We start from the raw sequence: 57,671 nt of genomic DNA on the forward strand, positions 1-57,671 counted from the left end.
TGTGTGAGATAGGAAAATAATAGTACAATATGAGAAAGTATATTATGAATATCTGTAAAGTATTAGTAGTAACATATAAAGATATAAGTAGAAGGATTTTGATTAGAGGTGAGTTTGTTTTTTTTTTCCAAGAAAAAGAAGTAATAAGTGTTAGAGTGCGGTTTCGTGGGCTGGAAAATTGTAATAAAGAAAAAAAAGGATTTTCTAAGAATAAATATTTTTTTTAATAAATTTTATAGCTAATAAAATATTGTGTTATTTTTGAATGATCTAACAAGGTGCTAATAGATTGGAATTTTACCATTATATCTTTAGAAACTACTTTATTTATAAATATTTGAAAAACTTTTATAATCTTCTATCACTCATCTTTATATAAATATGTAAGATATCAATCGCAGCTGGCGTGATACCTGAAATTTCACTCGCAGCAAAAAGCGTAGGCGGTGCAAATTTCTCAAGCTTTTCGACCACTTCATTACTAAGACCACTCACACCTCTAAAGTCAAAATTTTCAGGAATTTTCACATCCATCATATCTTTCATTTTTTCTATCTGATTTTTTTGCTCATTTATGTAGTGCTGATATTTACACTCGGTTAAAATTTGATCCACACTCGCATCATCTAAATTTGCAAATTTCTGATCAAGCTTTCTTAGTTTCTCAGCCGTAAAGCTCTTGCGTGCGACGATCTTTTGTAGGCTCACATTTTGGCTTATTGGCTCTTCATCAAGGCTAGCTAAAAGCTCTAAATTTGCCTTATTTGGCGTGATCTGAGTGCTATTTAAAAATTCCAGCCCCTCTTTTAAATTTCTTCTTATATTTTCGATCTCATTAAAAGTCTCATCATCAAGAAGCCCAAGCTCATGGCCATATCTGCCAAGCCTTAAAATGGCATTTTCCTCACGCAAAAGTAAGCGGTACTCCGCCCTACTCGTAAACATCCTATATGGCTCTTTTGTCCCTTTTGTGACAAGATCATCGATCAAAACACCGATATACGCCTCATCGCGGCGCAAGACAAGCGGCTCTTTATTATCAAGCGAGAGTGCTGCATTTATGCCAGCCATTAGCCCCTGAGCGCCGGCTTCCTCGTATCCAGTCGTGCCGTTTATCTGTCCAGCTAAATATAACCCTTTTACTTTTTTTGTCTCTAGGCTATGTTTTAGTTGTGTTGGCTCGACATAATCGTACTCGATGGCATATCCGTGTCTTACGATTTTTGCGTTTTCAAAGCCTTTTACGGAGCGTAGCATTTGCACTTGCACCTCATAAGGCAGGCTCGTTGAAAAGCCGTTTATGTAGTACTCTGTCGCTTCAAGGGTCTGAGGCTCGATGAAAAGGTGGTGTCTGTCGCGGTCGCCAAAGCGGTTTATTTTATCCTCGATACTAGGGCAATATCTTGGCCCAATGCCCTCGATCTGGCCTGTAAAAAGCGGTGCTTTATCAAAATTTGAGCGGATTATCTCATGTGTGGTTTCATTTGTATAGGCGATGTAACATGGCAGCTGTGTTGGAGAGAAATTTTTAGTTCTAAAGCTAAATGCAACTGGCTTTGCGTCGCCATCCTGCTTTTCTAAAATTTCAAAATTTATCGTTTTTGCATCGATCCTTGGACATGTTCCGGTCTTTAGCCTACCTAAATTTAGCCCAAGCTCCCTTAGACTGCCGCTTAGATCCTTTGCGCTTAGCTCGCCCACGCGGCCAGCTTCCAGTTTGTTAAATCCAACGTGTATTAGCCCGTTTAAAAATGTGCCAGTTGTGATTATCACCTTTTTTGCATTATAGATGTTATTTAAGTGGGTTTTAACGCCAGTTACTTCGCCATTTTCGCTTAAAATTTCAGTGGCAATCTCTTGAGAAATTTCTAAATTTGGCGTGTTTAAAAGCAAATTTCTCATATAAACTCTATATCTATCCATATCTATCTGAGCGCGGCTACCACGTACTGCTGGGCCTTTGCTCTCATTTAGCACACGAAACTGGATACCAACAGCATCAGTCGTAAGTCCCATTTGACCACCAAGTGCGTCGATCTCTTTTACGAGATGTCCCTTTGCAAGGCCACCGATAGCTGGATTACAGCTTGCAGCACCTATTTGCTCAGCTAGGATCGTGATCAGTAAAGTTTTTTTGCCCATTCTAGCAGCTGCAAGACTTGCCTCAATACCCGCATGTCCGCCGCCAACGACGATTATTTCATAATTCATGATAAATTTTTCCTAATTTTTGATTGTGTGATTTTATCCAAAAGCATATAAAATTTAAATTTCTTAAAAAATTTATTATTGAATTTAAATATAGAGTTTTTTATTAATAATATTTTAAATACTTTGCTGTTAGATTTACGAAATTTTAAATTTTTTCAAAGGTTTATTTATGATAAATTTGCTAAAAATCGCTGGCTTTCTGCCCTACCTTGCGATCGCATTTTTAAATGCAAGCGTCGATCTGGCACACAAAATCACTATCCAAAATGTTCTTTTAAAAACATATGATGGTGACATACTTTTTATATTAACAGCAGTTATAAATGTGATGATTTTGCTTCCTTTTATATTTTTATTTTCACCGTCAAGTTTTATAAATGACAAATTTTCAAAGACAAAAGTCATAAGAATTTGTGCCATTTTGGGCCTTGTTATAAGCATTGCAGTGCTTTTTAGCTATCTTGCAGGTGCTTTTGGCGTAGCTTTTGCTTTAACGCTCATACTAGCTGCTCAAAGTGCTATCTACTCGCCTGCAAAATATGGAATCATTAAGGCTCTAGTCGGTCCTGAACGCCTTGGCACCGCAAACGGCGTCATCCAAGCACTAACCATCGTTGCCATCTTATCAAGCTCATTTTTGTTTTCATTTATATTTGAAAATTTATATATCCAAGGTGAAAACTCAGAAGAAATTTTAAAAAGCGTCTATCCTATCGGTATCTTTTTAGTGGTCTTTAGCGCGCTTGAGGCATTTTTCGCCTACAAGCTACCATACATCAGCGAAATAAACGAAGAAAACAACAAATTTGAGCTTAAAAAATACATCAGCCTTAGCTATTTAAGAGAAAATTTAAAAGAAGTAAGATCAGATAAAAATATCTGGCTAAGCATCGCTGGGCTTAGCATATTTTGGGGAATTTCTCAGATCATCATCGCAGCTTTCCCAGCTCATTACAAAGCCGTTTTTAACGACGACAGCTCGCTAGCGGTGCAAGCAATTCTAGCAGCAAGCGCCATAGGCATAGCATTTGGCTCATACGTGGCCGGCTCTATGTCAAAGCTACACATCGAGCTTGGTATCGTGCCGATGGGCGCCATGGGTATATTTTTCTCGCTTTTATTTTTCGCATTTGGCTCAAACATCGGCGTAGTAAGCCTTAGCTCATTTGCATTTGGCTTTTTTGGCGGCATATTTATAGTGCCACTAAATGCGATGATCCAGTACTTTGCCCCGCAAAAGACCACCGGCAAGATAATGGCGGCAAACAACTTCTTGCAAAACGTCTCAATGCTGCTATTTCTAGCCATTGGCATAGGATTAGTATATTTTGAAATTTCAACCACTGGGCTTTTTGTATTTACAGCGCTTGTTTGCTTAATCGGCAGTTTTTATGCCATTTTACAGCTTCCACACCTTTTTACAAGGCTACTTTTACTGCCATTTTTAAAGACAAAGTACCGCTTTTTTGTAGAAGGACTTCAAAATTTACCGCAAAGTGGCGGCGCATTACTTCTTGGCAATCACATCAGTTGGATCGACTGGCTCGTGCTTCAAGCTGCAAGCCCAAGGGGCATAAGATTTGTCATGTATAGAACGATCTATAACAAATGGTATCTAAAGCAAATTTTTAAATTTTTTAAAGTGATCCCAATAGGCGCAGGGGCTAGCAAAGAGTCGATCGAGCTAGTTAGGGAGTGCCTAAAAAATGGCGAAGTGGTCGCACTTTTTCCGGAAGGCCACATCAGCTATAACGGTCAGATAAATGAGTTTCAAAAGGGCTTTGAGCTTATCATCAGAGATCTAGAAGAAATTTGCATAGTGCCATTTTACCTTCGTGGCCTTTGGGGCTCGAGCTTTTCAAGAGCTAGTAAATTTTACAAAGACCTCACTTCTAAAAACGGCAGACGCGACATCATCGTCGCCTTTGGCAAGCCAATAAATACATTTATAAACGCTGCAAAGATGAAGCAAAAGGTGCTTGAGCTTAGTTTTTCATCGTGGGAGAGCTTTATCTCAAGGCAAAAACCACTAACAAGCGAATGGCTAAACAACGCAAAAGAGGATAAATTTAAAGAGTGCGTGAGCGACAGCACTGGGCTAAATTTAAGCAACTTGAAATTTATAACAGCCGTTTTAGTCTTTATCAAAATTTTCAAACGCGAGCTAAAAGATGAGAAAAATATAGGCATCTTGCTGCCTAGCTCAAGCATCGCAGCAATAGTAAATATGGCACTTCTTGCCATGGGCAAAGTGAGCGTAAATTTAAACTATACGCTTAATGTTACCTCGCTAAATCACGCCCTAAGAAAAGCAAATATAAACACGGTGATCACCTCTAGCAAATTTCTTGAAAAGCTCGCACTTAAGGGCTTTGATCTAAAAGATGCGATGAGTGGCAAGGCTAAATTTGCAGAAGATCTCTCAGCCAGCGTCTCAAAAAAAGAGAAATTTCTAGCGCTTTTAACTGCATTTTTTGCCCCAGCTTGGCTTATTAAGCTTTGCTATTTTAAACATGTAAGCTTAGAAGATACGGCTACTATTTTATTTAGCAGTGGTAGCGAGGGCGAGCCAAAAGGCATCGAGCTAAGCCATAAAAATTTACTTGCAAACATTAAGCAAATAAGCGAACTTCTAAATTTCAAAAAAGATGACGTGATCTTAAACTCACTCCCTGTTTTTCACTCATTTGGACTAACGGTCACCACGCTCATGCCACTTTGCGAGGGCATAAAAATGGTAAGCGTGCCTGATCCAACAGATGGAGCGACTATCGGCAAAATGGCGGCAAGACACAGCGCTAGCATTATCTTTGGCACCTCGACATTTTTTAGGCTCTACACAAGAAATAAAAAGCTTCATCCGCTAATGTTTCAAAGTGCCAGAATGGTCGTAGCTGGGGCTGAAAAGCTAAAACCTGAGATAAAAGATGAGTTTAGGCTCAAATTTGGCATAGAAATTTATGAAGGTTATGGCGCAACTGAAACGGCACCGGTAGCTGCTGTAAATATGCCAAATATCCTAGAAAAAGAGAGTCTAAAAGAGCTTACATTTAATAGACCTGGCAGCGTTGGCATGCCTCTGCCTGGTACCATCATAAAAATAATCGACCCAGAAACTCTTAAAGAGCTTGAAACTGGCGAGGACGGACTCATCGTCATCGGCGGATCGCAGGTGATGAAGGGCTATCTAAACGACGAAGCTAAAACAAGCGAGGTAATCACGCACATTGATGGCGTAAGATACTATAAAACTGGTGATAAAGGCCACATAGATGAAAACGGCTTTGTATTTATCGTTGATAGATACTCAAGATTTGCCAAGATAGGCGGCGAGATGATAAGCCTTGGAAGCGTCGAAGAAGAGCTTACAAAGGTGCTTGGAAACGACGTCGTCTTTAGCAGCGCAAACGTACCAGATAGCAAAAAGGGTGAGGCGATCGCGCTTTTAGTAAAAAGTGGCACAGAGCCCAAAAATATCGAGCAAATTTTAAAAGAGAGCAGCCTAGCCCCGATAATGATGCCAAGCTATATCTTCATCGTTGATGATATACCAACGCTTGCAAGTGGTAAGGTTGATTTTAAGGGGGTAAAAGCTCTAGCGGTCTCACTTCTAGCGGAGTGAGAGGCACCGCCCTCTTTTTTCGTGATAAAATGCGCCAAAATACTACCCAGATTGCAGTTGCGACTGACATTTGCATAAATCTTAAAAATTTATCTTTTTTTGCAAATTCCACTATTGATTTTATTTTTTAGAAAGAGTTTTGTATAAAATTTCTATTGCTTTTTAAATTTGGTGCAATTCGTGCGATTGTTTGCTAAATTCTGCCTTTACAAAATTTTACTGGCAGATCATAAAAGATGATGCCATACGAATAGTGAACAAACGGGCTATAACGTAGAAAAAGGTAACAAAGAGCTGCTAATTAAGATAAATTTTGCCCTAAATGAGCTTAACAAGGAAGGAGCTTTAAGCGAAATTTCGCTTAAATACTTCGGCAAAGACATTTCTAAATAAGGAGAATCAATGAATTTTAAGCCCATTTTTGGCTTGATCGCAGGTGCTTTTTTAGCTTTAAATTTAAATGCTTCAACTATCAAAAAAGGCGAACTTATCATCGCAACTGAAGGTACTTACTCACCTTACTCATTTTACGATGAAAAGGGCGAGCTAGTAGGATATGACGTAGATATTGCAAGAGCAGTAGCGCAAAAGCTAAATTTAAAAGTTGAGTTTCTAACAGCTCCTTGGGATGCGATGCTTGCGGCTTTTGATGCTGGTAAGGCCGATGTTGTATTTAATCAAGTAAGTATAAACGAAGATAGAAAGAAAAAGTATGGTATGAGCGTGCCTTACACTATGCCATATCCGGTAATTGTCGTACATAAAGACAATAACGACATAAAAAGCTTTGTTGATCTAAAAGGCAAAAAGAGTGTGCACTCTGCGACTAGCAACTGGGCAGCGATAGCCGAGAAAAACGGTGCAACAGTGGTTGTGGCTGATGGCTTTAGCAAAGGCGTGGAGCTTATCATCTCAAAAAGAGCTGATGATACGATAAACGATAACGTCACTTTTTATGACTATATCAAACAACGCCCAAATGCGCCACTAAAAATCGCATACACAAGCAACGAGCCGATGCCAACAGCTGCAATTGTTAAAAAAGGCAACACTGAGCTACTAGAAGCGATAAACAAAGCACTTGATGAACTAAAAGCCGAGGGTAAGATAAGCGAAATTTCGATGAAATATTTTGGAAAAGATATTTCAAAATAAAGGATCAAAATGAAATTTAAAAATTTATTAAAAGTAGTAGCCGTGCTTGCAATGGCTCTAAATTTACAAGCAAAGACCATAAAAGACGGCGTGCTAACAGTAGCAACTGAAGGTACTTATGCTCCTTTTACATTTTATAATGACAAAAATGAGTTAGTGGGATACGACGTAGATATCGCAAGAGCGGTAGCGCAAAAGCTAAATTTAAAAGTTGAGTTTCTAACAGCTCCATGGGACGCGATGCTAGCAGCATTTGACGCTGGCAAAGCAGACGTTGTATTTAATCAAGTAAGCATAACTGATGAGAGAAAGAAAAAATATGCTTTTTCAGTACCTTATACTGTAACATTTGGTGCCATCATCACTAGAAAAGATAATAACGACATAAAAAGCTTTGCCGACCTAAAAGGCAAAAGAAATGCCGACTCAGCTACGAGCAACTGGGCGAAAGTCGCCGTAAAATACGGCGCTGAACACGTCGTAACAGATAGTTTTGCTAAAAGTATGGAGCTTCTTATATCAAGACGCGTAGATGCTGTTGTAAGAGACAACATCGTATTTTACGACTTTATAAAAGAGCGTCCAAACGCACCTGTAAAGATAGCCGCCTCACTTGATGAAAAAGACTACACAGCAGCAGCTGTTAAGAAAGACAACGCCGAACTTGCAGAGCAAATTTCAAATGCACTAAACGAACTTTCAAAAGAGGGCAAACTAGAAGCCATCTCAAAAAGCTACTTTGGCAAAGACGTCTCAAAATAAATTTATAAACCAACAAGGCAGAAATGGAAAATTTAGATAGAGTGATCGAGCTTGTTTCAAGCTCGACGCTACCGATGATCATCGCACTTTTAAAAGTGACGATCCCTCTTACTTTGCTCTCGTTTTCGCTAGGGCTTGTCATCGCTATTATCACAGCAGTAGCGAGGCTTTCAAATATAAAAATTTTAAAATTTATATTTGCTACCTACGTTTGGATATTTCGCGGCACACCGCTTCTTGTGCAGCTTTTCATTGTATTTTATGGGCTTCCTAGCATCGGTGTCACGCTTGATACTTGGAGCGCGGCGACTATTGCATTTAGTCTAAACGTGGGTGCTTATGCGTCTGAGTCCGTAAGGGCTGCCATACTTTCTGTGCCAAAAGGTCAGTGGGAGGCTGCCACATCGCTTGGCATGACACACTATCAAATTTTAAAGCGCATCATCGCACCTCAAGCAGTGAGGATCTCGTTGCCACCGCTTTCTAACACATTTATAGGCCTTGTTAAAGACACTTCACTAGCAGCTTCTATAACGATGGTTGATATGTTTATGGTCGCTCAAAGGATCGCAGCAAGGACCTTTGAGCCACTCATCCTCTACATCCTAGCAGCACTTATCTACCTGGTGGTTTGCACACTTTTAACCTATCTTCAATCAAGGCTTGAAAAAGCTGTCTCAAGGTATGTCTAATGGCTATAAATTTTAAAAATATAAGCAAATCTTACGGCGATCATTTGGTGCTAGATAACATAAACACAAGCTTCAAAGAAGGACAAACGACCGTGATCGTTGGCTCATCTGGTTGTGGCAAATCAACACTTCTTAGATGTATAAATTTACTTGAGATCCCACAAAGTGGCATTTTAGAGGTAGATGATAGAGCTTTAAATTTTAAAGAGAAGCTTAGCTCAAAAGAGCTTTTAGAAATTCGAAAAAAAACAGGCATGGTTTTTCAAAGCTTTAACCTTTTCCCACACCTAACAGCGCTTCAAAATGTCACCGAAGCTCCGATCTATGTTCAAAAAAAGGATAAAAACGAAGCGGTAAAAAAGGCAAAAGAGCTTTTAGCTAAAGTGGGGCTTAGTCACAAAGAAGATACCTATCCAAACAGGCTCTCTGGCGGTCAAGCACAGCGTGTAGCCATCGCTAGAGCCCTGGCTGTAAATCCATACTTTTTACTGCTTGATGAGCCTACAAGCGCGCTTGATCCAGAGCTAGAGGCTGAAGTTTTAAAGGTCATCTTATCTCTTGCAAAAGAGAAAAAGTCTATGATCATCGTCACTCATAATATGAATTTTGCTAGAAAGATAGCTGATAGAATTTTGTTTTTAGATAAAGGCATGATCGCATTTGATGGCTTGGTAGATGAGTTTTTCAATAGCCAAAACGAAAGAATAAAAAGCTTCATCTCGGCTATGGATATATGAAAATTTTAGCTAGAAAATCTAGCTAAAATTACATTAAGCAAAGTGAGGTTTTATCTGCTCTATCCAAGCTGAAATTCTACCCTCCGTTTTGTCACTTTGATTGTCAGCGTCAAGTGCTAGGCCTACAAATTTTCCATTTTTTACAGCATCAGAGCCATCAAATGTATATCCATCAGTACCGACCTCACCAACTACCTTTGCGCCAGCTTTTACGACCTCATCATAAAGCTTTGCCATGCCATTACAGTACTCATCTGAGTAGCTCTCACTATCGCCCATACCAAAAACAGCAACCGTTTTACCGCTTAAATTTAACGCTTTAAAGTCAAAGGCATCCCAGTCATCTTGAAGATCGCCACTGCCCCAAGTCGATGTGCCAAGGATGAGCTTATCAAAGCTATTTAGTTTTGCTGCGTCTACATCGGCAACGTTTAAAAGCTCATTTTCAAGGCCTAGACCCTCACTTATAAGTTTTGCTGCATCTTCGGTATTTCCCATGCTGCTTCCATAAACTATACCTATCATTTTTATCCTTTTTAAAAAATTTTACTAATAATCGTATAAGGCACAAGCTTGATCAAACCTCTCGCATAACAGTGCCTAACCTCAACGTGTCGCCTAAATTCCTCATTTCTAGGAAAAACGATATAAACCATCTCACACTCGTGACCAAGCACACCGACGGCTCTATCTATATCGTCGTTTAAATTTCTCATATCATCAAAGCTTACTTTTTTAAAGCTTGGCATGACGCTGAGCAAATTTTTACCATCTTTTTTGACCGAAATGACACCGCCATTTAACACGACCTCTTTATCTTGATGGCGGAGGCGTATTTTATCATAAACAAATTGACAAAACATCTGTGCCGCATCGATACAAAACTCAAATTTCCCACTTACATAAAGCATTTTTATCATCTTTGCAGCCGCCATTTTTGGCTCTTTTGCTATAAATTTGATCTTTGAAAAGTCGCCTTTTAAATAAGCATTTATGATGATATTTGATGAAAAACAAAAGCGATCTGCTGGCTTAAAATTTAGACATTTTTCGCGAAGTAGGAAATTTATCCTAGCCTCAAAAATTTCTTTGAAATTTAGAAATTTAGCGTAAGAAAGTGGTATTTTTAGCTCACTTTCTACACCAGAATTATAAAGTGCAATAAAAATTTTTGCACGTGAAAGCCTATCAAGCTTTGCAAAAATATTTGGAGTTATTTCGCCAATATCTGATAAAAGCCCGAATCTCATTGATTATTCTTTGCATCCAAATTCCTTATCTAGCCCAAAGACCTTGCAGTACTCGCAAAATACGCAGCTAACGCTTCTTTTTGCACAAACAATTGGAATATTTCTCTTTTTTGCTTGAGTTTTAATAGTCTTCATAGTGTTGTGGTTTAAAAAGCTAGTTAGCATCACCACACACTCGGTATCTTGAGGGATTGGCTTGCGATTTACACGGTTTTCATTTCTAGCATCCCAGTGTTCTATCTTCTCAGCTCCCAAATCATGTAAAACTGCCTTGATAGGTGTTATCTCATCTGCACCGATAACTAAAACTGACATAATAAGCTCCTAAAATTTATTCATTTTCTGATAATGATTATAAGGAAGCTTAACTAAAATTTTTCTTAGTTATGATATTTATTATCACTTATATGTAGAAATTTGTAACGTTTTACTTAGATATTTAAACATCTAAATTCTCTTAACCTTAGATACCGCAAACAAAAATATGATAAGTCCGCTTGCGGCAAAAAAACTACCGACATTGCCGATATTTCGCTCGCCTAAATGAACTATCGTCTGATGCCCTATTAGCGCCCCTGCTCCGATACCTATGTTATAAATAGCCGAAAATATCGCCATTGCAGCATCAGTTGCATTTGAGGCTAAATTTAGCACTTTTATTTGAAAACTCATATTTACACCAGCTATGCCAAGCCCCCAAACAAAGGCCAAGACTAGCATTAAAACTTCATTTTTAGCAATAAAATTTAACAAAAGCAAGCAACATAAAATAAGCATAATAGAAATTGCTGAAAATGCATTTGGAATAAGCTTATAAAATTTAGAGAAAAGCAGGCTTGCAACTACACCAGCAACACCAAATATAAGCAAAAATATTGTGATAAATTTTCCGTCAAAGCCACTGATATCTTTTGCAAATGGCTCAATGTAACTATAGGTGCTAAAATGCGCACTTATGATAATTGCAGTTAGTAAAAATACAACCATCAAAAGGCCATTTTTTGCAAGCTCTGGTAAGCTTTTAAGTGAGCCTGAGTTTTTACTAGGTAAAATCGGTAAAATTTTATGCAACCAAAAACCAACTCCTACTGCAAAAACCCCAATCAGTCCAAATGTAATACGCCAACCAAAGGCGTCACCTATTATCCTGCCAAGCGGTAAGCCAAGTATCATCGCAAGCGAGGTGCCAAGCGCTAAAAGACCAAGAGCTTGCGAACTTTTATTTATCGGTGCTAGCCTAACAGCAAGTGAAGCAGTGATAGCCCAAAAAATGGCATGGGCAATAGCTATCATCAACCGAGCAACAATTAAAATTTTAAAATTCCAAGCAAAGGCACAAAGAGTATGAGCTACAACAAATACGATAAAAACCTTTAAAAGAAGAGATCTTCGCTCTAAATTTGCAGTTAAAAGCATAAGCGGTAAAGAGAGTATAGTGACGCTCCACGCATAAATCGTGATGATAAGACCGGTATCAGCCGTGCTCATATCAAAGTCTTTTGCAATATCACTTAAAAGTGGCACTGGAACAAACTCAGTAGTGTTAAATATAAAAGCACAAAAAGCAAGAGCTATAACCCTTAAATAGGCCACCCTATGAACACTTATCAAATTTTATCCTTAATTTTTTTTCATTACGGTAATGGAATTTTGCTTAAAGTTAGTAATTCAAAAGGCAAAATTCTCATAATTTATTAATGACATAGATTAATAGTAGATTTTGGAAATTATCTCTATAATAAAAGATTTTTAAAAATCGTAAGAAAATTTAAGGCGGAAAAATGGCTAAAATAATGAAAACTATGGACGGAAACGAGGCTGCGGCGCACGCGGCTTACGCATTTACGGAGGTTGCGGGCATCTACCCGATCACCCCTAGCTCGCCGATGGCAGACTACACCGATATGTGGGCGGCTCAGGGTAAGAAAAATCTATTCGGTATGCCGGTTAAGGTAGTCGAAATGCAAAGCGAGGGCGGGGCTGCGGGCACCGTGCACGGCTCGCTGCAAGTAGGCGCGCTAACTACCACATACACGGCTTCGCAAGGACTTTTGCTAAAAATCCCAAACATGTACAAAATCGCAGGCCAGCTACTACCCGGCGTTATCCACGTGAGCGCGCGCTCTATCGCGGCTCAGGCGCTTTCTATCTTTGGCGATCACCAGGATATTTATGCCTGTCGCCAGACGGGATTTGCTATGCTGGCAAGCGGCTCCGTACAAGAGGTCATGGATATCGCGGGCGTCGCGCATCTAGCGGCTATCAAGGGTCGCGTGCCGTTTTTACACTTTTTCGACGGATTTCGCACGAGCCACGAGATACAAAAGATCGAGGTGCTTGACTATGCGCACTTTGATAGGCTTCTTGACCGCGAGGCGCTACAAAAATTTAGAGACGAGGCGCTAAGCCCAGAAAACCCGAAAACTCGCGGTACGGCTCAAAACGACGACATTTATTTTCAGACGCGCGAGCTAGCTAACCGCTACTACGATGCGGTGCCTGATATCGTGGCCGAGTATCTAAAAGAAATTTCAAAAATCACGGGACGCGATTATAAACCGTTTAATTATTACGGCGATCCGCACGCTACGCGCGTCGTGGTCGCGATGGGCTCTGTCACGCAAACTCTCGAAGAAGTGGTCGATCACCTACGCGCAAAGGGCGAAAAAGTAGGCGTACTAAAAGTGCATCTATACCGTCCGTTTAGCCTAAAATACCTCTTTGACGTGATGCCTGAGACGGTAGAAAAGATCGCCGTGCTAGACCGCACCAAAGAGCCCGGAAGCCTCGGCGAGCCGCTATATCTGGACGTCAAGGCGGCGTTTTACGGACGCAAAAATCAGCCCGTGATCGTGGGCGGACGCTACGGTCTGAGCTCAAAAGACGTCGATCCTGCACAAATGCTGGCGGTCTTTGAAAATTTAAATTTAGAGGGGCCCAAAAACGGTTTTACCGTCGGTATCGAGGACGACGTGACCTTCACCTCGCTAAAAGTCGGCGAGAAAATTTCGCTAAGCGACGCAAGCGTGAAAGAGTGCCTATTTTACGGCCTTGGCGCGGACGGTACCGTTGGGGCGAATAAAAACTCAATCAAAATCATCGGCGATAAAACCGAGCTTTACGCGCAGGCGTATTTTGCCTACGATAGCAAAAAATCAGGCGGCTACACGCGCTCGCATCTGCGTTTCGGTAAAAACCCTATCCGCTCGACCTACCTCGTCTCAAATCCTCACTTCGTAGCCTGCTCGGTCGCGGCGTATCTTGAAATTTACGACGTCATAGACGGTATCCGCGATGGCGGGACGTTCCTGCTAAACTCGATCTGGGACGCCGAGCAGACGGTCGCTAAACTGCCGAATAAAGTAAAGAAAATTTTAGCCGAGAAAAGAGTAAATTTCTACATCATCAACGCTACTAAGCTAGCTCGCGAGATCGGGCTAAAAAACCGCACGAACACCATCATGCAGTCGGCGTTTTTTAAGCTAGCCGACATCATTCCGTTTGCCGACGCGCAAAAATACATGAAAGAGTACGCGCACAAAGCCTATGCCAAAAAGGGCGAAGCGATCGTAGAGATGAACTACAAGGCCATCGATATGGGCGCGGACGGGCTGGTTAAGGTCGCGGTCGACCCTAGCTGGGCAAATTTGACGGATGACGCGAGCGCGGAGGAAAAATACGTCGGCGACGAATTTATAGAAAAAATCGTCAAGCCTATCAATGCCGCTAGGGGCGATAGCTTGCCGGTTTCGGCGTTTGTGGGCTTTGAGGACGGACACTTTAAATCAGGCACCACGGCCTACGAAAAACGCGGTATCGGCGTGATGGTGCCTAAGTGGATCGAGGAAAATTGTATCCAATGTAACCAGTGCGCCTTCGTTTGCCCTCACGCGGTGATCAGGCCGTTTCTCATCGATGAAAACGAGCTCGCCGCCGCTCCGCAAACCGTGCAAGATCACGTCCTAGACGCCAAAGGCAAAGAGGTAAAAGGGCTAAAATATAAAATCCAAGTAAGCCCGCTTGACTGCACCGGCTGCGAGCTGTGCGCTCAAATTTGTCCGAGCAAGGAAAAATCGCTCGTCATGGTGCCGCTAGCCGAGGAGATGGAGAAAAACGAGCAGGAAAATGCGGATTATTTATTTAAAAAGGTAACCTACAAAGACGATCTGATGAGCAAAGATAGCGTCAAGGGCGTAGGCTTTGCTCAGCCGCTATTTGAGTTTCACGGTGCATGCCCGGGTTGCGGCGAGACGCCTTATATAGGGCTTGTTACGAGACTGTTCGGCGACCGTATGATCGTGGCAAACGCCACCGGTTGTAGCTCGATCTATGGCGGTAGCGCGCCTTCGACGCCTTATACGACGAACAAAGAGGGCAAGGGCGTAGCGTGGGCGAATTCGCTCTTTGAGGATAACGCGGAGTTTGGTATGGGTATGAACGTCGCGGTAGAGACTCTGCGCCACCGTATAGAAGACGTGATGCTACGCACCAAAGATACCGTGCCAAACGCTCTAGCCGCGCTATACTCCGACTGGATCGCGCACAAAAACGACGGCGAGAAGACGACGCAAATAGCTAAAATTTTGACCCCTGTTTTGGAGCAAAATTTAAGCGTAGAGGGTGTAAAAGAAATTTTAGAGCTAAAAAGATATCTCGTCAAAAAATCTCAGTGGATCATCGGCGGCGACGGCTGGGCCTACGACATCGGCTTTGGCGGGCTTGATCACGTACTAGCTAGCGGCGAGAACGTAAACGTGCTCGTGCTTGACACCGAGGTCTACTCAAACACCGGCGGCCAGAGCTCAAAATCAAGCCGCGCGGGCTCCATAGCGCAGTTTACCGCTAGCGGTAAGCCGATGCAGAAAAAGGATCTGGGCTACATCGCGATGACCTACGGAAATATCTTCGTAGCTCAAATCAACTCAAACGCGAGCCAGGCAAACACGATAAAAGCGATCGCCGCAGCCGAGGCCTACGATGGACCTAGCCTCGTGATCGCGTATTCGCCGTGTATCGCGCACGGTATTAAGGGCGGCATGGCCTACTCCGGCGGTCAAGGCGAGCTAGCGACTAAATGCGGCTACTGGCCGACCTATGTCTACGACCCGCGCCTAATCAAAGAGGGCAAAAATCCGCTCAAAATGACCTCAAAAGAGCCTGACTGGTCGCTTTACGAGGAGTTTTTGCTAAACGAGATTCGCTACAACTCGCTTAAAAAGACAAATCCTGAGCATGCCGACGAGCTGCTGGCTAAAAACAAGGCCGACGCGCAAAGACGCTACCGCCAGCTAAAACGCCTAAGCTTGGCTGACTTTAGCGATGAGGTCGAGTCTGGCGCGCCTGAGAGCGCCGAGGATGCCTCTACCGGCAGCGTAGCCGAGTAAGGCACGAATTCTCCCACTTAAATTTATTATGTGGGAGAATTTTCTTTTTTAGATAATTTCACTTAAAAAAATTAAATAACCCATAAGCAAAATAAGCAAGTTTCTAAATCCTTAAAGTGAAATTAAGTCGTAAAAAGTCAAAATCGCATATTTTAAAATAAGTAAAAAGGAGCAAAAATGCTTATTACTATAATTGTCGTTGTTATTGCCTTAGCGGCTTATATTATTAAAATATATAATAAACTACAATCAATGATGCAAAATATCAGAGAGAGCTTCGCAAATATCCAAGCTACGCTCAAAAAACGTTTAGATCTATCAAATCAAATAATAGATATAGCTAAAGATTATGCAAGTAGTGAACAAATGATTCAACTTGGCGTTTCTGGAAATGGAATCGCAAAAGTAGCTGCTTTGGCTCAAGCCTTTCCGGAACTAAAGGCTAACGAAACATATCAAATGCTAATGTCGCAGTTAGAAAAAATCGAGAGCGAACTCCTAAATAAACGTGAGAGCTACAATGCTGAGGTTAAAAGCTATAATTCTTATAAAAATGCATTTCCACAAGTCCTAATAGCCTCAAAACTATCTTTTGAATCAGTCGCTTATTTTGACATTAACGATGAGGACTTTAGCGAAAATTTAAAAATATTTAAAAAAGATGATTCGGCTAGAATACAAGAAATTTTAAGTGACTCTAATAAGAAAATCACCGATATTGCAATGAATGCGAAAAAGATGATTAACGATAAAATTTCAAATAATCCAAACCAAAAAGAGTAACTTTTTATAAAATCATAAATGGTTTGAATGGCTAAAATTTTAAAAGAGATAGATGAATCAAATTAGTCCATTTAAACCGGTTTTTGATAAAAACTCTAAAATTTTAATCCTCGGATCCTTCCCTTCCGTAGTTTCTCGCAAGCTGGGCTTTTACTACGCAAATCCACAAAACCGCTTTTGGCGAGTGCTGGCCGGGATTTTAAACGCTCCGCTGCCTACAAGCACGGATGAAAAGATAAAATTTCTGCTCGCTCACCGCATCGCTATCTACGACGCTGCGATCTCGTGCGAGATAAAGGACTCGAGCGATGCTAAAATGACCGCCGTCGAGCCTGCAAATTTGGAGCCGATTTTTAGCGGAGTGCGCATAGCGCAGGTATTTTCAAACGGCGGCAAAGCGCACAAAATCTGCGAAAAATACCTAAAAACTCAAATTTTAAACGCAACGGGTAAAGAACCAGTCAAGCTACCCTCGACTAGCTCGGCGAATGCAAATTTTAGCTTTGAAAGGCTCGTGCAAGAGTGGACGGTCGTCGCGGAGGCGCTAAAAGACGGCTAAATTTGACGTGAATTCTAAAATTTAACTCATCCGAAATAATCGTGCCTTCACCTTAAATTTAGTTTCAAAATTTAAAATTACCCAAATAAAACAAAGCAGGAAAAACCGTGAAAATCCTAAAATTTCTATTTTTACTTCCGCTTCTAGCCATCGGTGCGCAAGCACTAGAGCCAAAAATCGTAATGAAGCCCGAAGCGAGCCTAAAAAACGGCCTTTACTACGTAAAAGGCAAGCTCTACGACGACACGCTAAAGATGCTTCGATACAGCGTTGAGGACCTATATGACGTAAATGCGATGGGCATGGTCTATCCGAGGATAAAACCTTTGCCGCCCACGCTCATACGCGAGATAGATGTGCAGGGCGGCACGGCGGTGCGATACAGGGACTATTTTGACGGCAGGGACAAGCCCTCAAACGAATACCCCCTAAAAAACGGCATCCGCGAGGGTACGGCCAAGCACTACCACGCAGATAGCGGCGCTCTGATGGGCGAGAGCGAATACAAAAATGACGTCCGCGACGGGCGCTACCGCCGCTACTACTTTGACGAGGGCGGCGCGTTAAAGCAGGAGGGCACCTACAAGGCAGACAAGCGAGAGGGCGTATTTACCGACTATTACGTTAGCGGCGAGGTTAGCGCACGTAGCCCATACGCGGGCGGGCTTCGAAACGGCGAGGACTTCGACTACTACAAAAGCGGTAAAATTCTAGGCGTGCGAACCTACAAAGAGGGCAAGCGAGAGGGCGCGGAAACGTGGTACTACGAAAGCGGCGCCGTGGAGGAGACGGGCGAATACAAAAACGACCGCAAAAATGGCGTTTGGAAGCGATTTTATGAAAACGGCAAAACGCGCGTAGTAGAAAACTACAAAGACGGCGAAAAAGACGGCGCCGCGCGCGAATACTACCCAAGCGGCAAGCTGCGAGGCGAATACGAGTACAAAGACGGCCGCCAAACGGGCGCGGGGTTGGACTACTACGAGAGCGGGGCGCTGGCCGCAAAGGTGATGTTTAAAAACGGGCGCTATCACGGGCTGTACGAGGAGTATCACGAAAACGGCAAGCTAAAAGCCAGAGTGATGTTTGAGGACGGGCTGGAAACCGGCGAGGCACGCCACTACTACGCAAACGGCAAACTAGAGGCCCTGGGCGATTTTGAGCGCGGCAGGCTTGTGCGCGCTAAAAAATACAACGAATCAGGCAAGCTAATCAGCGATAAGTCTGATAAAAACGGACTGCCGAGGGAATAAATACTAAAATAAGTTGCTACTGGCATCATTTGAATTTTTACCAAACCAAATATTTACGTCCTTTTGTATTTTGAATATTTTAATTGGCTTTAAATAACACTACAATAGTCGTACTTAATATTAAAATTTTATATTTATCTTTTGCATCTTAGCCATAAAAGTAGCAATCTCATTTATAAAATCGATAATATTTTTATAAATAAAAGCGAAATTTCAATATAACAAGTAGTATAATTGCAAGCATATAAATATTATTTTTTATATTTTAAGCGTATTTTGATTTTTGTATTCTGGTTTTTAAATATCTTAATAAGGAGCAAAAATGCATACTCTTGGTCTAATCATAGCTCTACTTACGCTTTTTGTTGTAGGCTGGGCGATTTTAAAAGGCAAATACGCCACTTTCGTGCTTTTACTATCTGGTGTTATCATGCTTGTCTCTTCAGTCATTCTTGATACGGGAGAATTTTTACCAGAAAAGGTAAAGAGCACTGGAAATTCCTTACTGGATGTAGTTGAGTTTATCCGCTATATGCTCTCAAATAATTTTTCTCAACTTGGACTTTTAATCATGTTAATGGTCGGTTTTGCAAGTTATATGACCCATATCGGAGCAAATCAAGCCTTTGTGGGCATCGCCACAAAAAGGTTTAAAGCCATAAAAAGCCCATATTTTATGATATTCATAGCTTTTTGCGTAGCAAAACTTATAAGCATGGTAATAACCAGCGCAGTTGGACTTGGCGTGCTTTGTCTTGCACTTCTTGGACCAGTTCTTATATCACTAGGACTAAATAAACTAAGCGTTGGTAGTATTTGTGCGATGAGTGGAGCTAGCTCAATGGTGCTTCTTGGCTCATCGACAGCTGCTGCTGCAAAAGCAACTGAACTTGAGGTGCTTGATTATGTTTTTATCTATAAAATTCCAGCGGCTCTTCCAACTGTACTCGTGATCGGCATTGCATTAGTTCTTTGGAATAGATACTTAGACAAAAAAGAAGGTTGGGTTTGTAGTGAGCATATAGGAGAGAGCATTAGTTTTGACGATAAGGTGGATGTTCCAAAAGAGCAAGCACCTATAATCTATGCTCTTTTACCATTTTTACCGATGATTTTAGTAGTAGTTTTTTCGCCATATTGTTTAAAAACTATAAAACTAAACATATCAAGCGTCATAATCCTTTCTATGATAATTGCTATGGTTTTTGAAGCATTTAGGCATAAATTTAGCTTTGAAAAGCTTGGCGAAGGGCTAAAAATATTTTTTAATGCCATGGCAAAAAGCTTAAGCGGTGTTGTTATGCTAGTTGTGGCAGCTGGTATATTTGCTGAAGGTTTTAAAGCTCTTGGTATGCTTGATGCTATTGTAAATTTGGCAAAAAGCATAGGCTTTGGGGGGCTTGGCATGTCTATACTTTTTGTATTTATAACAACCATCGTTACAATCATAGCTGGCTCAAATGGTGCAAGCTTTTATCCACTTTTAAACATGGTACCAAATATAGCTAAGAGTTTAAACATCAACTCTGTTATGCTCGTACTTCCTATGCATCAAGCCTCCACAATAGCTAGACCACTTTCACCTGTCTCTGGCGTAGTGGTAGCCATTTCAGGCATGCTTCACATTAGCCCGCTTTCACTAATTAAAAGATGTAGCGTGCCAGCTATTTTAGGTCTTATAAGCCACCATATATTTGTATTTTTACTATCATTTTAAGGAGAAAATATGAGATGGAGCTTTGATGATTCTTATGTAGATTTTGATAGCGAAATTTTTACCTCATCGTTTGAAAATCTAAAAGCACAAAATGAAAATTTAGTTAAATTTTTAAACAATAGCGAGCTTACCAAAGCTATCATCTCATACGAAGAAGCATACAAAGAAGCAGCTAGCCTACTCGCATTTTGTCGTTGTAAAAGTAGTGATAATACAAAAGATGAGCTAGCTAGTAAATTTGAGTTAAAAATAAAAGAGCAAAAAGCTAAACTTGATACGGCAAAGGAGATACTTTTTGATAAATTTGATAGCCTAAAAAGTGATGATAAAATTTTTCAAAGCGCTCAATTTAAACATATAAAATTTCTATATTTAGAGCATAAAAATAGCAAGAGTAAAATACGAAAAAAGAGTGAAAGAGATTTTTTTGCAAATTTAGCGCTCACAAATTTTTTCCCACTTTTTGCAAATTTTAGACATCTAAATAATTTAATAAATATCTCTGCTACCAATAAAAATGCAAAAACACAAAGCTATAATCTTGCAAAATGTATGGGTATATTAAAAGGATCAGATGATGAAATTTTACGCAAAAATGTGTTTGATGCTCTGAGTTCTCACTATGATAAATTTTCCGATCTTTATCTTGATATCTTAAATATGCTTCATGGATTTAGACTGGCTAAATTTAAGGCAGCAAAAGTTGATTTTTTAACTCCAAGCCTTGAAGAAAATAAAATAAGCCTTGACACTTTAAACGCCATGCAAGAAGCCATTAGCAAAAGAGTGGAAAAAATAAGAGAATGCGTAAGAGTAAGAGCTAGCTTTTTAGGTGGCAAAAGTATGAGAAGTTGCGATCTTTTGGCACCTTATCCACTTAGCAAGCATAGTGAAATTTCTCATGACGAGGCTATTAAAATCATCAAAAAAGCATTAAAACCACTGGGCGAAGATAGTTTTATAAAGCTTATGATAGACAAACACTGGATAGAAAGCGATGTAAGAGAAAATAAAGCTGGCGGAGCATTTTTTGTAAGTTTGCCAAAATTTAAGCAACCAAGAATTTTTACCACATATATGAACACTCTTTCGCACTTAATCCAGCAAGCTCATGAGCTTGGGCATGCTTGGCACTACTACTTGATGCGTGATCTTCCGGTTTTAAGCGCAAACTTTCCAATGAGCTTAGCCGAGAGCGCGAGTACATTTAATGAGACTCTTTTACGAAATGAGCTAAAAAAAGATGACTCACTTAGGGTAGAAATTTTATGGCAGGAGCTAAAAAGCGCTGCAAATTTTTTACTTCATATAAGCGTTAGATACGAGTTTGAAACTAGCTTTATAAAACTGCGACAAAAAGGTCAAGTCAGCAAAAAAGATGCAAATGATCTTTTAAAACAAGCTTGGGATAAATTTTATAAAGATAGCACAAGCGATGTTGAAGAATTTTTGCCATATTTTAAGCCACATTTTTATAAAACAGATAACTACATCTACAACTATCCTTATAGTGTCGGCTATCTGCTATCACAATTTTTTCTAAGTGAGTTTAAAAAAGACGAAGTAAAATTTTGCAAAATTTATAAACAATTTTTAATAGAGTGCGGCACGAAAAGCGTAGAAGAACTAGTGAAAAAACACTTTAAAAAAGATACAAAAAAGTGCGAATTTTGGCTGATTGGTATAGATGAAGCACTAAAAAATTTAGATGAGTTTAAAAAGGTAGTGGCTGTATAAATTTACTAGTTATCTTAAACGTTTTATTTTTTTTCGAGAAATTTTATAAATTTTTGATGGAGTATCTTCGAAAAAATGATCATCTACTATTTCATCAGCCACGCTCATAGCCCAAGCTTCATTAAAATTTTGCCCATTTTTGTTCGCACTACTTGAATAAAGCCAGTCAAATTTAGCTAAAAATTTTTCGTGCTCGCACTCTTTTACGACTCTAATAGCCTTTAAATTTGGATACAAAAATGTGGCTTTCCTTGAACGGCGTATAAAATTTTTATACTTTTTTGGCACTCTAACAAGCTCATTTAAAACGCTAAATTTTGCCGTCGTGATAAGGCAAGGTTTATTTTCATCACGCATTTTGGCCTTATTTATCTCTTTATAATCTTTACTCAAAAAGCCAGCTGTCGTATCGGTTTGTGCTAGAAATATCATAATTTTTCTCTTTTTGATAGTAAAAATATACAAGAGATTATTAGGGCAAATCCCAAAAAGTCCCAAAATACAAATTTTGTCCCAAGCCAAAAGTAGCCAAAAAATGCTGCGCTTAGTGGTTCTATACAGGCTAATAAACTAGCTTTTGCTGTGCCTATTAGCTTAACACCTATCATATAAAAGCTAAATGCAAAAATGGTGCCAAGCGTAATAACAGCAATAAATGCCAGCCATTGATTTATCCCATTAAGCCCAGCAAAATCCCAAACTCTCATATAGCAAGCAAGCACTACTCCACCCATAACCATGCCCCAACCAAGTGTGAGAGTGACTGAATATTTCGCATTCAGCCTTGCTGGAGCAAGATTATAAACACAAACGCAAATAGCGCTAACTAAGCACCAAAACAAGGCCTTTGGCGAAATGACAAGAGATAAAATTTGCGCATGTGTGCTCAGGAAAAATACGCCAAGCATGGCTAAAAATAGAGCTAAAATTTCAAGTTTTCTTGGGGCGCGTTTTTCTTTTATACAAATGACCATTAAAATTAAAGCAGGAGCAGTGTATTGAATAACAGTTGCAACTGCGGCATTTGAAAGCTCGATGGAGTAAAAGTAGGCATACTGCGTCATCATAAGCCCAAGTATGGCATAGACTAAAAACTCGCCAAGTAGCTTTATATCTTTAATCGGAGCAAAAACGGCATTTGGTTCTTTAAAAGCATAAAAAATTACAATAACAATGCCAGCTAGCATAAGTCTATATGGCACCAAAAAATCAGAATTTATACCAAGTGAAAATAGATATTGCCCACAAACCCCACTAAATCCCCAAAGGATACCGCCAACTAAAGTAAGGAGTATCCCAAGACGATGAGCATTCATTAAATTTATCTATCTTTATGAAGCTGTGCATCTTTGCCGTAATACGGCGAATATGGTCCATAAAGTATGCAGTTATGGCAATTTCTTGAAAACAAATAAGCATCTGCCATCACTGCTAGATCGTATGATCTATCTGAGATGGTATTTGCCACCTGTGAGATGACAGCTGAGACTAACATACCAAGTAGGCTACTTTGACCGCTGCTGCTATCTTCTGCTGTCATAGCACTGCCCTGCCAAAGAGTAGCGCCGCTTTTTATATCGATAAGCTTTGCTTCAAGGACAACCTTTGTTGAGCTTGAGATGACCGCATAGCTCGTACCATAATCTTTTATGTTTATGTAAAGCACACTATCAGCATGGAAAATTTTATCAAGCTTATTTAGTGGTACGGCTGCGATCTCGCTTGGCTCGGTTATGCCATTTAGCTTAAAAGTATCATTTACAAGAGTCACTGGAAATACATAGTATCCTGCTTCACTTAGTGGTGCGACTGCATTTGCCAAAACAGCAGCTGGACCTGAAATTTCTGTGCTATCGTTTGTTGGCATAAGTACCAAGATAGAGTGAGGTCTTTTTTGTAAAAATTCTGAGTAGTCGTATGGCTCAGGCTCTTTTATAGAGCAGCCCGTAAAAAATACTGCTAAAAATGCAAAGGCTATAAATTTAAGGCTATTTTTCATTATTTGCCCCCTCTTTTTGCTCTACTTTTTTCGGAGTTAAATTTTTAGAGCCTTTGATGAAATTTATATACTCCCTTGACTCTGGGAAATTCTCTACTTCTTTGTCAAAATTTGCATTTGCAGCGCCTAAATTTCCGTTATTTAAGTATAAAAGTCCAAGGTGTGCATATACGCCAGGAGCGATCTTATAGCCCTTTTGTATTGATATCTGCACCAAATTTTCTAAGCGTGAAATTTGCTCGTTTGTATCGCCCTCTTCATTTAGATAACCATATAGCGAGCTACTATATGATCCATCCCAATAATAAAGTGATCTTGGGCCGTTTGAATGGCCGCAACCCGCTAAAAATATGGCAAAAAGCGCAAAGCTGGCAAGCCTTATTTTACTTGCCATGCTCCACTTTCTATGCCATTTACTAGATTATTTACCGCTTCAATAATAGCTAGACTTAAAACCTTGCCATTTAGCGTAGAGTCGTATCCTGCTGTGCCGCCAAAACCGATGATCTCTCTGTTTGAAAGGGTGTATTCGCCAGCTCCGCTAACCGAATAGACAACCTCAGCTGTTTTGGTATCAACGATATTTAAATTTACCTTTGAATAGGCAGTTTGTTGCTTGCCTTTGCCAAGTATGCCAAATAGCTGATGATCGCCCGTAGTTTTTCGCCCAAACTCGGTCACGTCACCAGTTATCACGTATCTTGCACCTTTTAGATTTTGAGCGGTTTTACTTAGCTCGCTCTCTTGTTTGATCACTTTCATATTTGATCTATCAAGCACCAAAAATCTACCGCTTTGCTGTAAATTTGTGATCAAAATGCTTTGAGCTTGGTTACCAAGCCTATCCTCGCCATCAGCAAATACACCATTTTGGTAAGCTGATTGATTATTAAATCGACCTATCGAAACTGAAATTTTTTGACCATTGTAAACTGTGCCGTAGCTTGCTACTTTTGGAGTCTCAACAACCCTTGAACTCTCACTCGCACATCCAGCAAAAAGAGCTGCTGTAAGCAAAACTGCACCAAATTTAAATACATTTTTCATTTTTTATCCTTTGCGACAAAATCGCTTGTATATTACTAAATTTCTTTTTAAATAGCTTTAAATTTCATCCATGCGCCCTTTAGGTATCTAATCGTAAAAAGCACCGCCTTTGCAGCCCAGTCAGCAAACATTGCAAACCAAGTACCTATCATGCCAAGATCAAATGTGAGCGCAAAGACATAGGCCAAGATGACTCTACAAGCAAACATACAAATTAAATTTACAATCATCGGATATTTAGCATCCCCAGCAGCACGAAAAACAGTCGGATACGTATAGGCAAGTGGCCAAATAAGGCACATAGCGATACCGTGATACCAGACGATCTGTCTTGTTAAATTTATAGCTTCTTCCGAGAGATTATAAACCCTAAGCAGTGGCTCAAGTAAAAGCAAAATTACTGTTGTGCTAAAAAGCTGGACAATATAGATGCTTATCATCGACTTTCTTACGTAAAATTTAGCCTGAGCAAAGTCGTTTGCGCCAACGCACCTTGAGATGACTACACTAAGTCCTGTGCCTATCGCCATGCCAGGGAGCACTTGAAACATCACGATCGTCCCTCCCACGGCATTTGCAGCGATACTTGCCGTACCAAAGAGTGAAACAAGGCTTAAAACGATGATGCGACCCACGTAAAACATCGAATTTTCAAAACCATAAGGCACTCCGATATTTAAAATTTTTTTGATGATCTCGTAGTCAAATTTATAGACAAAGCTCTTTCTTATGTGAAGCTTTAGCCTTATATCAAGAAGCAAATAGACTATAACAAAGCAAGCAAGCATCTTGGCTATAAGTGTGCTAATGGCGATACCTAAAATACCAGTATGAAATGTATAAATACTAATGGCAGTTAGAAGTACATTTAATAAATTTGCAGCCGCCATAATATACATAGGTAGCTTTGCGTTTGACATCGTGCGAAAGATCGCCGCAGCTGCTGCATAGACAGCCAAAAATGGTGCAGAAATGGCAGAGAAAACAAGATAGTGACTAGCATCATGCCTTACTTGCTCACCAATATCGCCAAAGACATAATCTAGGATAATATCTTTTAAAACTATGATGACCGCTGCGATAAAAAGGGCAAAGATAAAACTAAACCAAACGAGCTGATTTGCTGTGATTTTGGCGTTGCCACTTTGTTTATTGCCTAGATACTGGCTAGCAACCACCGAGCCACCAGTAGCGATAGCTGTAAAAATGCTAATAAATAGTGCCATGACAAATTCCACAAGACTAATCGCACTTACAGCGCTTTCACTAACACTTGCTGCCATTAGCGAGTTTGCAAGCCCTAGACTATACTCTAAAAACTGCTCAACTGCAATAGGGAAAAAGAGCTTTGTAAGATCGGCATTTGAGAAAAATTTTGTATTTTGATCTTTGATTTTGTTTACCATGCTTCCCATAAGATAAACTTAAAAAATTTTAATATTTAAGCCAAGATCTGCTTTTTGCAAATCCTGACTTAAAAATTTTAGTGTCTTGAAAGATAATTTGTATCGTAGTTATTGCTTAAAAAGTCTTTATTTTCCATCATGGCGATGTGAAAATCTTTTGTTGTTTTTATGCCATTTATTATGAGCTGATCAAGAGCTACTTTCATCTTATGGATCGCCCTATTTCTATCAGTATCCCAAACCACGAGTTTACCGATCATGCTATCGTAATATGGCGGTATCGAATAATCTTGATAGATATGACTATCCATTCTTACATTGCGGCCACCTGGGCAGACATATTTTGTGATCTTGCCAGGACACGGTGTAAATGTATTTGGATCTTCAGCTGTTATCCTGCACTCGATCGCATGACCTTTTAGCTCAATGCTCTCTTGTGATGGTAGCGCCTCGCCTTCAGCCACTTTTATCATAAGCTCGATGATATCAAGTCCGCTTACCATTTCGCTCACTGTGTGCTCAACCTGAAGTCTTGTATTCATCTCAATGAAATAAAAGTCTAAATTTTTATCAACCAAAAACTCAAAAGTACCAGCTCCCTCGTAGCCGATCGCTTTTGCCGCTTTTATGGCTGTTTCGTGAAGTCTCTCTCTTGTCTTTTCATCAAGCAAAATAGCTGGGCTTTCTTCGATCAACTTTTGGTGGCGACGCTGCATAGAGCAGTCACGCTCGCCGATGTGAAGTACATTGCCATGGCTATCGCCAATTACTTGAACTTCGATATGACGTGGATTTAGGATATATTTTTCCATATACATTGTGCCATCACCAAATGCGCTCATAGCTTCGCTTTCAGCTGACCAAAATGCCTTTTCTAAATCCTCTTCACGTTCAACTACACGCATACCGCGTCCACCGCCACCTGCTGCAGCTTTTAATATAACTGGATAGCCTATCTTTTTAGCTAGCTCTTTTGCTGCTTTTGTATCAGCCACAGCGCCGTCTGAGCCAGGTATGACTGGCACGCCAGCTCTTTGCATGACCTGTTTTGCCTTACTTTTATCGCTCATCAAAGCCATCGCAGCGACACTTGGTCCTATAAATTTGATCTTGTGATGTGAGCAAATTTCAACAAAATTTTGATTTTCACTTAAAAAGCCATATCCAGGAAAGATAGCATCTGCTTCGCTGATCTCAGCCGCACTTATAATAGCTGGGATGTTTAGATAGCTGTCGCTTGAACGCTCTTTACCGATGCAAATGGCTACGTCAGCATATTTTACGTAAAGTGCGTCTTTATCAGCGGTTGAATAGACTACAACGGCTTCTTTACCCATCTCCTTTATCGTTCGCAAAGCACGAAGAGCGATTTCGCCTCGGTTTGCGATTAAAATTCTTTTTAATTCCATTAATTTTTCTCCACGCCAAATAACGGCAATCCAAACTCAACTGGCTGTCCGTCAGAGACTAGCATCTCAGTGATCTGGCAGTCAAACTCAGCCTCGATCTCGTTCATGATCTTCATAGCCTCGATGATACCTACTACATCGCCTTTTCTTACTCTTTGACCTACTTTTACAAATGGAGCAGCACCTGGGCTTGGAGCAGCATAGAAAGTACCTACCATAGGAGATTTTATGCTATCTTTTGGCGAGTTTGCAGCTGGTTTTACCTCTGAATTAACGACTACATTTACAGGTGCTGGAGCTGGTGCTTGTGCTGCTGGTTTAGCAGGCGCGCAATAATCTGAAAATTTTTCAAGCTCTACCTCAAAATCACCACTTTTTATTTTGATATGATTCATCTCCATATCATTAAAAAATTCGATAAGCTCTTTTATATCTTCTTTTTTCATAGAAATTTCTCCTAAATTTTTATATAAGCGTCTAATTGTAGCGAAAATTAGATAAAAAATTTTTTTATGAAGCAAAAACGAGAACTCAAAGCTACTCTTTTTTGCTAAGTTATTTTTCAGTAATAATTATCTTAATACCTTTAGTATCAACTAAACTTTCATCGATGATGATCTCATCTATCTTTGCTGCTCTTATCACGCCACTTTTTGGATTTTTTATACTTTTTATCGCTCCACTTGTGTTCACATCGACACTTGAATATTCAAACGCAAGACTTGTATCCATAAAATACAATCTTTTACGACCAAATTTTCCACGTAACAAAGTGCTTGCAAGCTCTTTATCGTGCAGTTTATAAGCGTCACATTTTTTGAGTTCCAAGCTAGATATTCGCCTGAGATTAGACAGTTTTGCGCGGTCACGTTTTCGCAGTTCCAAAATGCATCTTTTGAGATGAGTTTTGAGTTTGTGATGCGAAGGTTTTTGCAGCTATCAAAGCAGTAGTTGCCGTCTAAATTTAGCCCATCAACCTCCAAATTTTCGATATTTGCCCCGAAGTAATCCCCTTTTGCAAAGACGTTTTTTATCTTCACATCCGAGCATCCCCAAAGTGTCTCGGCAGCATCTGAGAAATTTACATTTTCAAGTGAAATTTGCGAGCTTTTTCTAAAGCTTTTTGGAGCATTGATGACCAAGTCTTTGAAGCTTAAATTTGTGCTGTACCACATACCAGCCCTTGCTAGAGGCTCTAGATAGCCGCCATTTAGCGTTATGTCATTTGCATACCAAAGCGGATATTTGTAGGCAAAAACACAATCGTTTAGCTTTAAATTTGAGCTATGTTTTAGCGGTGACTCGCCATCTTCAAAGATACAATTTGCAAAATTTACACCTTTTACACCAAACATCGCGCGCTCGCCGGTGAAAATTTCTTCTTTTCGTTCTTGCATTTTTGCCCCTTTATTAATTTTTGCTGTTAAAATTATACTAATTTTCATCTAATTTATTTGCTTTATTAAATTTACTTTAAAGATGCAAAGCGTTATAATCGCCCAAAAAAGGAGAAAGAATGGGTTTAAAGTCAGACTCTTGGATAAGAAAAATGTCGGTTGAGAAAAATATGATAGTGCCGTTTGCCGAGGAGCAGGTCGGACGCGGCGTGGTTAGCTACGGAGTGTCCAGCTACGGCTACGATATCCGCGTGGGTGACGAGTTTAAAATTTTCACCAATATCGGCGGTACCGTGGTCGATCCGAAAAATTTCGACGAGAAAAATGTGGTAGATTTTAAAGGGGGCGTCTGTATCGTCCCGCCAAACTCGTTCGCTCTAGCGCGCACGATCGAGTATTTTAACATGCCAGATAACGTGCTAGCCATCTGCCTAGGCAAAAGCACATACGCAAGGTGCGGTATCATCGTAAACGTCACGCCTTTTGAGCCCGGATTTAAAGGGCACATCACGATAGAAATTTCAAATACTACGCCGCTGCCGGCTAAAATTTACGCGAACGAGGGCATCGCGCAGGTGCTATTTATCGAGGGGGACGAGCCGTGCGAAGTAACTTATGCTGATAAAAATGGCAAATACCAAGCTCAAGAAGGTATCACACTACCAAGAATTTTGAAGTAGTTTTTATGTCTTTGCCAAGGTCAGATTTATTGTCTGCTTTTTATAGAAACTATAAACATTAATGAAAATTTGACGAAATAGAAGCTAGAAAGAGCGGAGCTTTGATAAACAAATTTTAAATTTGGCACAGCTTTTGCTTTAAATTTGGCAATTTAATACAGCATACAAACACATTTTAAGGATATTTATGTCTGATAAAAAAACCAAACTAGAGACAAAAGAAAAAAATTTAAGCGGAATTACAAATCCTATTTTTGAAAAAAATCTTCAAGCATTATTTCAGCAAGATGAGGTCTTAGCTGCGAGACTTTTTGGAATGAACCTACAAACTAAATACGAAATCGTTCTAGACAAAAGTGATCCAATACACATAAATATCATCAATAAAGAATCTAATAAAACAATATATAAAGATCCGGTTGAAGAAGTAAGCAAGATGCTTGCTGATATAGAAAAAAAATATAAAAGATATCCAGGACTTTTCTTTTATGGCTTAGGAACTGGTATATTTTATAAAGCTTTAGCAAAAAATAAGACTCATAAAAAAATTATTATCATAGAACCAGAACTTGAGATCATACATCTTGTTTTAAATATTATTGATATATCAGATGAGCTTAAAGATGAACAAATTGTTCTTTTTTATTCAGAATTTGCTACATATGTACAGTTTTACTATCTCGTATCGCATAGTGATTTAGATATATATGCTAAAACTTATAGCTTAATAATCCACTCTAACTATTATGATAATTTTGCAGATGACTATATCAAAATAAATAAAGATATAACAAGAGCCTTTTCACAAAATGTCGTATCTCATGGCAATAGTATAGATGACCTACTAATAGGTACAAAGCAGCATATCGAGAATTTACCTCATATGCTTACTAACTATTGCTACACAAATTTAGTTAAAAAAAGACACAGTCTTATGGATACAGCGATCATTGTCTCGACTGGACCAAGCCTAGACAAACAACTAGAAACGCTTAAAAAATTTGCACCTTATGTAAGCATTATAAGCGTCGATGCATCCTATCCGATACTTGCAAGAAATGGAATAAAACCTGACTATGTAACATCAATTGAACGGATGATACCTACTTCTACTTTTTTTGAAAAAAAACACCCTGGATTTGATGATGATATAAATTTTATTGTAGCTTCAGTGACACACAGCCAAACTGTAAAAAATATATTACCTAGACGTTTAGTGCTTACGATGAGGCCTCAACAAGAAGAAAAAATGTTTAGACTCAACAAATATGGATATCTTGGCGTCGGACACAGTTGTGCAAATATGGCCTACCAGTTAGCATATGTGCTAGGGCATAAAAATATTGTTTTTATAGGTCAAGATCTTGCTTTTGGTAAAGATGGTGCAAGTCATGCCAAAGGTCACACTATCGCTCAGCCGGACGAAAACTTATACACCACTGCATATGGTGGCGAAGGAGAAGTAAGAACAACTTATGTATGGATGCTATTTAAAAATCAATTTGAAAATGATATCGAGCAAGCTAAATTAGAAGATATAAAATCATATAACTGCACTGAAGGTGGAGCTAGAATAAATGGTGCCATAGAGAAACCTTTTTTAGAAGTTATGAATGAGCTTTGCAAAGGTAAAAAAGTTAAAAATTTACCAAATATCAAAAAAGATAGCGATAAAGTAGCTAACAAAAATTTGTTAAAAGCCTATGAAGTAATACAAAACAAAATAAGAGTTCAAACACAAGCTAAAGAAAAAATAGAAAAAGTATTTTTAGAACTAACTCCAAAAATTGATAATTTTATGCTTTTAAGAGATAAGAATGAAATAAATACAAAGCATTTTAAACAGCTTGTAGGGATATCAAACAAGATAGATAAGCTTAAAAATTGTATATCTCATAAAAAGTATATGAGATATATAGAAAATATTTTTGCTATCTCGACTTATTATCAAGAACTAGAGCTTGCTAAAGTATCAGTAGCACCAAGTGATACAGACGAAGAAAAAACTAATAAATTAGTTGAGTGGATAGAATTTCATAAATACTGGCTATTTTCAGCAGCTGGCGGTATAAATGCGGATATAGAAACAACAAAAGAAGCCTCAAAACCTCTTATAAAAGAGCTTAAAAAACGTGGCATCTTTCCAAAAAAAGACTAAAGCATGGATATATTAAGATTAATAGGACGCACGAAAAACCTTTTTGAAGATGACATAAATGTGCTTGGTAAAAATTTAAAAGAGATAGTTTCAAGTTCGAGCTTTCTAGTTATTGGCGGTGCCGGTTCTATCGGCTCAGCCGTGACAAAAGAAATTTTTATAAGAGATCCAAAAAAATTATACATCGTTGATATCTCTGAAAATAACCTTGTCGAGCTGGTACGTGACATAAGAAGCGAGTTTGGATATATAAGTGGCGACTTTAAAACTTTCGCCATAGATGTTGCAAGTGCCGAGTTTGATGCACTCTTGGCACAAAGTGGTGGATTTGACTACGTGTTAAATTTATCAGCACTAAAGCATGTTAGAAGCGAAAAAGATCCGTTTACGCTTATGAGGATGCTTGAAACAAATATCTTTAACACCGACAAAACGCTAGCGCAAGCTCTCTACATGAAGTCAAAAAAATATTTCTGCGTTAGCACCGATAAGGCTGCAAACCCTGTAAATTTAATGGGAGCTAGCAAGCGCATCATGGAGATGTTTGTGTTTAGACACTCTTTAAATATCGACGTCTCAATGGCTAGATTTGCAAACGTGGCATTTAGCGACGGCTCACTTCTTTTTGGATTTCAAAAGCGCATAGAAAAATTTCAGCCCATAGTCGCCCCAAACGACGTCAGGCGCTACTTCCTAACGCCAAAAGAGAGCGGCGAGCTTTGTCTTTTAAGTACCATTTTTGGTGAAAATAGAGATATATTTTTCCCAAAATTAGATGAAAATTTAGACCTCATAACATTTAGCGAGATAGCCAAACGATACTTAGTAAATTTAGGCTACGAGCCATTTTTATGTGAAAATGAGGAGGAGGCTAGAAAGCTTGCAAAAGTACTTCCAAAAGATGGCTTTTACCCTTGTCTTTTTGCACCTAGCGACACGACTGGAGAGAAGGACTATGAGGAGTTTTTTGTTGACGGCGAGAAGCTTGATATGCAAAGACTTCAAAATATTGGCATAGTTAAAAATGATGCAAATTTTGATAGCAAAAAGCTGGAAATTTTTAAAAACAATATCTTAAATTTAAAATCGAGCTTAGCATGGAGCAAAGAGGACATTTTGCGCGAAGTTTTCGAGCTTATACCGAATTTTATGCATAAAGAAACAGGAAAGTATCTCGATGAGAAAATGTGATTTTGACGAGGTTTTGAAATTTATAAAAAGCACCTTTGGCAAGGATAAAGTCCCGCTTCACGAGCCTAAATTTATAGGCAATGAGAAAAAATATCTACTTGAGTGCATCGACTCTAGTTTCGTCTCAAGTGTCGGTAAATTTGTAGATGAGCTTGAGAGTAAGCTAGCTCAAATGGTTGGTGCTAAATTCGCAGTTGCTACGACAAATGGCACCTCTGCGCTTCATATCTGCTTAAAGCTAGCCAGTGTTGGCCAAGATGACGAAGTGATCACACAGCCAGTTACCTTTATAGCCACTTGCAATGCCATTAGCTACCTTTTTGCAAAGCCAGTTTTTGTGGATGTTGACCTTGACACACTTGGTATGTCGCCAGCGGCGCTTAGTGAGTTTTTAGAGAGAAACTGCGAGCTAAAAGACGGCAACTGCGTAAATAAAACTAGCGGCAGGATAGTGCGTGCCTGCGTGCCTATGCATACTTTCGGGCTACCTTGCAAGATAGTTGAGATAGCTGAAATTTGCAAGCGTTGGAACATCGCTTTGGTAGAAGATAGCGCCGAGAGCCTTGGCAGCTACTACAAAGGCACTCATACAGGGAATTTTGGCAAGCTTGCAGCGATGAGCTTTAATGGCAATAAGATCGTCACAAGCGGAGGAGGCGGAGCTATCATCACAAACGACGAGGAGATAGCAAAGCACGCTAAATTTATCACCACAACGGCCAAGGTGCCGCATCCTTTTGAGTATCGTCACAGCGAGATCGGCTACAACTACCGCTTGCCAAATTTAAACGCGGCCCTGCTTGTGGCGCAGCTAGAAAATTTGGAGCTATTTTTAAAGAGCAAACGCGAGCTTGCGATGATCTATAAAGAGTATTTTTCTAAATTTGATGATGTGAAATTTATAGATGAGCCAGCAGACGCTAGGTCAAATTTTTGGCTAAACACGGTGCTTTTTGAAAGCCGTGAAAAACGAGATGAGTTTTTAAAATTTAGCAATGAAAATGGTGTTTTTACACGTCCTATCTGGCAGCTCATGAATGAGCTTGATATGTTTAAGGACTGCCAAAGAGATGAGCTAAAAAATGCTAAATTTCTAAGCGACAGGATAGTAAATATCCCAAGTTCAGCAATACTATGAAAAGTAAAGATATGACATCAGGGATTTATATAGTAGGGACAGGCGGATTTGCAAGTGAGGTTGCTGAGTATATTCTAGATAATGACGAATATAAAATTAATGGATATTTTGATATTAAAGAAGATGATTATAAAAAATATAAATATGTAGCACCATTTTTGGGAGATGAACAAAACTACAATTTTTCTAAGGGAGATAATGTAACTATTGCTATTTCCGACCATAAGCTAAGGAATAAAATATATATGTTTTTGAAAAACAAAGGAGTTAATTTTCCAAACATTGTTCACAGAAGTTCATTTATATCAAAGTCTTCTTTTGTGGGTGAGGGCTCCTTAATATGTCCATTTGTATCTATAACATCAAACGCCAGTATAGGCAAAAATTTTCAAGCAAATATTTATAGCTATGTGGCACACGACTGCATAATAGGAAGTAATGTTACATTTGCTCCATCCGTTAAATGTAATGGAAATGTAATAATCGAAGATGATGTATATATTGGAACCGGAGCGATTATTCATCAGGGTAAACACAATAGACCATTAAGGATTGGAAGAGGCGTTGTGATTGCGGCCGGCTCAGTGGTAACAAAAAGTATCGAAGCCGGAAAGACTGTATTTGGAAATCCAGCTATTGAATTTACGAAAGAAAATATAAAAAGGAGAAGCTAGGTGGCTAATTTTTTAAATTCAATCCCAATTGAAGAGATTAAAATAGGCATGAAAGCTAGCTATTCTCAAACTATTACAGATGCCGACATTAAAGCGTTCGCAGGTATTAGTGGGGATAGAAATCCAGTACACATAGATGAGGAATATGCTTCTAACTCAAGATATAAAAAAAGAATCGCTCATGGATTAATGACCGCATCTTACTTTTCTGCCCTTTTTGGTACTAAAATTCCAGGGGAAGGTTGTGTTTATGTCTCTCAAACTTTAAATTTTAAAAGACCGGTTTATGTTGGAGATACGGTAACTGCCACTGTTGAGGTCTTTAGAGTTGATCTAGAAAAATTTAGGGTATTTTTTAGAACTATTTGCAGAGTTAAGCAAAGAATTGTTACTGATGGGGAAGCAGAAATATATATTCCCAAAATAAGGAATTAAATGAATAAAGTGTTTATCATAGCTGAGGCTGGAGTAAATCACAATGGTGATATAAATTTAGCAAAAAAGCTAATCGACATAGCAGCCAAGGCTGGCGCTGATGCGGTAAAATTTCAGACATTTAAAGCTACTCTTAATATTTCAAAAAATGCGCAAAAAGCTAACTATCAAAAACAAAATACTGATAAAAACGAGAGTCAGCTTGATATGATAAAAAAACTAGAGTTAAATGAAAATATACACAAGGAGCTCATTGCCTACTGCAAACAAAAAAATATCACATTTCTCTCAACTCCTTTTGATAGCGACAGCATAAAGCTTCTTGATGAGCTTGGGCTTAGTACATTTAAGATCCCAAGCGGTGAGATAACAAATTTACCTTATCTTAGGCAAATAGGTGGTCTTAATAAGAAGATCATTCTCTCGACCGGAATGGCAAATTTAGGCGAGGTGGAAGCCGCGATAGAAGCACTTGTAAAAAGTGGTACGAAACGTGAAAACATAAGCCTTCTACATACAAATACGCAGTATCCAACGCCAATGGAGGATGTAAATTTAAAGGCGATGATAACTCTTAAAAATGCCTTTGGGCTTGAGGTTGGATATAGCGATCATACGCTTGGCATCGAGGTTGATATCGCAGCGGTTGCCATGGGCGCAAATATCATAGAAAAGCACTTTACGCTTGATAAGAGCATGCCTGGACCTGATCATAAGGCTAGCCTTGAGCCAGATGAGCTAGTGGCGATGATTAAAGCCATTAGAAATATCGAGCTAGCACTTGGAGATGGGCTTAAGCATTTTAGTAAAAGTGAGAGCGAAAATATAAAAATAGCTAGAAAATCGATCGTAGCAAAGTGTAATATAAAAAAAGGCGAAATTCTTAGCGAACAAAATATATGTGTGAAACGCCCAGGAGATGGCATAAATCCTATGAGATGGGATGAAGTAATTGGACAAATTTCACAAAAAGATTACAAGCAAGACGATCTGATATGAGAAAAATTTGTGTAGTGACAAGTACTAGAGCCGAATATGGTCTGCTTTACTGGCTCTTAAAAGAGATTGAGGCAGATAGCGAGCTTGAGCTTCAGCTTATTGTCACTGGCATGCATCTAAGTCCTGAGTTTGGACTCACATACAAAGAGATTGAAAAAGAATTTAAGATAGATAAAAAGATAGAAATTTTAGGCTCTTCGCACTCAAAGCTTGATATATGTACTGAAATGGCAAAGGTTTATGAGAAATTTGCCCCAGCTTTTAGCGAACTTAAGCCAGATGTATTGGTACTTCTTGGTGATAGATATGAGATATTTGGCGTAGCTGGAGTGGCTAGCATCATGCAAATACCAATAGCACACATACATGGTGGGGAAACTACTCAAGGGGCATTTGATGAGGCTTTTAGACACAGCATAACAAAGATGAGCCATATTCATTTTGCAGCTACAAGAGAGTATGCAAACCGCATAATCCAGCTAGGAGAAGAGCCTAGCAGGGTTTTTAATGTCGGTGGGCCTGGCATTGAAAATATAAAAAAGCTAAATTTACTAAATAAAGATGAGTTTGAAAAATCTATAAATTTTAAACTTGCTAAAAAAAATATACTAATCACATTTCATCCGGCAACGCTTGAAAATGGCAGTGCAAAAAATCAATTTAGCGAGCTTTTAAAGGCAATAGATGAGTTAAAAGATACAAATTTTATCTTTACAAAAGCAAATAGTGACACAGATGGTGATGTGATAAATAAAATGATAGATGGGTATGTGAACCAAAACTCACAAAAAGCTGTGGCGTTTGCTTCACTTGGGCAGCTAAGATACCTAAGTGCGATAAGATTTGTTGATATTGTCCTAGGAAATAGCTCAAGTGGTCTTTCAGAAGCCCCAAGCTTTAAAAAGGCCACCATAAATATAGGTGACCGCCAAAAAGGACGCGCTAGAGCTAGCAGTGTGATAGACGTTAGGCCTGTTAAAGAAGAAATTTTAGCTGCTATAACAAAAGCATATTCGAAGGAATTTGAGCAAATTTTACAAAACACAATCAATCCATACGATAGTGGTAGCCCAAGTAAAAAAATGCTAAAAATTTTAAAAGAGATAGAGCTTGATGATATTTTGAAAAAGAAATTTTATGATATAGGTTTAAAATGAGAATAGTAAACGATATAAAGCTAAGCATAAATTCAACCATAAAAGACGCCCTGCAAACAATCAATAATGGCGGGCTCCAAATAGCTATTGTCGTGGATGAAAACGATAGCCTTGTAGGTACAGTAACGGATGGGGATATTAGGCGTGGACTATTAAATGGTCTTGATCTAAATAGCAACATAAATCTTATAGTACACAAGAGTCCAAGTACTGCAAATGTTGGCGACACAAAAGAGTCAATCCTAAAAATAGCACTTGCTAAAAAGCTTCATAAAATCCCACTAATAGATGAACTTGGAAAGCTAGTTGGCATAGAAGATATCGAAGACATTATAAAACCGATCAGCAAAACAAACAAAGTCATTTTAATGGTAGGAGGTCTTGGTACTAGACTTAGACCACTTACGCAAGATACTCCAAAGCCAATGTTAAAGGTCGGAAACAAGCCGATACTTCAAACGATAGTTGAGAAATTTGCGGAGTATGGCTTTGTAAATATCACTATGTGTGTAAATTTTAATGCAGATATCATCAAGGACTATTTTGGTGACGGCAAAGAATTTGGAGTAAACATCGACTATATTTTAGAGAAAAAAAGAATGGGTACGGCAGGTGCATTAAGCCTACTTAAAGAGCGACCGAACGAACCATTTTTTGTAATGAACGGTGATCTTCTTACAAATGTAAATTTCGAGCATATTTTTAACTACCACACGCTAAATAAAGCGACGGCTACAATGTGTGTAAGAGAGTATGACTACGAAGTGCCTTATGGCGTTGTAAAAATGAATGACAACAAGATAGTAGAGATCTCAGAAAAACCGGTGCAGAAATTTTTCGTAAGTGCTGGGATATATATGCTCTCACCTGAAATTTTAGACTTGATACCACAAGATGAGTTTTACGATATGCCGACTCTTTTTGAAAAAGCGATAAGCCAAGGTAAAAATGTAATCTCATTTCCTATACATGAGTATTGGATCGATATAGGCCGATTAGAAGAGTATCAAAAAGCAAATGAAGAATACGCAAAAATATTTTGATTGGATATTTTAAATGAAAGCTCTTATCTTAGGCTATGGTTCGATTGGTAAAAGGCATTGCGAAGTATTAGAAGCTTTACCGCAGATAGATGAAATCTGCCTCGTTACTAGCCAAAATGTAGCCAATAAAATTTGTTACAAAAGTTTAGAAGAAGTCTCAAATTTAGATAAGTTTGACTACTTTGTCATAGCAACTCCCACATTTTTACACCTGCAAAATTTAAAATTTTTAGAAGAGAAAGTAAAAGATAAAATAATACTTTGTGAAAAGCCTTTGTTTGAGAAATTTTACGATTTTACGCCAAGAAACAACAAAATTTTTGTAGGCTACGTGCTTAGATTTCATCCACTTTTACAAAAACTCAAAGAGCTTTTGAAAAGTGAAAAAATTTTGTACATAAACGCTAGTTGTGGACAGTATCTACCAAGCTGGAGAAATGAAGACTATACAAAATGTTATAGTGCTAGCAAAGAAAAAGGCGGTGGGGTTTTGCTAGATCTTAGTCATGAGTTAGACTATACCATGTGGCTGTGTGGCAAATTTAAGAGCATAAAAAGCTTTCAAGATAAAATCTCAAATTTGCAGATAACAAGCGATGATTTATGTTTGATCTTTGGCAAAACAGATAATAATGTAATAGCCAATATAAGCATTGATTATCTAAGCCGCATAACACATAGAAACGTGCGAGTGGAGTGCGAAGGCTCAACTTATGAGCTTAATTTCATAAAAGGTACTCTCATAAAACAAGATATCAATAGGCAAATTTTTAACATGCCAAATTTGGCAAGAAATGAGATGTTTTTAGCTATGCATAAAGATATCCTGGGTGAACAAAGATACGTTTGTGGCTTTAGCGAAGGACAAGATGCTATGGACGCAATAGATCAAATTCAAAGGCAAAATAATGAGTAATGTTTTATGTACAATATGTGCGAGAGGCGGTAGTAAGGGCGTAAAGGGGAAAAATGTACGTGAGCTTTGTGGAAAACCACTTATTGCTTACACCATAGAGCAAGCCAAAGAGTCAAATTTATTTGAACATATAGTAATTAGTACTGATAGCGATTTGATCGCAGAAACGGCAGTAAAATACGGTGCAGAAGTATTTTTTAAAAGAGATGCTGCTATGGCCAGCGACACAGCTGGAAAGCTTGATGTGATAAAAGATGCTTTTTTAAAAAGCGAACAACATTACGCACAAAAATTTGATTACGAGATCGATCTTGATGCAACAGCTCCACTTCGTGATGTAAGCGATATCATAAACGCTTACAAGCAGTTTCTAGGAGATGAAAATGACAATCTAATAACCGCAATGCCAAGCAGAAGAAGCCCATACTTTAACTTGGTTGAAATTTATTCTGACGGACATGTGGGGCTTGCAAAAACTTTATCAAAAGCCATTGTAAGACGACAAGATGCACCAAAGACTTATGATATGAACGCTTCTATCTATATCTGGAAACGTGAAGCCCTGCTAAATAACGATACATTGTTTTTGCCAAAAACTGGGCTTTATGTGATGAGTGAGGACAGATCAATCGATATAGATTGTGAACTGGATTTTAAATTTGTAGAGTTTTTAATGAAGGAAAAAAATGCTAACAGATAAAGTCATAGTAGTAACAGGAGGAGCTGGTAGGATAGGAAGTGCTTTCATAAGAGCCATCACTAGTCAAAACGGAGTTGGAGTAATAGCAGAAGTCGACACAAAAAGAGCAAATTTACTAAAAGATGAAATAAAAACCTCAAACAAAGCGGCAAAAATCGAAGTTTTACAAATTGATATCAGTGACGTAAATTCTGTTAATGAAGCCATAAATTTCTTATACTCAAAATATGGTCGCATAGACGCACTGGTAAATAATGCCTATCCAAAAAACAAAAATTACGGTAAGAAATTTTTTGAGATAGATATGAATGATTTCAATGCCTTCTTAAATTTACACCTTGGTGGATACTTTAATATCTCACAAAATTTTATAAAATACTTTTTGGAGCAAGGCTACGGCAATATCATAAATGTCTCATCTATACAAGGTATCGGAGCGCCTGCTTTTGAGACTTACGAGGGAACAAATATGCACTCTCCTGTCGAATATACAGTAGTAAAACATGGCCTTCTTGGCATGACAAAATACATGGCAAAGATGTTTAAAAAAGACAATATCCGCGTAAACGCTATAAGTCCTGGAGGAATTTTAGATGGGCAGCCTGAGCCATTTTTAAGCCAATATAAAAAAAGATGTGGTGTGAAGGGAATGCTCAATGCAAATGATATTTGCGGTGCTTTAATCTATTTACTAAGCGATGTATCAAAATATGTAAATGGACAAAATATTGTAGTTGACGATGGATTTAGTTTATAATTTAAAGCCTTAGTTACTACTAAGGCTTTAAGCAGCAAATTTAGCATGAGTATTTTAAAATCTTATATACAAAGCTTAAGATATTTTATTGATTGTAAAAGTATAAAACCCCAAAGTTAAGCTTTGGGGCGTTGGTTTGCGTATTAAAAGCATTAACACTCTTAAGGCTTTGTACTACAACAAAGCCTCACTTAAAACCTTAATTAACTACTGTAGTAGCTTCATTACGTTTTGTTGTACGCTGTTTGCTTGACTCATAGCATAAGCACCTGATTGAGCTAGGATATTATGTTTTGAGAAGTTAGCAGACTCGCTAGCAAAATCAACATCTCTAATTTGAGATTCTGCTGATTTTACGTTAACTTGAGTTACAGTTATGTTGTTAACTGTAGCTTGAAGTTGGTTTTGAACTGAACCAAGGTCTGAACGAACTTGATCAAGTGTTTTTTGAGCAGACTCAGCGATACTCATAACAGCCATCGCACCACGAAGTGTCATAACACCAGCAGATTGAGCTACTGATAAAGCAGCACTCATTCTTTGGAAGCCCATAGCAGTTGCTAGGTTTTTATCTATTTGTCCTCTTACATCTCTTAGAGATACTGATTGTTGAGCACCACCACCAGTAGAGAATGCTATTGATAGTTTAGTAAGACCCCCACCATTTAGTTTAATATCTCTACCATCAAGACGAACTAGATTTAATCTACCTACAAAGCCAGCTGTTAAAGATGTACCAGCTGCTGCTTTACCTTTACCGCCAAGACCTTTTGAGATATCTTTACCTGTTGCAACAATAGCACGGCCGTCACGGCTTGTTAGTACCATTTTGCCAGTTTCAGCATCAACAGAAGCTTCAACACCAGTTTGATCTTTTACAGAGTTGATAGCATTTACAAGTGCACCATTTGAGTCATTTGCTTTAACTTCTAGGTCGCCAATTTTAACACCGTTGATTGTTAAAGACTGAATTAAACCACCAGCGATAGCTGCACTAGCTTTCCAAGTAACATCAGCTGTAGCTCTAACACCAGTTTTATCAGCAACTTTGTTGATATTTTCAGCTAGAGCACCAAGACCTTTACCGATACCTGTTGAGATGGTAGCACCTGTAACGCCGACATCATTTACACCATCAACGTTTAAGAATTTAAGATTTACTGCGCCCATACCTGTAAGAAGTTTTGAACTCTCAAAACGTGTAAGGCCAATCTTATCAGATGTAGTCGCACCAATACTTGCTTTAACAGTTTGGTTTGAGTAAGCACCTATTTGGAATTCTTTATTAGAGAATGTTCCGTTTAGTAGTTGCTGACCGTTAAATGAAGTAGTGTTACCGATATTGTCAAGCTCTTCCATTAGACGAACGATATCAGCTTGCAATGCTTGGCGTGATTGAGTTGTTTGGCCGTCTTGAGCTGATTGAGTAGCTTTTGTCTTGATAGTATCAAGAATTTTTAGCTGCTCGTCCATAGCTTTATCGGCAACTTGAATGATACCAATAGCATCATTACCGTTTGCAATAGCTTGACCTAAAGCTGAAGCTTGACTTCTTAAGCTATCTGCAATAGATAGACCTGAAGCATCGTCTGCAGCTGTTTGAATCCTAAGACCTGAGCTAAGTTTGTTAAGTGACTTAGATAGGTCAGTGTTGTTGCTAACTGCGTTAGCGTGTGTGTTAAGTGCGTTTACGTTTGTGTTAATACGAAAACTCATTGTAAATCCTTTTAATTTTTTAGTTACGACTTCTTGTCGCACAAAAACTATATCGTGAAATTTTCTAAAAACTTTATAGGTATGAATGAAAAAATTTTTAAAAAATTAACACGGATTTGATTTTTATGTCTTGATACTTTAAAAATTATTTTTGCTACAATTACGCCAAAAAAATTAAAGGCTATATATAATGAAAAGCTTAATCATCGTAGAGTCGCCTGCAAAAGCGAAGACTATAAAAAATTTCTTAGACAAAAACTACAACGTCATCGCTTCAAAAGGTCACATCAGAGACTTACCAAAAACTAGCTTTGGCATCAAGATAGAAGATGATAAATTTACCCCAGAATACCGCATCAGCAGTGATCACTCCGCCATCGTAAAAGAGATAAAAGAGCTCGCCAAAGGTGCTGATGAAATTTACCTCGCGACCGATGAGGATAGAGAGGGTGAGGCGATCGCATTTCACATAGCAAATGCCATCGGCAAAGAGCCAACCAGCCTGCCTCGCATCGTCTTTCACGAGATCACCAAAAGTGCCATACAAAATGCTCTAAAAAGCCCAAGACGCGTCGATATGAATAGCGTCAATGCCCAGCAAACAAGGCGCTTGCTCGACCGCATAGTTGGCTACAAACTAAGTCCGCTTTTAAATTTAAAGATACAAAAAGGGCTAAGTGCTGGCCGTGTGCAAAGTGCAGCGCTAAAAATAATAGTCGATAGAGAGCGTGAAATTCAGGCATTTAAACCAGTCGAATATTACACTATCGACACCGTTTTTAAAAAAGACCTAGACGCTGAGCTAGTTAAATTTGAAAACCAAAAGATCGAAAAGCTCACTATCCAAAATCCAGACCGTGCAAAATACATTATAGAGAATTTACAAAGTGAGAAATTTAGCGTCCGTGAGATCGAGAGCAAAGATAGAAAGATCCAGCCAAGCCCGCCATTTATGACCTCAACACTTCAGCAAAGTGCGAGCAACCGCCTTGGCTTTAGCCCTAAAAAGACGATGATGATCGCGCAAAGTCTCTATGAAGGTGTGCAAACAAACGAGGGCTTCATGGGTGCGATCACCTATATGAGAACGGATAGCTTAAATTTAGCCAAAGAAGCCGTCGCAGCCGCCAGAGAGCATATCCTGCAAAACTACGGCAAAGAGTATCTACCGGCCAAAGCTATAAGCTATACTACAAGCTCAAAGGCCGCACAGGAGGCTCACGAAGCGATCCGCCCTACAAATTTAAACTTCACACCGCAAATTGCTGCTAAATTTCTAGAAAAGGATGCGCTAAAACTCTACACACTCATCTACAATAGATTTTTAGCCTGCCAAATGAGCGCATGTGTGAGCCAAACGCAAAATGTCTATGTCACAAGCGAAAAAGGCGAGTTTAAGATAAGCGGCAGAAAGGTACTATTTGACGGCTTTTACAAAGTTTATGGCGAGCTTGATAAGGATAAAATTTTGCCAAATTTAAAAAAGGGCGACGAGATGAGCTTGCAAAGCATAAAAAGTACGCAAAATTTCACCGAGCCACCAGCTAGGTACTCAGAAGCTGGCCTTGTTAAAAAGCTTGAAAGCCTTGGCATCGGCCGTCCAAGTACCTACGCACCGACTATCACGCTGCTAACCTCAAGAGACTACGTGAGAGTCGAGAAAAAGCAGCTCATACCAAACGAGATCGCATTTAGCATGATAGGCGTTTTGGAAGAGCACTTTAGCAATATCGTTGATAGCGAATTTACCTCACATCTTGAAGAAAAACTCGATGAAATCGCACTTGACAAGGCCGACTGGCAAAAGGTGTTAAGCGACTTTTACTATCCATTTATGGAAAAAATCAGCGCTGGCAAAACTGGCATAAAAAGCCTAAAAACAGCCACTCCGATTGGCGAGAAGTGCCCAGAGTGCGGAAGTGAGCTAGTGCTTAGAAAGGGCAGATACGGCGAGTTTATCGCTTGCTCAAATTTCCCAAAATGCAAATACTCAAGAAACGTCGCAAAAGATAACGAAAAGAGCGCAGAAACTGGCTCTACTTCGGCTGCTAAGCCAAAGCGTGAGCTTAAAAAGCTTGATGTGCCATGTCCAAAATGTGGCGGTGAGATCGTCGAGAGATTTAGCAGACGCGGTAAATTTTATGGATGTGCCAACTATCCAAAATGCGACTTCGTCTCAAACTACGAGCCAGTTGAGCAAAAATGTGACGAATGTGGCGGCGATATGATCAAAAAAGAGCTTAAAAAAGGCACATTTATAGAGTGCACAAAATGTAAGAAAAAGACGCTTATTTCTGAAAACTAAAAATTTCTAGCCAAATCTGAGCCCTTGCAGCATAGATTTGGCTTATAAATTTGGACTTTAAATGCCTGACACCACTGCTAAGCTTAGCCAGCATAAAGGGCAAAACCTCGTCATCAACTACACTTAGTCAGATGGTAGCTTCACATCGTAGTACCCACTTTTTGGGCTTTTTGGCAAGCTCAGACCCTACTAATTTTAAAAACTACCTTTTTATAAGAAAAAGTAATGTCATAAAATTTAAGCTTTTCGCATAGTTTTTAATAAATTTATATCGTGGAGCAAATTTTAAATTCCATTCACTCACAAGAATTGACTGCTAAAATTTGGATTCGCTTATAGCTTAACTCAAATTTTAGAGCCGAAATTACTCGTTCTTGAAATTTTAAAATTTACTTGACACTTGCCATATATACGAACGCATGCAGTGCAAAATCGCTATCACATGCACTTCTAACGTGCGAAGGATTTAGGGGATTAAAAGGAAGATAAAGGGACGGCTTTGCTTCGCTAGCTCGCAGCTATAAGCAGACCGTAACTCCAGCCTCTTTGTCCCCCCTTTGAATAAAAATAAATTTATACATTTCATCAAACTTTTTTGCAAATTCATAAACCATCCTACTTAAATTTTAAACCTATCAAAGCTATAATACGCCCCAAAAAAGGATGAAAAATGAAAACAATTATGCTCTGTGCGATATGCTCAGTCACTCAAGGAAACTGCGCCGAGGACTGCGCTTACTGCACACAAAGTGCCAAAGCTGGTGCCGATATCTCAAAATTTAAAGAAAAAAGCGTGCAACAGGTGGTGGACGAAGCCAAAATGGCTTATAAAAACCACGCTCTTGGCTTTTGCTTGGTCACAAGCGGCGCTAGACTGAATGACAAAAAAACCGACTATATCGCATCTTTAGCAAGAGCTGTGCATAAAGAAGTGCCAAATTTAATGCTCATCGCATGTAACGGTATGGCGACTTACGAGCAGCTTAGCGAGCTCAAAAAAGCTGGCGTTTTTAGCTACAACCACAACCTTGAAACAAGCCAAGAATTTTTCCCAAAAATTTGTAAAACACACACTTGGGACGAGAGATATCAGACAAATTTAGATGCAAAAAGGGCCGGGCTCATGCTTTGCACTGGTGGCATTTACGGAGTTGGAGAGAGCGAGGCTGATAGGGTGAGCTTTAGAGCTAGTCTAAAAGAGCTTGAGCCATTTTCGTCACCGATAAATTTTTTTATCAAAAATGAATCTCTAACTCTTGATCTGCCTCCTCTTAGTGCGGATGAGGCCCTAAAAATAGTGCACGACACCAAAAGCGCTCTACCAGAAACTAGAGTCATGATAGCTGGCGGTAGGGAGAAAATTTTAGGCGATAGACAATACGAGATCTTTGAAAATGGCGCCGATGCGATCGTGATAGGTGACTATCTCACCGCAAAAGGCGAGAAAGCTAGCAAGGATATCGAGGAGCTTACAAAGCGCGGTTTTAGCTTCGCAAGTATCTGCCACTAATGCTTGCAAATTTACTTTTTGCAGGGCTTGGAGGCTTTATCGGAGCTGGATGTAGGTTTTTAGCTGGCGAGCTCCTAAAATTTAGCCACTTTCCGCTAGCCACACTTGGCGTAAATGTACTTGGCAGCTTTATTATCGGCGTTTTGTTTTGTCTAAATTTAAGCCAAAGCGTGAGGGTGTTCTTGGTCATTGGCATACTTGGCGGATTTACAACATTTTCAAGCTTTAGCCTTGATAGTGTGAAATTTTTACTAGAAGGCGAGCTGGTAAAAGGCTTTTTAAATATCTTTTTAAACCTTGTCCTTTGCCTGCTTGCAAGCTATCTTGGAATTTTGCTTGGCAAAAATTTGTGAGGTTTTTAAGGCGTGTAGTAAAATAGCTTTGTTTGTGCCATTTTACAAATTTTAAAACTTTACTAGCTTGCCCTAGCATACTACTAATTTTAGGCTTCGCTTCATTTAGCACTAAATTTAGAGCCGTGATATGCTCGCTCATAAATTTTAAATTTGATAGGGTTTAACCGCATGTAGTGTGCTAGCACTGGAGCATGTCACCTCTAACGTTGTCGGGGTTAGGGGATCGTTAAGGGGGAAGGGAGCGACTTCGTGTCTGCCATGCAGTTGCGAGCTTGCGAAGCAAAATTCAAGCCCCTTTGTTCCCCTTTAAGTAAAAATTTCATCAATCTATGTGCAAATTTTAAATTTCATTCACTCACAAGAATTGGCTGCTAAAATTTGATGAAATTTAACAAAACCACATGCAGCGCAAAACATGCCACATCCACCTTTCTACCTAGCTTCTACCTTTGGCATCTGAAGCATAAAATTTCTAGCTTCACTTAAAAGTACAGGCTTAAGCCCATCTACCAGAGTTTTTGGATCATAAATTCTCTCATATGAAAGTATTAAGACTCCATCATTTCTAAGTAAAAAGTGGATTATTTCTATATTTTTACTGCTAGTTTCATCTTTTATGAGAGCTAAAATTTGATCATTCTCTTCACTATAAAGCACCTCTTTAGCCTCTTTTATCTTCTTTTTTAGCTCAGCAAGCATACTTTCACTTTTTATATTTTTGTCAAATTTCACTCTAAAGCCTACGAAATGCTCATCAAAATTTTCATTTTTTAAAAAGTAAAAACTCTCATCTTTGGCTGTATTTTTCTTATAAAAAATGCTTCCATCAAATTTAAAACTTCGAACCAAACTTAGCTCATCTGCAAAGCCAAAAATTCCAAAAAATATCAAGACAAAAAATAGAAATTTACGCATAAATTTGCACTCCAAATTTTTAAAAATTTGTCGCCATTTTGCCCAAAGATCGCTTAGCTTAATCAAAAAATAACAAAGCTTTTTATACAATCAAACATTTTTAATTTAAGGATCTTTTTGCAGTTACATCAAGCTAGCGAGCTTAGTATTCTTGTCGTTTTGGCATTTATCGTCTTTGCTTCGCCTTATATTTCTAAAATTTTACGCATTCCTGTCGCTCCTGCTGAGATAATACTTGGAGCACTAGCTAGCTACATCGGGCTTGTCGGCGAAAATGAGATGTTTAAGCTAATTAGCGAAGTTGGCTTTTTCTTTTTGATGTTTCTAGCTGGCATGGAGATCGATCTTAGGATGCTTATAAATATTGACCGCAAAATTTTACGTCTGGGGCTTATCTATCTTGCGCTCATCTACGCTCTAGCTACGGCTTTGACGCTGGGGTTTGAGCTTAGCCTGCTTTACATCATCATCATCCCGATAATGGCCGTTGGTATGGTATTTACGCTATTTAAGGAGTATGGCAAGCAGCAAGAGTGGCTAAATTTAAGCATGCTAATAGCAACTATCGGCGAGCTTTTAAGCATCACGCTTCTAACATTTACCGCTGCTTACTTGCAGTTTGGAGCGAGCATAAATTTATGGCTAACGATTGGATATTTGATCTTATTTTTGGCTATCAGCGTGCTTAGCTTTAAAATTTTGGACGTGCTTTTTTGGTGGTATCCGGGGCTTAAAGTGGTGCTTATGCCACACTATGACAAGGACGAGAAGGACATCAGGCTTTGCATCGCGGTATTTTTCACGATGATAGCTTTGATGCTCTATCTAAATTTAGAGGTTGCCTTTGGTGCGTTTATCGCAGGTATGTTTATCACGACATTTTTTGATCACAAAAAGGACTTGCCGCACAAGCTTTCAAGCTTTGGATTTGGCTTTTTGGTGCCGATATTTTTCATCCACATAGGCTCTACTTTTAAGCTTTCAAGCCTAAGCTCAAATGAAGTGATAAAAGATGCTGTTTTTATATTTTTAGCGATGCTTGGCACAAGAGTTGTATCTAGTTTGCTCTTTTTGGGCAAGCTTGGCTTTAGAGGGATATTTTTATTTGCCATTTCGCAGTCTATGCCACTCACGCTTTTGATCGCAGTTGCTACTATCGCACACAAATCAGGCGAGATAAGTGACTATTCTTACTCATCTTTTATCCTAGCAAGCCTCGCACAAGCTATAATAGGAGCTATAATCATCAAAATTTTAATGCAATCAAAAAGTAAGGAGTAAAAATGTCATCAAATACAGCTACGCTAACTGATAACAGAACTGGCAAGAGTTACGAGTTTCCTATACTAAAAGGCACTATGGGGCCTGATGTGATAGACATCTCGACATTTTTTAGTGATACTGGAATGTTTACTTTTGACAGAGGTTATACTTCAACTGCGATGTGTCGCTCAGCGATAACTTACATAGACGGCTTAAAAGGCGAGCTAATGTATAGAGGTTATGATATCGCGTATTTGGCCGAAAATAAGACATTTTTAGACGTGGCATATTTACTCTTAAACAAAGAGCTTCCAACAAATGATCAGTATATAAATTTTAAAACCGAGCTTAAAAAAAGAAGCTTTATACATGAAGGCATGATGAAGCTATTTGATGCATTTCCAGACAAAGCTCACCCTATGGCGATCTTGCAAGCAGCGGTCTCAGCGCTAAGTGCGTTTTACTCAGACCACCTGAATATGGATAAACCTGAAGAGTATCACGAGATGGCTATGCGTATAATCGCTAAAATTCCAACGATCGCGGCCTTTAGTTACCGCTACTCACGCGGGCTTCCTATCATATATCCAAATTTAGATCGTGGCTTTACTGAAAATTTCCTCTACATGATGAGAGGCTATCCGTACGAGCACGTCGATCTTAAGCCTATCGAGATCAAGGCACTTGACACGGTCTTTATGCTGCACGCAGATCACGAGCAAAATGCTTCAACTACGACTGTTAGAACCGTTGGCTCTACGCACGCGCACCCATACGCATGTATAAGTGCGGGCATCGGCGCACTTTGGGGCTGGGCTCACGGTGGCGCAAACGAAGGCGTTATCCGTCAGCTTGAAGAGATCGGCTCGGTCGCAAATGTCGATAGATACATCGCTAGAGCAAAGGATAAAAATGATCCATTTAGGCTAATGGGCTTTGGCCACAGGGTCTATAAAAATTTTGACCCTCGTGCAAAAGTGCTTAAGAAGATGAGAGATCAGCTTATGGATGAGATAGGCATCAACTCAGAGCTTATTAAGATCGCAAACCGCATTGAGGAAATCGCGCTAAATGATGACTACTTTGTGAGCAGAAATTTATATCCAAATGTTGATTTTCACTCAGGGCTCATCCTAAAAGCGCTTGGTATACCAAATAATATGTTTGCCGTAATCTTTGTCATCGGCAGGACTCCAGGCTGGATCAGCCAGTGGATCGAGCTAAAAGAGCAAGATACGATAAAGATCGTCCGCCCAAGACAGCTTTATGTTGGAGAGACAAACAGAACACCAAAATGAGTGAGCTTCTAAATTTAGCTAAAAAAGCAGCCGTTAATGCTGGAGCGCAAATAATGAAATTTTACTCAGCTAATAATACGGCTCTTAAAGTAAGCCTAAAAGACGATAGCTCGCCACTAACTAGCGCTGATCTAGCCGCAAATGAAGTAATACTAAAAGAGCTAAACAAAAGCGGGATAAAAATTTGCTCTGAAGAGAGCATCCTGAAAGAAAACGACAAAGACGAGTTTTGGCTCGTAGATCCTCTTGATGGCACGAAAGAATTTCTAGCTAGAAACGGCGAATTTTGCGTTTGCATAGCGCTTATAAAAAAAGCTAGACCGGTGCTTGGCGTGATATTTATCCCAGTTAGTAAAGAGCTTTTTTATGCTGATGAAAATGGCGCTTTTAAAGAAATTTTAGATGATAATGATGAAATCATAAAGAGAGTTGATCTAAACAAAAAAGATAAAAATTTAGACAATCTAATCTTTTCAAGCAGAAGAGGCGATGCCAAAGAGATAGAATTTATAGGGCAGAGCCTAAATTTTGAGCAAAGGTGCATCGGCTCAGCCATAAAATTTTGCCGTTTGGTTGAATTTGGCGGAGCTTATTTGAGATTTGCCCCAAGCTACCTTTGGGACAATGCAGCAGGAGAAGCGCTCGTAAATTTTTGTGGCGGAAAAGTATTTGACGCTAATAGCGGTAAAGAGATGAGCTACGAGCTTGCTGATTTAAAAAGTCCATTTTTCATAGCTCTCTCAAAAAACACACTAAATTTAAAAGATAAAATCACACAACTATATAAGCAAAGTAAAATTTAAACCTTAAATTTCTTCTAGTAGATAAAGCAGACTAGCTATTTTTGCTATGCCTAGCACGTAGCTCATTATGTTTGCTGCGACCTTGTCTTTTTTAAGCACTTTGCCATTTATGTCAAATATATCTTCGTTGTTCTCTTTAATAAATTTCAAAGCTTTTGCTGCGACATCTTCTAAGCTATTTTTACCATCAAGTAATAAAAGTATGTAATAATCGATATTGTTAAGCTTTCTTGAGATACTAAATTTATTAGCAAAAACAACATCGGCATTATTTTTATGATTTAAAAAATATCTTACATAATTTATTAAATTTTGACTAAGCCTTGAATAGCCGGGCCTATATTCGATATTTTTTTGCTCATCTTTTAAAATCATTGCATCAGACGAGTTTGTTAAAATTCTTACAAAGGCGCTATAAACCATGAGCTTATCTTCTGACAAAATTTCTAAAATCTGAGAAAGGTTTATGCTAGCTGGATACATCTTATAAAAGACCTCGCAAAGCCATGATATATCTTGTGGCATAGCACCATAACTATCTTGCCACTCGTTATTTTTCTTTATAAAATCTGCCACAACGTGAATTTTATTAATATCGCTTGGGCCTATTTGTTTATTGGCTATGCTCTCATAAGTCTTGCTATGGACTATTAGACTTTGCCTAAAGACTTTGTTGCTAATCATATCCATGAATTGCTCTAGATCGATTCTGTCTTTAAACTTGTTATTTTTGTATTCATCTACTACGGCTGTGCCAACATCTGGGGTAAAAATATCATCAAGCGTATACTCGCAAAGATAAGTAAGATCATTTTTGGCAAGCATGGCATTAAAATCTTTGAAATAAAACGGATCATTTGTGTATTCTAAAAACTCATGAGCTATGTAAAAGTCATCTTTTGAGAGCACATGTTCTGTTATAAAAAGAAGCATCTTAAGGGGTATTTTTCCCTCATAAATTTCTTCATCTCTTGTTAGCAAATATTCTTTATAGACTAAAAGTGCTTCTTTGGCTGCTTTTAACCTCTCTTGCATGCTCTCTTTATCTTTTGCAGCAAGTAGCATTATATCTCTTACGATATCTTTTACTTTCCACCCAGGATAAACATTATAAGAGATAAACGCCACGCCGTTTGTACTTAAATTCTCTCTTACGACTTTTAATATAGCTTCTTTTACAAAGTCAGGTACCCAGCTAAAAACGCCATGAGCGATGATGTAGTCAAATTTCTCATCACTTTTAAATTCGCAAATATCGCCGTGTATAAGCTCTAAATTTATAAGCCCCATCTCTTTAACGATCTCTTGTCCGCGCCTTATCTGCTCGCCGCTAAGATCTATGCCAACTACTTTTGCATTTTTGTTATTTACTGCAAATGGGATCAAATTTCCGCCAAAGCTACATCCTATCTCTAAAACTCTTGCATTTTCACATGGTGGTGGAGTTATGCCAAGAAGTGTCGCACAAGCTTCAAGCCTATATGGCGATGATTGGGCAAAGGCTATTGATTTATAAGTTAGCTCGTCATAAGACTTTTCGATTTTGCTATTTTGGCTCATTTTAGCTCCTAGTAGTCTTTTTCTTTGATTTTTTCTAGCATATTTTTAGCATCATTCTCAGGATCATCCACTATATATGCGCGCCTTATCTTGCCATCTTTTATGATAAGTGTTTGTCTAAAATAAAATTTATGTCCATTTGATGCAGAAAAAACTGGAAGCTCAAGCGCCCTTTCAAGCATAAACTCACTATCGTTTAGAAACATGACTCCAGTTGAAGTCTCTTCTTGAAATTTCTTTTGAGCTGCGATATCTTGTGAGCTAATAGCCACTACCATGAAACCAAGATCGTTAAAATCTTTTAAAAATTTCTTATAGTTTATCGCTTGTTTAGTGCAGCCCTTCATGCCCGCAGTATTTTGCAGTTGCTCGCTTAAAAGACTAAAGTCCTCGCCTATCTTTGGATAGATAAAAATAATGCAGTCGTGCGTCCTTGCAAAGGCAGAAAAATCAAATTCCTTACCGTCTAGGGTATTTAAATATATACTTGTAGGTACGTTTATCATATTTCATCCTTTAAAATTTTTTACTATTATAACTCTATAAGCTTTGTCTTAAGCTTTTTTAGAATTTAAAAGATAAACTATAAAAAGGACAAAAAAGCTAATTATTAACATTAAAAGCGCATAGACATGAGCCTTGGTGTAATCAAGCATTTCAACTGCTTCAAATATCGCAATACTTGCGACCTTGCTCTCTCCAGCTACGCTACCACCTATCATCAAAACAACACCAAACTCACCCATAGTGTGAGCAAAACTAACGACAGTAGCTGTTAGTAAATTTGATCTGATGCTTGGCAAAATCACCCTAAAAATAGTCGTGAGTTTGTTCTTACCAAGACTATAGCTCGCTTCAAAAAGGCTCTTTTTTAGGCTGTTCAGCCCAGCGTAAATCGGACCAAACATAAATGGCAACGAATAGATACAACTTGCCACAACAAGACCTGTGAAGTTAAAAACTAGCCTAACTCCAAAAATTTCTTCGATAAATTTACCAAAGGCAGAATAAGGTGAAAGAAAAATAAGTAGATAAAAGCCAAGAACGCTTGGTGGTAATACCAAAGGCAGTGAGATTACTGACTCTAAAAATGATTTGCCAAAGAATTTTTTCTGTGACATAAAATAAGCAAGTGCAATGCAGGCAAAAAACAAAATAAAAGTAGTTATAAAAGATAGTTTTAGCGATAACCAGAACGGTTCATAATCGATATTTTTAAGCTCGTCTATCATGCTTTTTCCAAATTTACGCTAAACGCTTTTGTACTAACTACCACCATATCGCCTACTTTTAGATTCATTGCTTCGCTGCTACTTAGCACAACTTCACAAATTTGACGGTTTATCAGTACATTCGCTACAAAGATCGCATCACATTTTTTTATCTCTAAAATTTTAGCGTTAAAGGCAAATTTCTGCGATCCTGCACTCTTTAAAAATATCTCACTTGTACTACCTGATCTTGAAATTTTGCCATTTTCAAGGACAAAGACTTTATTGCAAAGCTTATAAATTTCAGCGATATCATGGCTTACTAAGACAATGCTCATTTTAAATTCGTCGTGAAGTGCTAACAGATAATCTTGTAATTTTTCACGCATAGCATTATCAAGTGCGCTTAGTGGCTCATCAAGTAGTAAAATTTCAGGCCCTCTCATAACTGCACGAGCAAGTGCTACGCGTTGTTTTTGGCCGCCAGAAAGGGTGCTAATCTTTGCATTTTTGAGACTTGTTAGACCGCAGATATCAAGGAGTTTATTTGCTAGACTTACATCATCTTTTGCAAAGAGTAAATTTTTAAAGACATTCATATTTTCAAACAATGCATAATCTTGAAATAAAAAGCCGATATTTCGCTTTTGTGGAGCCAAATTTATCTTATCGTCAAAGAAAATTTTATCTCCAACCTTTATAAATCCGCTTTGTGGCGTTTCAAAACCGGCAATCAACCTTAAAATAGTGGTCTTTCCACCGCCACTTGCTCCGTAAAGTCCGACAAAATCGCCATTTTCAAAGCTAAGGTCTACCTCAAGCATAAATTTGCCATCGCCGCCATTTAGCTCTTTTTTGCAAGAAATTTCTATCATTTTTGAGTACTTATATGAATACTAGTAGATTTTATATAGGCAAAAACACTATCGTTTTCGCTCAAATTTAATGCTTTTAAAGCATGATTTGAAATGATGGCTTCGAAGCTAATTTGATCGCATTTTAGACCAACAACGCTTAAAACTTCACCAAAATTTATAGCCTCTACCATGCATCTTAATTCATTTTCAAGCGAGCTAGTGTCAAGTCTATTCTTTGCCAAGACGACATCTGAGCTTTTAAAACCTAAGCCAATCTCGTCATTTAAGGCAAATTTGCTAGCCTCATTTAAGACTAGCATAAATAAATTTGCCTCTACGTTTAGACCCTTTAGCTCAAACAAGCTAACATCATCTTTGGCTAAAATCCTAACGATCTTTGCTTTTATCATTTAGCTGGGACGTTATAACCAAATTTCTTAAAAATTTCTCTTGATTTATCGCCCAAGATAAACTCGTAAAATGCTTTTGTGTCATCATTCTTGTCAGCATGTTTTAGAAGAACTATTCCTTGATCAATCGGAGTGTATAGCTCTTGTGGAACGAAGATGTAGTTAACGCCCTCTTTGTATTTTGACATTTTCTCATCAAAAAGTGCACTAGCAGCGATAAAACCTACATCAGATGCACTTAACGCCTGAGATAGAGTTTCAGAAATTTTTTGAGCATAGACAATATTTTTTTCTACTTCGTCATAAAGTTTTGCGTTTTTAAGAGCCTCTATACTAGCCTTGCCGTATGGTGCAGTTTCTGGATTTGCTATTGAGATAGCTTTTAGTCCACGAACTACTTCGATACCCTTTTTAAAATCCACTCCTCTTATAGAAAAAATAGCCACAGCACCTTGTGCATAAACTTTTGGTTCAGTGCTTGCAAAGCCTGTGTCATAAGCTTTTTGCGCAAAGCCCATATCAGCAGCCATGAATATATCGGCTGGGGCTGAGTTTTGTATCTGTGTAACAAGGCCACCACTTGCACCAAGTGTTAAGTTGATCTTGGCGTTTGGGTGAAGCTTGTTAAACTCTTTTATAAGCTCAGGAAATGCGTATGTCGTATTTGCCGCAGCATAGACATTTACTTCAGCGCCAAGTGCGTTTATGGCAAAAAAGGCTGCCAAACATAAAAATTTAAAAACTTTTCTCATTTAAACTCCTATGATGATTTGTGATGATTTTACTATTGCTAAAAGTGTATCGCCAACACCTATCTTCATCTGGATAGCACTATCTTTTGTGATGATGGCAGTTAAAGTCTGCTCATCGCTTAGTTTTAAAGTAATTTCAGCATTTACAGCACCTATCTTTGCTTCGATCACTTCGCCTTTTAATTGATTTTTTGTGCTTATTTTTATATCTAGATTCCTAGCCAAAATAACAGCTGGGGCTTTAAAAATATAAATAACTTTTTGTCCAACTTTTAGGCCTAAATTTTTCTCACTTTCAACCGTGATGTTTGACTCAAGCGTGCAGCCATTACTTAGTTTTGCAACTATTTGAGAATTTACCGCACCGCGGTTTATGCTAATAATCTCACATGAGAGCTGATTTCTAGCACTTAAGTTCATATTCATTCTTTGAAGATTTATAATATCTACATCCTCAAAATCTACTTTTTGACAAATTTTTTGTAAAAAATCCTTTTGGGTCTCAAGGATTGTGTCATAAATTTTTATCAGTTTATTGGCATACTCGCTTAGCTCGGAGCCACTATTTTTTTTATTTCCATCAGCTCTAATAATAAGCGGCTTACTACTTTTGTTATTTATCGTATCAAGGCAGTCCCAAGCATTTTTATACGATATACCAACCAATTCTGCTGCTTTTGTGATACTTTTTGTCTCTTTTATGGCCTTTAATAATGTAATATGTTTAGCTAAAACCTGTGTATCTTCGCCTAAAAATAGTTCTAAATTTATATCTGCTTTCAAAATTTTTACCTTTACTATATTAGAGAATAATTTGTGAAGTATATCTAATTATATTAATCCTTAAGCTTAAAGATTTAAATCGATTTATAAATTTCTCTTAATTTCTTGTAAAGTTTTTAAAAGATAAAATCGAGCTACATTTTATAAATAAAAATAAGGCTTGGTATGAAATTTTTGCTTTCTATCTTTTTTAGTTTGCTTTTAGCCTGTGCTAATACGGACATAAATACGAATAGCGAAAGCGACGAATTTGATGTTGAATTTGAAGCAAGAAAAGATGTTTTTGACCCACTTAGTGGCTACAATAGAATTATGACGCATGCAAATGACTTTATCTATGTAAATATGCTAACTCCAGTGGCAAAAGGCTATGCCTATGTTGTGCCAAAAACAGCTAGAACAATGGTTTCAAATTTCTTTGATAATCTGCTTTTCCCAGTTCGCTTTGTAAATAACTTACTTCAGTTTAAATTTCAAAATGCTGGCGAAGAGACATTGAGATTTTTAGCAAATACGATAATTGGCTTTGGCGGACTAACAGACGGAGCAAAATACTACAACCTCAAGCCTCACGATGAAGATTTTGGACAAACGCTTGGATATTGGGGGCTTGGCAGCGGTTTTCACATCGTTTGGCCACTTATTGGACCATCAAATTTAAGAGATACTGGAGGCATGGTCGGAGATTATTTTGCCGATCCTATTAGCTACGTTGATCCTATACTTTTATCAACTGGTATCAAGTCATATAGAGCGTTTAATAGCTTTTCACAAGATCCAACTGCTTATGAAAAACTAAGAAAAGATGCTATTGACCTTTATCCATTTTTACGCGATGCTTACGAGCAAAGACGTGACAAGCTTATCAAGGAGTAAATATGAAAATTTTAAAAATTCTAACTATGATTTTACTTTTTACAAATAGCCTTTTTGCTATTTCAAAAGAGCAGATCAAACCTGAAGT

Annotated in this window: 53 protein-coding genes and 1 pseudogene (1 of these 54 running past the window's edge); 31 read left to right on the top strand and 23 right to left on the bottom strand. The window is 38.6% G+C overall.

Annotation, left to right across the window (positions count from 1 at the left end; translation table 11 throughout):
- Positions 1–348 precede the first annotated feature (348 nt).
- Complete coding sequence (gene mnmG / locus CVS84_RS08630) at positions 349–2,211, bottom strand: tRNA uridine-5-carboxymethylaminomethyl(34) synthesis enzyme MnmG (RefSeq protein WP_107691942.1); 1,863 nt, start codon at positions 2,209–2,211, stop codon at positions 349–351.
- A gap of 169 nt (positions 2,212–2,380) precedes the next feature.
- On the opposite strand from mnmG, the gene CVS84_RS08635 reads away from it, so the two are divergent.
- The 5 genes from CVS84_RS08635 to CVS84_RS08660 all read left to right on the top strand — a co-directional run bounded on the left by CVS84_RS08635 (position 2,381) and on the right by CVS84_RS08660 (position 9,179).
- A complete protein-coding gene (locus tag CVS84_RS08635; RefSeq protein ID WP_107691943.1) occupies positions 2,381–5,833 on the top strand; it encodes an acyl-[ACP]--phospholipid O-acyltransferase in 3,453 nt (1,150 codons plus the stop codon).
- Positions 5,834–6,235: 402 nt separating this feature from the next.
- Entirely contained in the window at positions 6,236–6,988 is a 753-nt protein-coding gene (locus CVS84_RS08645) for an amino acid ABC transporter substrate-binding protein (RefSeq protein WP_107691944.1), read from the top strand.
- Between the two features lie 9 nt (positions 6,989–6,997).
- Positions 6,998–7,750, top strand: coding sequence for an amino acid ABC transporter substrate-binding protein (locus CVS84_RS08650; RefSeq protein WP_107691945.1), 753 nt, complete (start codon positions 6,998–7,000; stop codon positions 7,748–7,750).
- A gap of 23 nt (positions 7,751–7,773) precedes the next feature.
- Positions 7,774–8,442 carry an amino acid ABC transporter permease gene (locus CVS84_RS08655; protein ID WP_021089366.1) on the top strand — a complete coding sequence of 223 codons (669 nt, stop codon included), beginning with the start codon at positions 7,774–7,776 and terminating at the stop codon, positions 8,440–8,442.
- Positions 8,442–9,179 (top strand): amino acid ABC transporter ATP-binding protein, encoded by a 738-nt coding sequence (locus CVS84_RS08660; protein WP_107691946.1) that lies wholly within the window; start codon positions 8,442–8,444, stop codon positions 9,177–9,179. Before CVS84_RS08655 ends, CVS84_RS08660 begins: the two co-directional genes overlap by 1 nt.
- A 33-nt stretch (positions 9,180–9,212) precedes the next feature.
- Here the strand turns inward: CVS84_RS08660 and fldA are convergent, their stop codons facing one another.
- The 4 genes from fldA to CVS84_RS08680 all read right to left on the bottom strand — a co-directional run bounded on the left by fldA (position 9,213) and on the right by CVS84_RS08680 (position 12,040).
- Complete coding sequence (gene fldA, locus CVS84_RS08665) at positions 9,213–9,704, bottom strand: flavodoxin FldA (protein WP_107691947.1); 492 nt, start codon at positions 9,702–9,704, stop codon at positions 9,213–9,215.
- 11 nt (positions 9,705–9,715) lie between these two features.
- Positions 9,716–10,429 carry a UDP-N-acetylmuramate--alanine ligase gene (locus tag CVS84_RS08670; RefSeq protein WP_107691948.1) on the bottom strand — a complete coding sequence of 238 codons (714 nt, stop codon included), beginning with the start codon at positions 10,427–10,429 and terminating at the stop codon, positions 9,716–9,718.
- A gap of 3 nt (positions 10,430–10,432) precedes the next feature.
- Positions 10,433–10,744 (bottom strand): DUF2325 domain-containing protein, encoded by a 312-nt coding sequence (locus CVS84_RS08675; protein ID WP_002939277.1) that lies wholly within the window; start codon positions 10,742–10,744, stop codon positions 10,433–10,435.
- A gap of 132 nt (positions 10,745–10,876) precedes the next feature.
- Positions 10,877–12,040, bottom strand: coding sequence for a sugar transporter (locus CVS84_RS08680; protein ID WP_107691949.1), 1,164 nt, complete (start codon positions 12,038–12,040; stop codon positions 10,877–10,879).
- A 170-nt stretch (positions 12,041–12,210) separates the two neighbouring features.
- Between CVS84_RS08680 and nifJ the strand changes: the two genes are divergently transcribed.
- The 6 genes from nifJ (at position 12,211) to CVS84_RS08710 (ending at position 21,862) form a co-directional block, all read left to right on the top strand.
- Entirely contained in the window at positions 12,211–15,813 is a 3,603-nt protein-coding gene (nifJ, locus tag CVS84_RS08685; protein WP_107691950.1) for a pyruvate:ferredoxin (flavodoxin) oxidoreductase, read from the top strand.
- 177 nt (positions 15,814–15,990) lie between these two features.
- Complete coding sequence (locus CVS84_RS08690) at positions 15,991–16,596, top strand: LemA family protein (RefSeq protein WP_087584186.1); 606 nt, start codon at positions 15,991–15,993, stop codon at positions 16,594–16,596.
- 52 nt (positions 16,597–16,648) lie between these two features.
- Complete coding sequence (locus CVS84_RS08695; RefSeq protein ID WP_107691951.1) at positions 16,649–17,155, top strand: DNA-deoxyinosine glycosylase; 507 nt, start codon at positions 16,649–16,651, stop codon at positions 17,153–17,155.
- 107 nt (positions 17,156–17,262) lie between these two features.
- Positions 17,263–18,408: a toxin-antitoxin system YwqK family antitoxin gene (locus CVS84_RS08700; protein WP_107691952.1), complete on the top strand. Its 1,146-nt coding sequence runs from the start codon at positions 17,263–17,265 to the stop codon at positions 18,406–18,408.
- Positions 18,409–18,730: 322 nt separating this feature from the next.
- Positions 18,731–20,125 (top strand): C4-dicarboxylate transporter DcuC, encoded by a 1,395-nt coding sequence (gene dcuC, locus CVS84_RS08705; RefSeq protein ID WP_107691953.1) that lies wholly within the window; start codon positions 18,731–18,733, stop codon positions 20,123–20,125.
- Positions 20,126–20,134: 9 nt separating this feature from the next.
- On the top strand, positions 20,135–21,862 hold the full coding sequence (locus tag CVS84_RS08710) for a peptidase M3 (protein ID WP_107691954.1): 1,728 nt from the start codon (positions 20,135–20,137) through the stop codon (positions 21,860–21,862).
- A gap of 9 nt (positions 21,863–21,871) precedes the next feature.
- Here CVS84_RS08710 and CVS84_RS08715 read toward each other — a convergent pair whose 3' ends face one another.
- The 9 genes and pseudogenes from CVS84_RS08715 to CVS84_RS08755 all read right to left on the bottom strand — a co-directional run bounded on the left by CVS84_RS08715 (position 21,872) and on the right by CVS84_RS08755 (position 29,168).
- Positions 21,872–22,294, bottom strand: coding sequence for a Sua5 YciO YrdC YwlC family protein (locus CVS84_RS08715; protein ID WP_087584192.1), 423 nt, complete (start codon positions 22,292–22,294; stop codon positions 21,872–21,874).
- Positions 22,291–23,178: a DMT family transporter gene (locus tag CVS84_RS08720; RefSeq protein ID WP_107691955.1), complete on the bottom strand. Its 888-nt coding sequence runs from the start codon at positions 23,176–23,178 to the stop codon at positions 22,291–22,293. Before CVS84_RS08720 ends, CVS84_RS08715 begins: the two co-directional genes overlap by 4 nt.
- Positions 23,179–23,183: 5 nt before the next feature.
- Positions 23,184–23,861: a DUF799 domain-containing protein gene (locus CVS84_RS08725; RefSeq protein WP_107691956.1), complete on the bottom strand. Its 678-nt coding sequence runs from the start codon at positions 23,859–23,861 to the stop codon at positions 23,184–23,186.
- Positions 23,851–24,255 carry a DUF4810 domain-containing protein gene (locus CVS84_RS08730; RefSeq protein WP_107691957.1) on the bottom strand — a complete coding sequence of 135 codons (405 nt, stop codon included), beginning with the start codon at positions 24,253–24,255 and terminating at the stop codon, positions 23,851–23,853. The genes CVS84_RS08725 and CVS84_RS08730 overlap by 11 nt, the downstream gene beginning before the upstream one ends.
- On the bottom strand, positions 24,240–24,908 hold the full coding sequence (locus tag CVS84_RS08735) for a CsgG/HfaB family protein (protein ID WP_103593685.1): 669 nt from the start codon (positions 24,906–24,908) through the stop codon (positions 24,240–24,242). The genes CVS84_RS08730 and CVS84_RS08735 overlap by 16 nt, the downstream gene beginning before the upstream one ends.
- A gap of 47 nt (positions 24,909–24,955) precedes the next feature.
- Positions 24,956–26,314: an MATE family efflux transporter gene (locus CVS84_RS08740; protein WP_107692005.1), complete on the bottom strand. Its 1,359-nt coding sequence runs from the start codon at positions 26,312–26,314 to the stop codon at positions 24,956–24,958.
- Positions 26,315–26,391: 77 nt separating this feature from the next.
- The gene (locus CVS84_RS08745; protein ID WP_054197187.1) at positions 26,392–27,723 is read right to left on the bottom strand and encodes an acetyl-CoA carboxylase biotin carboxylase subunit; all 1,332 of its coding nucleotides are present in this window, start codon (positions 27,721–27,723) and stop codon (positions 26,392–26,394) included.
- Positions 27,723–28,169, bottom strand: coding sequence for an acetyl-CoA carboxylase biotin carboxyl carrier protein (accB, locus tag CVS84_RS08750; protein ID WP_084041901.1), 447 nt, complete (start codon positions 28,167–28,169; stop codon positions 27,723–27,725). The genes CVS84_RS08745 and accB overlap by 1 nt, the downstream gene beginning before the upstream one ends.
- A gap of 109 nt (positions 28,170–28,278) precedes the next feature.
- Positions 28,279–29,168, bottom strand: a pseudogene (locus CVS84_RS08755) (DUF3737 family protein).
- 71 nt (positions 29,169–29,239) lie between these two features.
- Between CVS84_RS08755 and dcd the strand changes: the two are divergent.
- The 12 genes from dcd to CVS84_RS08815 all read left to right on the top strand — a co-directional run bounded on the left by dcd (position 29,240) and on the right by CVS84_RS08815 (position 40,968).
- Positions 29,240–29,800 (top strand): dCTP deaminase, encoded by a 561-nt coding sequence (dcd, locus tag CVS84_RS08760; RefSeq protein ID WP_107691958.1) that lies wholly within the window; start codon positions 29,240–29,242, stop codon positions 29,798–29,800.
- A gap of 187 nt (positions 29,801–29,987) precedes the next feature.
- A complete protein-coding gene (locus CVS84_RS08765) occupies positions 29,988–31,958 on the top strand; it encodes a motility associated factor glycosyltransferase family protein (protein WP_107691959.1) in 1,971 nt (656 codons plus the stop codon).
- 3 nt (positions 31,959–31,961) lie between these two features.
- Complete coding sequence (locus CVS84_RS08770) at positions 31,962–33,149, top strand: UDP-N-acetylglucosamine 4,6-dehydratase (protein ID WP_107691960.1); 1,188 nt, start codon at positions 31,962–31,964, stop codon at positions 33,147–33,149.
- On the top strand, positions 33,136–34,287 hold the full coding sequence (locus CVS84_RS08775; protein ID WP_107691961.1) for a LegC family aminotransferase: 1,152 nt from the start codon (positions 33,136–33,138) through the stop codon (positions 34,285–34,287). The genes CVS84_RS08770 and CVS84_RS08775 overlap by 14 nt, the downstream gene beginning before the upstream one ends.
- On the top strand, positions 34,284–34,961 hold the full coding sequence (locus CVS84_RS08780) for an acetyltransferase (RefSeq protein ID WP_199906127.1): 678 nt from the start codon (positions 34,284–34,286) through the stop codon (positions 34,959–34,961). Before CVS84_RS08775 ends, CVS84_RS08780 begins: the two co-directional genes overlap by 4 nt.
- A complete protein-coding gene (locus tag CVS84_RS08785; RefSeq protein ID WP_199906128.1) occupies positions 34,962–35,396 on the top strand; it encodes a MaoC family dehydratase in 435 nt (144 codons plus the stop codon).
- Positions 35,397–36,395 carry an N-acetylneuraminate synthase gene (neuB, locus tag CVS84_RS08790; RefSeq protein WP_107691962.1) on the top strand — a complete coding sequence of 333 codons (999 nt, stop codon included), beginning with the start codon at positions 35,397–35,399 and terminating at the stop codon, positions 36,393–36,395.
- Positions 36,392–37,552, top strand: coding sequence for a UDP-N-acetylglucosamine 2-epimerase (gene neuC, locus CVS84_RS08795; RefSeq protein WP_107691963.1), 1,161 nt, complete (start codon positions 36,392–36,394; stop codon positions 37,550–37,552). Before neuB ends, neuC begins: the two co-directional genes overlap by 4 nt.
- Positions 37,549–38,595, top strand: a complete 1,047-nt coding sequence (locus CVS84_RS08800; RefSeq protein ID WP_107691965.1) for a nucleotidyltransferase family protein — start codon at positions 37,549–37,551, stop codon at positions 38,593–38,595. Before neuC ends, CVS84_RS08800 begins: the two co-directional genes overlap by 4 nt.
- Before the next feature lie 13 nt (positions 38,596–38,608).
- The gene (locus tag CVS84_RS08805; RefSeq protein ID WP_107691966.1) at positions 38,609–39,511 is read left to right on the top strand and encodes a Gfo/Idh/MocA family protein; all 903 of its coding nucleotides are present in this window, start codon (positions 38,609–38,611) and stop codon (positions 39,509–39,511) included.
- Positions 39,504–40,211: a cytidylyltransferase domain-containing protein gene (locus CVS84_RS08810; protein WP_107691967.1), complete on the top strand. Its 708-nt coding sequence runs from the start codon at positions 39,504–39,506 to the stop codon at positions 40,209–40,211. Before CVS84_RS08805 ends, CVS84_RS08810 begins: the two co-directional genes overlap by 8 nt.
- On the top strand, positions 40,198–40,968 hold the full coding sequence (locus CVS84_RS08815) for an oxidoreductase (protein WP_107691968.1): 771 nt from the start codon (positions 40,198–40,200) through the stop codon (positions 40,966–40,968). The genes CVS84_RS08810 and CVS84_RS08815 overlap by 14 nt, the downstream gene beginning before the upstream one ends.
- A 207-nt stretch (positions 40,969–41,175) precedes the next feature.
- Here CVS84_RS08815 and CVS84_RS08820 read toward each other — a convergent pair whose 3' ends face one another.
- The gene (locus CVS84_RS08820; protein ID WP_107691969.1) at positions 41,176–42,684 is read right to left on the bottom strand and encodes a flagellin B; all 1,509 of its coding nucleotides are present in this window, start codon (positions 42,682–42,684) and stop codon (positions 41,176–41,178) included.
- Positions 42,685–42,871: 187 nt separating this feature from the next.
- Here CVS84_RS08820 and topA point away from each other — a divergent pair, with 187 nt between their 5' ends.
- The 3 genes from topA (at position 42,872) to crcB (ending at position 46,852) form a co-directional block, all read left to right on the top strand.
- Entirely contained in the window at positions 42,872–44,989 is a 2,118-nt protein-coding gene (topA, locus tag CVS84_RS08825) for a type I DNA topoisomerase (protein WP_199906129.1), read from the top strand.
- A gap of 670 nt (positions 44,990–45,659) precedes the next feature.
- Positions 45,660–46,499: a biotin synthase gene (locus CVS84_RS08830; RefSeq protein ID WP_107691971.1), complete on the top strand. Its 840-nt coding sequence runs from the start codon at positions 45,660–45,662 to the stop codon at positions 46,497–46,499.
- On the top strand, positions 46,499–46,852 hold the full coding sequence (gene crcB / locus CVS84_RS08835; protein WP_107691972.1) for a fluoride efflux transporter CrcB: 354 nt from the start codon (positions 46,499–46,501) through the stop codon (positions 46,850–46,852). The genes CVS84_RS08830 and crcB overlap by 1 nt, the downstream gene beginning before the upstream one ends.
- A 435-nt stretch (positions 46,853–47,287) precedes the next feature.
- Here crcB and CVS84_RS08840 read toward each other — a convergent pair whose 3' ends face one another.
- Positions 47,288–47,770: a hypothetical protein gene (locus CVS84_RS08840; protein ID WP_107692008.1), complete on the bottom strand. Its 483-nt coding sequence runs from the start codon at positions 47,768–47,770 to the stop codon at positions 47,288–47,290.
- Between the two features lie 117 nt (positions 47,771–47,887).
- On the opposite strand from CVS84_RS08840, the gene CVS84_RS08845 reads away from it, so the two are divergent.
- Genes CVS84_RS08845 through CVS84_RS08855 form a run of 3 tightly spaced genes read left to right on the top strand, consistent with a single transcriptional unit; the run spans position 47,888 to position 51,134 of the window.
- The gene (locus tag CVS84_RS08845; protein ID WP_107691973.1) at positions 47,888–49,051 is read left to right on the top strand and encodes a cation:proton antiporter; all 1,164 of its coding nucleotides are present in this window, start codon (positions 47,888–47,890) and stop codon (positions 49,049–49,051) included.
- 2 nt (positions 49,052–49,053) lie between these two features.
- Positions 49,054–50,331 carry a citrate synthase gene (locus CVS84_RS08850; protein WP_084109619.1) on the top strand — a complete coding sequence of 426 codons (1,278 nt, stop codon included), beginning with the start codon at positions 49,054–49,056 and terminating at the stop codon, positions 50,329–50,331.
- Positions 50,328–51,134: a 3'(2'),5'-bisphosphate nucleotidase CysQ gene (locus tag CVS84_RS08855; protein WP_107691974.1), complete on the top strand. Its 807-nt coding sequence runs from the start codon at positions 50,328–50,330 to the stop codon at positions 51,132–51,134. The genes CVS84_RS08850 and CVS84_RS08855 overlap by 4 nt, the downstream gene beginning before the upstream one ends.
- A 3-nt stretch (positions 51,135–51,137) precedes the next feature.
- Here CVS84_RS08855 and CVS84_RS08860 read toward each other — a convergent pair whose 3' ends face one another.
- Genes CVS84_RS08860 through CVS84_RS08890 form a run of 7 tightly spaced genes read right to left on the bottom strand, consistent with a single transcriptional unit; the run spans position 51,138 to position 56,707 of the window.
- Positions 51,138–52,694 carry a class I SAM-dependent methyltransferase gene (locus CVS84_RS08860; protein ID WP_107691975.1) on the bottom strand — a complete coding sequence of 519 codons (1,557 nt, stop codon included), beginning with the start codon at positions 52,692–52,694 and terminating at the stop codon, positions 51,138–51,140.
- A gap of 8 nt (positions 52,695–52,702) precedes the next feature.
- On the bottom strand, positions 52,703–53,200 hold the full coding sequence (locus CVS84_RS08865; RefSeq protein ID WP_107691976.1) for a redoxin family protein: 498 nt from the start codon (positions 53,198–53,200) through the stop codon (positions 52,703–52,705).
- 48 nt (positions 53,201–53,248) lie between these two features.
- The gene (gene modB, locus CVS84_RS08870) at positions 53,249–53,926 is read right to left on the bottom strand and encodes a molybdate ABC transporter permease subunit (RefSeq protein ID WP_107691977.1); all 678 of its coding nucleotides are present in this window, start codon (positions 53,924–53,926) and stop codon (positions 53,249–53,251) included.
- Positions 53,923–54,780: a sulfate/molybdate ABC transporter ATP-binding protein gene (locus tag CVS84_RS08875; protein WP_107691978.1), complete on the bottom strand. Its 858-nt coding sequence runs from the start codon at positions 54,778–54,780 to the stop codon at positions 53,923–53,925. The genes modB and CVS84_RS08875 overlap by 4 nt, the downstream gene beginning before the upstream one ends.
- On the bottom strand, positions 54,777–55,172 hold the full coding sequence (locus CVS84_RS08880; protein ID WP_107691979.1) for a TOBE domain-containing protein: 396 nt from the start codon (positions 55,170–55,172) through the stop codon (positions 54,777–54,779). Before CVS84_RS08880 ends, CVS84_RS08875 begins: the two co-directional genes overlap by 4 nt.
- Positions 55,169–55,924: a molybdate ABC transporter substrate-binding protein gene (gene modA, locus CVS84_RS08885; protein ID WP_107691980.1), complete on the bottom strand. Its 756-nt coding sequence runs from the start codon at positions 55,922–55,924 to the stop codon at positions 55,169–55,171. The genes CVS84_RS08880 and modA overlap by 4 nt, the downstream gene beginning before the upstream one ends.
- Complete coding sequence (locus CVS84_RS08890; protein ID WP_107691981.1) at positions 55,925–56,707, bottom strand: TOBE domain-containing protein; 783 nt, start codon at positions 56,705–56,707, stop codon at positions 55,925–55,927.
- 165 nt (positions 56,708–56,872) lie between these two features.
- Between CVS84_RS08890 and CVS84_RS08895 the strand changes: the two genes are divergently transcribed.
- On the top strand, positions 56,873–57,583 hold the full coding sequence (locus CVS84_RS08895) for a VacJ family lipoprotein (protein WP_107691982.1): 711 nt from the start codon (positions 56,873–56,875) through the stop codon (positions 57,581–57,583).
- 2 nt (positions 57,584–57,585) lie between these two features.
- Positions 57,586–57,671 carry the 5' end (the start) of an ABC transporter substrate-binding protein gene (locus CVS84_RS08900; RefSeq protein ID WP_107691983.1) on the top strand. It continues 517 nt past the right edge of the window, so the window shows 86 of its 603 coding nt (coding positions 1–86); its start codon is at positions 57,586–57,588; its stop codon lies off the right edge, out of view.

Origin of the sequence: Campylobacter concisus (assembly GCF_003048575.1) — a bacterium.
Classification (GTDB): domain Bacteria; phylum Campylobacterota; class Campylobacteria; order Campylobacterales; family Campylobacteraceae; genus Campylobacter_A; species Campylobacter_A concisus_U.

What these genes read in the sequence shown, in the direction of transcription:
- CVS84_RS08710 (WP_107691954.1), top strand. Translation starts at nt 20,135, where the DNA reads ATGAGATGGAGCTTTGATGATTCTTATGTAGATTTTGATAGCGAAATT.
- CVS84_RS08780 (WP_199906127.1), top strand. Translation starts at nt 34,284, where the DNA reads ATGAAAAGTAAAGATATGACATCAGGGATTTATATAGTAGGGACAGGC.
- nifJ (WP_107691950.1), top strand. Translation starts at nt 12,211, where the DNA reads ATGGCTAAAATAATGAAAACTATGGACGGAAACGAGGCTGCGGCGCAC.
- CVS84_RS08765 (WP_107691959.1), top strand. Translation starts at nt 29,988, where the DNA reads ATGTCTGATAAAAAAACCAAACTAGAGACAAAAGAAAAAAATTTAAGC.
- CVS84_RS08855 (WP_107691974.1), top strand. Translation starts at nt 50,328, where the DNA reads ATGAGTGAGCTTCTAAATTTAGCTAAAAAAGCAGCCGTTAATGCTGGA.
- fldA (WP_107691947.1), bottom strand. Translation starts at nt 9,704, where the DNA reads ATGATAGGTATAGTTTATGGAAGCAGCATGGGAAATACCGAAGATGCA.
- CVS84_RS08635 (WP_107691943.1), top strand. Translation starts at nt 2,381, where the DNA reads ATGATAAATTTGCTAAAAATCGCTGGCTTTCTGCCCTACCTTGCGATC.
- CVS84_RS08800 (WP_107691965.1), top strand. Translation starts at nt 37,549, where the DNA reads ATGAGAATAGTAAACGATATAAAGCTAAGCATAAATTCAACCATAAAA.
- CVS84_RS08720 (WP_107691955.1), bottom strand. Translation starts at nt 23,178, where the DNA reads ATGAATGCTCATCGTCTTGGGATACTCCTTACTTTAGTTGGCGGTATC.
- CVS84_RS08820 (WP_107691969.1), bottom strand. Translation starts at nt 42,684, where the DNA reads ATGAGTTTTCGTATTAACACAAACGTAAACGCACTTAACACACACGCT.
- crcB (WP_107691972.1), top strand. Translation starts at nt 46,499, where the DNA reads ATGCTTGCAAATTTACTTTTTGCAGGGCTTGGAGGCTTTATCGGAGCT.
- dcd (WP_107691958.1), top strand. Translation starts at nt 29,240, where the DNA reads ATGGGTTTAAAGTCAGACTCTTGGATAAGAAAAATGTCGGTTGAGAAA.
- CVS84_RS08655 (WP_021089366.1), top strand. Translation starts at nt 7,774, where the DNA reads ATGGAAAATTTAGATAGAGTGATCGAGCTTGTTTCAAGCTCGACGCTA.
- CVS84_RS08775 (WP_107691961.1), top strand. Translation starts at nt 33,136, where the DNA reads ATGAGAAAATGTGATTTTGACGAGGTTTTGAAATTTATAAAAAGCACC.
- CVS84_RS08805 (WP_107691966.1), top strand. Translation starts at nt 38,609, where the DNA reads ATGAAAGCTCTTATCTTAGGCTATGGTTCGATTGGTAAAAGGCATTGC.
- CVS84_RS08745 (WP_054197187.1), bottom strand. Translation starts at nt 27,723, where the DNA reads ATGGAATTAAAAAGAATTTTAATCGCAAACCGAGGCGAAATCGCTCTT.
- CVS84_RS08660 (WP_107691946.1), top strand. Translation starts at nt 8,442, where the DNA reads ATGGCTATAAATTTTAAAAATATAAGCAAATCTTACGGCGATCATTTG.
- CVS84_RS08740 (WP_107692005.1), bottom strand. Translation starts at nt 26,314, where the DNA reads ATGGTAAACAAAATCAAAGATCAAAATACAAAATTTTTCTCAAATGCC.
- mnmG (WP_107691942.1), bottom strand. Translation starts at nt 2,211, where the DNA reads ATGAATTATGAAATAATCGTCGTTGGCGGCGGACATGCGGGTATTGAG.
- CVS84_RS08645 (WP_107691944.1), top strand. Translation starts at nt 6,236, where the DNA reads ATGAATTTTAAGCCCATTTTTGGCTTGATCGCAGGTGCTTTTTTAGCT.
- CVS84_RS08860 (WP_107691975.1), bottom strand. Translation starts at nt 52,694, where the DNA reads ATGAGCCAAAATAGCAAAATCGAAAAGTCTTATGACGAGCTAACTTAT.
- neuC (WP_107691963.1), top strand. Translation starts at nt 36,392, where the DNA reads ATGAGAAAAATTTGTGTAGTGACAAGTACTAGAGCCGAATATGGTCTG.
- CVS84_RS08865 (WP_107691976.1), bottom strand. Translation starts at nt 53,200, where the DNA reads ATGATAAACGTACCTACAAGTATATATTTAAATACCCTAGACGGTAAG.
- CVS84_RS08875 (WP_107691978.1), bottom strand. Translation starts at nt 54,780, where the DNA reads ATGATAGAAATTTCTTGCAAAAAAGAGCTAAATGGCGGCGATGGCAAA.
- CVS84_RS08770 (WP_107691960.1), top strand. Translation starts at nt 31,962, where the DNA reads ATGGATATATTAAGATTAATAGGACGCACGAAAAACCTTTTTGAAGAT.
- CVS84_RS08735 (WP_103593685.1), bottom strand. Translation starts at nt 24,908, where the DNA reads ATGAAAAATGTATTTAAATTTGGTGCAGTTTTGCTTACAGCAGCTCTT.
- CVS84_RS08650 (WP_107691945.1), top strand. Translation starts at nt 6,998, where the DNA reads ATGAAATTTAAAAATTTATTAAAAGTAGTAGCCGTGCTTGCAATGGCT.
- CVS84_RS08815 (WP_107691968.1), top strand. Translation starts at nt 40,198, where the DNA reads ATGCTAACAGATAAAGTCATAGTAGTAACAGGAGGAGCTGGTAGGATA.
- CVS84_RS08895 (WP_107691982.1), top strand. Translation starts at nt 56,873, where the DNA reads ATGAAATTTTTGCTTTCTATCTTTTTTAGTTTGCTTTTAGCCTGTGCT.
- CVS84_RS08830 (WP_107691971.1), top strand. Translation starts at nt 45,660, where the DNA reads ATGAAAACAATTATGCTCTGTGCGATATGCTCAGTCACTCAAGGAAAC.
- CVS84_RS08840 (WP_107692008.1), bottom strand. Translation starts at nt 47,770, where the DNA reads ATGCGTAAATTTCTATTTTTTGTCTTGATATTTTTTGGAATTTTTGGC.
- accB (WP_084041901.1), bottom strand. Translation starts at nt 28,169, where the DNA reads ATGAAAAAAGAAGATATAAAAGAGCTTATCGAATTTTTTAATGATATG.
- neuB (WP_107691962.1), top strand. Translation starts at nt 35,397, where the DNA reads ATGAATAAAGTGTTTATCATAGCTGAGGCTGGAGTAAATCACAATGGT.
- modB (WP_107691977.1), bottom strand. Translation starts at nt 53,926, where the DNA reads ATGATAGACGAGCTTAAAAATATCGATTATGAACCGTTCTGGTTATCG.
- CVS84_RS08715 (WP_087584192.1), bottom strand. Translation starts at nt 22,294, where the DNA reads ATGATATTTCTAGCACAAACCGATACGACAGCTGGCTTTTTGAGTAAA.
- modA (WP_107691980.1), bottom strand. Translation starts at nt 55,924, where the DNA reads ATGAGAAAAGTTTTTAAATTTTTATGTTTGGCAGCCTTTTTTGCCATA.
- CVS84_RS08725 (WP_107691956.1), bottom strand. Translation starts at nt 23,861, where the DNA reads ATGAAAAATAGCCTTAAATTTATAGCCTTTGCATTTTTAGCAGTATTT.
- CVS84_RS08690 (WP_087584186.1), top strand. Translation starts at nt 15,991, where the DNA reads ATGCTTATTACTATAATTGTCGTTGTTATTGCCTTAGCGGCTTATATT.
- CVS84_RS08850 (WP_084109619.1), top strand. Translation starts at nt 49,054, where the DNA reads ATGTCATCAAATACAGCTACGCTAACTGATAACAGAACTGGCAAGAGT.
- CVS84_RS08880 (WP_107691979.1), bottom strand. Translation starts at nt 55,172, where the DNA reads ATGATAAAAGCAAAGATCGTTAGGATTTTAGCCAAAGATGATGTTAGC.
- CVS84_RS08695 (WP_107691951.1), top strand. Translation starts at nt 16,649, where the DNA reads ATGAATCAAATTAGTCCATTTAAACCGGTTTTTGATAAAAACTCTAAA.
- CVS84_RS08810 (WP_107691967.1), top strand. Translation starts at nt 39,504, where the DNA reads ATGAGTAATGTTTTATGTACAATATGTGCGAGAGGCGGTAGTAAGGGC.
- CVS84_RS08670 (WP_107691948.1), bottom strand. Translation starts at nt 10,429, where the DNA reads ATGAGATTCGGGCTTTTATCAGATATTGGCGAAATAACTCCAAATATT.
- CVS84_RS08675 (WP_002939277.1), bottom strand. Translation starts at nt 10,744, where the DNA reads ATGTCAGTTTTAGTTATCGGTGCAGATGAGATAACACCTATCAAGGCA.
- CVS84_RS08730 (WP_107691957.1), bottom strand. Translation starts at nt 24,255, where the DNA reads ATGGCAAGTAAAATAAGGCTTGCCAGCTTTGCGCTTTTTGCCATATTT.
- dcuC (WP_107691953.1), top strand. Translation starts at nt 18,731, where the DNA reads ATGCATACTCTTGGTCTAATCATAGCTCTACTTACGCTTTTTGTTGTA.